The 55961-nt window shown below is 58.8% G+C and carries 55 protein-coding genes and 1 tRNA gene (1 of these 56 running past the window's edge); 21 read left to right on the top strand and 35 right to left on the bottom strand.

All coding sequences use genetic code 11. From position 1 onward, the window contains the following. Positions 1-386, bottom strand: partial view of an SDR family oxidoreductase gene (locus AB5Y86_RS18575; protein ID WP_368193759.1) — the 5' portion only. 319 nt of this gene lie to the left of the window's left edge; the window shows 386 of its 705 coding nt (coding positions 1-386); the start codon lies at positions 384-386; its stop codon lies off the left edge, out of view. A 162-nt stretch (positions 387-548) separates the two neighbouring features. Between AB5Y86_RS18575 and AB5Y86_RS18570 the strand changes: the two genes are divergently transcribed. Then, complete coding sequence (locus AB5Y86_RS18570; RefSeq protein WP_368193757.1) at positions 549-953, top strand: CBS domain-containing protein; 405 nt, start codon at positions 549-551, stop codon at positions 951-953. Here AB5Y86_RS18570 and AB5Y86_RS18565 read toward each other — a convergent pair. Further along, the gene (locus AB5Y86_RS18565) at positions 950-1486 is read right to left on the bottom strand and encodes a DUF2301 domain-containing membrane protein (RefSeq protein WP_058052004.1); all 537 of its coding nucleotides are present in this window, start codon (positions 1484-1486) and stop codon (positions 950-952) included. The two genes, AB5Y86_RS18570 and AB5Y86_RS18565, sit on opposite strands and share 4 nt — an antisense overlap. Before the next feature lie 87 nt (positions 1487-1573). Between AB5Y86_RS18565 and AB5Y86_RS18560 the strand changes: the two genes are divergently transcribed. Then, the gene (locus AB5Y86_RS18560) at positions 1574-2338 is read left to right on the top strand and encodes a substrate-binding periplasmic protein (RefSeq protein ID WP_368193755.1); all 765 of its coding nucleotides are present in this window, start codon (positions 1574-1576) and stop codon (positions 2336-2338) included. A gap of 8 nt (positions 2339-2346) precedes the next feature. Here AB5Y86_RS18560 and asnC read toward each other — a convergent pair whose 3' ends face one another. Next, positions 2347-2808, bottom strand: a complete 462-nt coding sequence (gene asnC, locus AB5Y86_RS18555) for a transcriptional regulator AsnC (RefSeq protein ID WP_005339783.1) — start codon at positions 2806-2808, stop codon at positions 2347-2349. A 154-nt stretch (positions 2809-2962) separates the two neighbouring features. Between asnC and asnA the strand changes: the two genes are divergently transcribed. Beyond that, entirely contained in the window at positions 2963-3955 is a 993-nt protein-coding gene (gene asnA, locus AB5Y86_RS18550; protein WP_368193754.1) for an aspartate--ammonia ligase, read from the top strand. A gap of 210 nt (positions 3956-4165) precedes the next feature. On the opposite strand, the gene AB5Y86_RS18545 is transcribed toward asnA, so the two are convergent. The 4 genes from AB5Y86_RS18545 to rluD all read right to left on the bottom strand — a co-directional run bounded on the left by AB5Y86_RS18545 (position 4166) and on the right by rluD (position 9657). Next, positions 4166-4990, bottom strand: coding sequence for an MBL fold metallo-hydrolase (locus AB5Y86_RS18545; RefSeq protein WP_368193752.1), 825 nt, complete (start codon positions 4988-4990; stop codon positions 4166-4168). 60 nt (positions 4991-5050) lie between these two features. Next, positions 5051-7624 (bottom strand): ATP-dependent chaperone ClpB, encoded by a 2574-nt coding sequence (clpB, locus tag AB5Y86_RS18540; RefSeq protein ID WP_158113523.1) that lies wholly within the window; start codon positions 7622-7624, stop codon positions 5051-5053. 202 nt (positions 7625-7826) lie between these two features. Further along, positions 7827-8564: a peptidoglycan editing factor PgeF gene (gene pgeF / locus AB5Y86_RS18535; protein ID WP_368193750.1), complete on the bottom strand. Its 738-nt coding sequence runs from the start codon at positions 8562-8564 to the stop codon at positions 7827-7829. 112 nt (positions 8565-8676) lie between these two features. Next, positions 8677-9657: a 23S rRNA pseudouridine(1911/1915/1917) synthase RluD gene (gene rluD / locus AB5Y86_RS18530; RefSeq protein ID WP_005339771.1), complete on the bottom strand. Its 981-nt coding sequence runs from the start codon at positions 9655-9657 to the stop codon at positions 8677-8679. 117 nt (positions 9658-9774) lie between these two features. On the opposite strand from rluD, the gene AB5Y86_RS18525 reads away from it, so the two are divergent. Continuing rightward, positions 9775-10530, top strand: coding sequence for an outer membrane protein assembly factor BamD (locus tag AB5Y86_RS18525; protein ID WP_005339769.1), 756 nt, complete (start codon positions 9775-9777; stop codon positions 10528-10530). A 150-nt stretch (positions 10531-10680) separates the two neighbouring features. Here AB5Y86_RS18525 and AB5Y86_RS18520 read toward each other — a convergent pair whose 3' ends face one another. The 8 genes from AB5Y86_RS18520 to yqhD all read right to left on the bottom strand — a co-directional run bounded on the left by AB5Y86_RS18520 (position 10681) and on the right by yqhD (position 21352). After that, on the bottom strand, positions 10681-12009 hold the full coding sequence (locus tag AB5Y86_RS18520) for a CoA-disulfide reductase (RefSeq protein ID WP_368193748.1): 1329 nt from the start codon (positions 12007-12009) through the stop codon (positions 10681-10683). Between the two features lie 98 nt (positions 12010-12107). Then, complete coding sequence (locus AB5Y86_RS18515) at positions 12108-13508, bottom strand: L-cystine transporter (RefSeq protein ID WP_005339766.1); 1401 nt, start codon at positions 13506-13508, stop codon at positions 12108-12110. Positions 13509-13641: 133 nt separating this feature from the next. Then, positions 13642-14943: a serine dehydratase subunit alpha family protein gene (locus AB5Y86_RS18510; RefSeq protein ID WP_201905830.1), complete on the bottom strand. Its 1302-nt coding sequence runs from the start codon at positions 14941-14943 to the stop codon at positions 13642-13644. A 21-nt stretch (positions 14944-14964) separates the two neighbouring features. Beyond that, complete coding sequence (locus tag AB5Y86_RS18505) at positions 14965-15633, bottom strand: transcriptional regulator (RefSeq protein ID WP_201905828.1); 669 nt, start codon at positions 15631-15633, stop codon at positions 14965-14967. A 147-nt stretch (positions 15634-15780) separates the two neighbouring features. Further along, entirely contained in the window at positions 15781-16560 is a 780-nt protein-coding gene (locus AB5Y86_RS18500; RefSeq protein ID WP_368193747.1) for a substrate-binding periplasmic protein, read from the bottom strand. 98 nt (positions 16561-16658) lie between these two features. Then, on the bottom strand, positions 16659-18143 hold the full coding sequence (gene pntB, locus AB5Y86_RS18495; RefSeq protein ID WP_005339759.1) for a Re/Si-specific NAD(P)(+) transhydrogenase subunit beta: 1485 nt from the start codon (positions 18141-18143) through the stop codon (positions 16659-16661). 11 nt (positions 18144-18154) lie between these two features. Further along, entirely contained in the window at positions 18155-19681 is a 1527-nt protein-coding gene (gene pntA / locus AB5Y86_RS18490) for a Re/Si-specific NAD(P)(+) transhydrogenase subunit alpha (protein WP_019446577.1), read from the bottom strand. A 507-nt stretch (positions 19682-20188) separates the two neighbouring features. After that, positions 20189-21352, bottom strand: a complete 1164-nt coding sequence (yqhD, locus tag AB5Y86_RS18485; protein WP_368193745.1) for an alcohol dehydrogenase — start codon at positions 21350-21352, stop codon at positions 20189-20191. A 157-nt stretch (positions 21353-21509) separates the two neighbouring features. Between yqhD and AB5Y86_RS18480 the strand changes: the two genes are divergently transcribed. Continuing rightward, positions 21510-22412, top strand: coding sequence for an AraC family transcriptional regulator (locus AB5Y86_RS18480; RefSeq protein WP_005339751.1), 903 nt, complete (start codon positions 21510-21512; stop codon positions 22410-22412). Positions 22413-22429: 17 nt separating this feature from the next. Further along, positions 22430-22942, top strand: coding sequence for a lipocalin family protein (locus AB5Y86_RS18475; protein ID WP_040070068.1), 513 nt, complete (start codon positions 22430-22432; stop codon positions 22940-22942). A gap of 66 nt (positions 22943-23008) precedes the next feature. On the opposite strand, the gene AB5Y86_RS18470 is transcribed toward AB5Y86_RS18475, so the two are convergent. Both AB5Y86_RS18470 and AB5Y86_RS18465 read right to left on the bottom strand, forming a co-directional pair. Then, a complete protein-coding gene (locus AB5Y86_RS18470) occupies positions 23009-24901 on the bottom strand; it encodes a methyl-accepting chemotaxis protein (protein ID WP_368193743.1) in 1893 nt (630 codons plus the stop codon). Positions 24902-25108: 207 nt separating this feature from the next. Further along, the gene (locus AB5Y86_RS18465) at positions 25109-25606 is read right to left on the bottom strand and encodes a lactoylglutathione lyase family protein (RefSeq protein WP_064338952.1); all 498 of its coding nucleotides are present in this window, start codon (positions 25604-25606) and stop codon (positions 25109-25111) included. 100 nt (positions 25607-25706) lie between these two features. Between AB5Y86_RS18465 and AB5Y86_RS18460 the strand changes: the two genes are divergently transcribed. Next, positions 25707-26579 (top strand): LysR family transcriptional regulator, encoded by an 873-nt coding sequence (locus tag AB5Y86_RS18460; protein ID WP_368193741.1) that lies wholly within the window; start codon positions 25707-25709, stop codon positions 26577-26579. 141 nt (positions 26580-26720) lie between these two features. On the opposite strand, the gene AB5Y86_RS18455 is transcribed toward AB5Y86_RS18460, so the two are convergent. Continuing rightward, positions 26721-26797 (bottom strand) — tRNA-Trp (locus AB5Y86_RS18455). A 201-nt stretch (positions 26798-26998) separates the two neighbouring features. Here AB5Y86_RS18455 and AB5Y86_RS18450 point away from each other — a divergent pair. The 5 genes from AB5Y86_RS18450 (at position 26999) to AB5Y86_RS18430 (ending at position 29908) form a co-directional block, all read left to right on the top strand. Further along, positions 26999-27541, top strand: a complete 543-nt coding sequence (locus AB5Y86_RS18450; RefSeq protein ID WP_201913351.1) for a hypothetical protein — start codon at positions 26999-27001, stop codon at positions 27539-27541. Between the two features lie 99 nt (positions 27542-27640). Further along, entirely contained in the window at positions 27641-27835 is a 195-nt protein-coding gene (locus tag AB5Y86_RS18445; protein ID WP_013724188.1) for a hypothetical protein, read from the top strand. After that, positions 27816-28736 carry an aspartate carbamoyltransferase gene (gene pyrB, locus AB5Y86_RS18440; RefSeq protein ID WP_005339735.1) on the top strand — a complete coding sequence of 307 codons (921 nt, stop codon included), beginning with the start codon at positions 27816-27818 and terminating at the stop codon, positions 28734-28736. The genes AB5Y86_RS18445 and pyrB overlap by 20 nt, the downstream gene beginning before the upstream one ends. Positions 28737-28751: 15 nt before the next feature. Beyond that, complete coding sequence (gene pyrI, locus AB5Y86_RS18435) at positions 28752-29216, top strand: aspartate carbamoyltransferase regulatory subunit (protein WP_005339730.1); 465 nt, start codon at positions 28752-28754, stop codon at positions 29214-29216. Positions 29217-29416: 200 nt separating this feature from the next. Then, positions 29417-29908, top strand: a complete 492-nt coding sequence (locus tag AB5Y86_RS18430; RefSeq protein WP_005339728.1) for an arginine repressor — start codon at positions 29417-29419, stop codon at positions 29906-29908. Between the two features lie 132 nt (positions 29909-30040). On the opposite strand, the gene AB5Y86_RS18425 is transcribed toward AB5Y86_RS18430, so the two are convergent. The 4 genes from AB5Y86_RS18425 to arcA all read right to left on the bottom strand — a co-directional run bounded on the left by AB5Y86_RS18425 (position 30041) and on the right by arcA (position 34864). Next, positions 30041-31447 carry a YfcC family protein gene (locus AB5Y86_RS18425; protein WP_005339725.1) on the bottom strand — a complete coding sequence of 469 codons (1407 nt, stop codon included), beginning with the start codon at positions 31445-31447 and terminating at the stop codon, positions 30041-30043. A gap of 123 nt (positions 31448-31570) precedes the next feature. Beyond that, complete coding sequence (gene argF / locus AB5Y86_RS18420; RefSeq protein ID WP_005339721.1) at positions 31571-32575, bottom strand: ornithine carbamoyltransferase; 1005 nt, start codon at positions 32573-32575, stop codon at positions 31571-31573. A 79-nt stretch (positions 32576-32654) separates the two neighbouring features. Then, complete coding sequence (gene arcC, locus AB5Y86_RS18415; protein ID WP_005339719.1) at positions 32655-33581, bottom strand: carbamate kinase; 927 nt, start codon at positions 33579-33581, stop codon at positions 32655-32657. Positions 33582-33643: 62 nt separating this feature from the next. Beyond that, positions 33644-34864 (bottom strand): arginine deiminase, encoded by a 1221-nt coding sequence (arcA, locus tag AB5Y86_RS18410; RefSeq protein ID WP_005339718.1) that lies wholly within the window; start codon positions 34862-34864, stop codon positions 33644-33646. A 747-nt stretch (positions 34865-35611) separates the two neighbouring features. Between arcA and AB5Y86_RS18405 the strand changes: the two genes are divergently transcribed. The 3 genes from AB5Y86_RS18405 (at position 35612) to AB5Y86_RS18395 (ending at position 36903) form a co-directional block, all read left to right on the top strand. Then, a complete protein-coding gene (locus AB5Y86_RS18405) occupies positions 35612-35788 on the top strand; it encodes a hypothetical protein (RefSeq protein ID WP_201947345.1) in 177 nt (58 codons plus the stop codon). 97 nt (positions 35789-35885) lie between these two features. Continuing rightward, positions 35886-36533, top strand: coding sequence for an AAA family ATPase (locus AB5Y86_RS18400; RefSeq protein WP_005339716.1), 648 nt, complete (start codon positions 35886-35888; stop codon positions 36531-36533). A gap of 1 nt (position 36534) precedes the next feature. After that, positions 36535-36903, top strand: coding sequence for a hypothetical protein (locus AB5Y86_RS18395; RefSeq protein ID WP_005339715.1), 369 nt, complete (start codon positions 36535-36537; stop codon positions 36901-36903). A gap of 736 nt (positions 36904-37639) precedes the next feature. On the opposite strand, the gene hemN is transcribed toward AB5Y86_RS18395, so the two are convergent. The 4 genes from hemN to AB5Y86_RS18375 all read right to left on the bottom strand — a co-directional run bounded on the left by hemN (position 37640) and on the right by AB5Y86_RS18375 (position 41539). After that, positions 37640-39013, bottom strand: a complete 1374-nt coding sequence (gene hemN, locus AB5Y86_RS18390) for an oxygen-independent coproporphyrinogen III oxidase (RefSeq protein ID WP_368193739.1) — start codon at positions 39011-39013, stop codon at positions 37640-37642. Positions 39014-39044: 31 nt separating this feature from the next. Continuing rightward, a complete protein-coding gene (locus AB5Y86_RS18385; protein ID WP_005339712.1) occupies positions 39045-39485 on the bottom strand; it encodes a DUF2489 domain-containing protein in 441 nt (146 codons plus the stop codon). A gap of 11 nt (positions 39486-39496) precedes the next feature. Next, the gene (gene yihI / locus AB5Y86_RS18380; protein ID WP_201947342.1) at positions 39497-40084 is read right to left on the bottom strand and encodes a Der GTPase-activating protein YihI; all 588 of its coding nucleotides are present in this window, start codon (positions 40082-40084) and stop codon (positions 39497-39499) included. A gap of 837 nt (positions 40085-40921) precedes the next feature. After that, positions 40922-41539, bottom strand: a complete 618-nt coding sequence (locus AB5Y86_RS18375; RefSeq protein ID WP_005339710.1) for a cytochrome c — start codon at positions 41537-41539, stop codon at positions 40922-40924. Positions 41540-41681: 142 nt separating this feature from the next. On the opposite strand from AB5Y86_RS18375, the gene yihA reads away from it, so the two are divergent. Beyond that, on the top strand, positions 41682-42338 hold the full coding sequence (gene yihA / locus AB5Y86_RS18370) for a ribosome biogenesis GTP-binding protein YihA/YsxC (RefSeq protein ID WP_005339709.1): 657 nt from the start codon (positions 41682-41684) through the stop codon (positions 42336-42338). A gap of 776 nt (positions 42339-43114) precedes the next feature. On the opposite strand, the gene AB5Y86_RS18365 is transcribed toward yihA, so the two are convergent. The 9 genes from AB5Y86_RS18365 to AB5Y86_RS18325 form a co-directional block, all read right to left on the bottom strand. Beyond that, positions 43115-43375, bottom strand: coding sequence for a DUF1488 domain-containing protein (locus tag AB5Y86_RS18365; RefSeq protein WP_019445781.1), 261 nt, complete (start codon positions 43373-43375; stop codon positions 43115-43117). Next, entirely contained in the window at positions 43372-44193 is an 822-nt protein-coding gene (gene aroE / locus AB5Y86_RS18360; protein WP_368193738.1) for a shikimate dehydrogenase, read from the bottom strand. Before aroE ends, AB5Y86_RS18365 begins: the two co-directional genes overlap by 4 nt. Before the next feature lie 103 nt (positions 44194-44296). Further along, on the bottom strand, positions 44297-45205 hold the full coding sequence (gene hemF / locus AB5Y86_RS18355; RefSeq protein WP_368193736.1) for an oxygen-dependent coproporphyrinogen oxidase: 909 nt from the start codon (positions 45203-45205) through the stop codon (positions 44297-44299). 112 nt (positions 45206-45317) lie between these two features. After that, the gene (locus AB5Y86_RS18350; protein WP_005356244.1) at positions 45318-45878 is read right to left on the bottom strand and encodes a Sua5/YciO/YrdC/YwlC family protein; all 561 of its coding nucleotides are present in this window, start codon (positions 45876-45878) and stop codon (positions 45318-45320) included. Between the two features lie 134 nt (positions 45879-46012). Next, positions 46013-46516, bottom strand: coding sequence for a 5-(carboxyamino)imidazole ribonucleotide mutase (gene purE / locus AB5Y86_RS18345; protein WP_005339704.1), 504 nt, complete (start codon positions 46514-46516; stop codon positions 46013-46015). A 74-nt stretch (positions 46517-46590) separates the two neighbouring features. Continuing rightward, positions 46591-47148, bottom strand: a complete 558-nt coding sequence (locus AB5Y86_RS18340) for a type I DNA topoisomerase (RefSeq protein ID WP_139459460.1) — start codon at positions 47146-47148, stop codon at positions 46591-46593. Between the two features lie 55 nt (positions 47149-47203). After that, complete coding sequence (locus AB5Y86_RS18335; protein ID WP_005339699.1) at positions 47204-47677, bottom strand: DUF494 family protein; 474 nt, start codon at positions 47675-47677, stop codon at positions 47204-47206. Further along, positions 47670-48785, bottom strand: coding sequence for a DNA-processing protein DprA (gene dprA, locus AB5Y86_RS18330; protein ID WP_368193734.1), 1116 nt, complete (start codon positions 48783-48785; stop codon positions 47670-47672). The genes AB5Y86_RS18335 and dprA overlap by 8 nt, the downstream gene beginning before the upstream one ends. Position 48786: 1 nt before the next feature. Further along, positions 48787-49878, bottom strand: a complete 1092-nt coding sequence (locus AB5Y86_RS18325; protein ID WP_139412101.1) for a LysM peptidoglycan-binding domain-containing protein — start codon at positions 49876-49878, stop codon at positions 48787-48789. Between the two features lie 108 nt (positions 49879-49986). Between AB5Y86_RS18325 and def the strand changes: the two genes are divergently transcribed. The 5 genes from def (at position 49987) to AB5Y86_RS18300 (ending at position 55804) form a co-directional block, all read left to right on the top strand. Further along, positions 49987-50499: a peptide deformylase gene (gene def, locus AB5Y86_RS18320; protein WP_005357510.1), complete on the top strand. Its 513-nt coding sequence runs from the start codon at positions 49987-49989 to the stop codon at positions 50497-50499. Between the two features lie 12 nt (positions 50500-50511). Further along, entirely contained in the window at positions 50512-51456 is a 945-nt protein-coding gene (fmt, locus tag AB5Y86_RS18315; RefSeq protein ID WP_368193732.1) for a methionyl-tRNA formyltransferase, read from the top strand. Positions 51457-51516: 60 nt separating this feature from the next. Beyond that, on the top strand, positions 51517-52809 hold the full coding sequence (rsmB, locus tag AB5Y86_RS18310; RefSeq protein ID WP_107683206.1) for a 16S rRNA (cytosine(967)-C(5))-methyltransferase RsmB: 1293 nt from the start codon (positions 51517-51519) through the stop codon (positions 52807-52809). A gap of 79 nt (positions 52810-52888) precedes the next feature. Then, positions 52889-54265, top strand: coding sequence for a Trk system potassium transporter TrkA (gene trkA / locus AB5Y86_RS18305; RefSeq protein WP_005339689.1), 1377 nt, complete (start codon positions 52889-52891; stop codon positions 54263-54265). Between the two features lie 96 nt (positions 54266-54361). Further along, positions 54362-55804 (top strand): TrkH family potassium uptake protein, encoded by a 1443-nt coding sequence (locus tag AB5Y86_RS18300; RefSeq protein ID WP_069527008.1) that lies wholly within the window; start codon positions 54362-54364, stop codon positions 55802-55804. The last annotated feature ends 157 nt before the right edge of the window (positions 55805-55961 follow it).

Below are 55961 nucleotides of genomic sequence, written 5' to 3'. Positions count from 1 at the left end.
ATATGAATGATGCTGGCGTTGGGATTGCTGGCCAGCCGGGGGGCCAGCGCCCGGTTTAGTTGGAAGGGGGCCGCCATGTGTACCCGGTAGAACTGCTCGAACTGGGCCAGTTGCGCCGCTGGATCAGTTGCCTGCGGCTCGAAGGCCGAAGCGTTGTGGATCACCAGCGCCAGATCCTGATGGGCAGCCAGCACATCGATCAGCTTGCCAACGTCCTCTTCCCGGCCAAAATCCGCCTGCACCAGTTCGACCCCCAATGCTGCCAGCGTGGCCAGCTCCGGCCGCTCGCTGCGATAACTGCCCGTCACCTGCCAACCCGCCGCCACCAGCTGTTCACAGAGATAAAATCCGAGTCGACGGCCGCAGCCCGTAACCAATGCACGCATACGATCTCCTTTCCCTTTCATGGTCTTGCATGAACGAAGCCCGCCTGCCAGCGGATCACCGCCGATGGCTTGTGCCTATCAATCCCTGCGGCACAAGCCATTGGTCGCGAGCTACCCGCCCGCGTCATAGTGGCGGCATCCCCCTCTTGCGGAGTCACCACCATGCTGAAAGTACACCACCACATGGGTCGCCTGACCCACTCCCTCACTGCCGGACTCGGCCTGGCCGAGGCGCTGGATCGCCTGCATCAATCGGGTCTTGGCGGCCTGCCGGTGCTGGATGAGCAGAAACGGCTGATCGGCTTTCTCTCCGAACAAGACTGCATCCCCAGCCTGCTCACCGGCAGCTACCACTGCGATACCCGCACCCGGGTGGAGGATCTGATGAACCGCTTGCCCCTCTCGGTCGGGCCGGATGAGAGCATTCTGGAGCTGGCCCGCCAGATGGCTGACGCCAAGCCCAAGATCTACCCGGTGCTGCAACAGGGCAAGGTGATCGGCATCATCAGCCGCCGTCAGGTGATGCAAGCCCTCAACCAGCAGATGAAGGTGTGCCAGCAGACCTAGATCTGGTAACGCCCCTTGTCACCGATATCGAAGTGCAGGGGCATCCGCCACTTGGCCAGCGCCAACAAGCTCAACAGGGCCCCGCATACCAGCGCCACCAGTGCGGCGGCCCACTCCACCCGCAACCACTCCAGCAGCCATAACGCCGGCAGCAATACGGGCACCAGCTTGATGCCGGGAATGGCGAAACAAAACTGCTCCTTGAACGCCAGCCCGGAGAGGGTCGCCAACGCAGCCCCCAGCACCAGCGCATCTGGCGCCCCCACCGCTGCCAGGGCCAGTGCGCCCCACCCAAATCCCTGCAGAATCAGGCGAATCCGCTTGTCGTAGATATGCAGCGAGAAGCCGCAGATTGCGCTTGCCACTGCCAGCGACATCAACCATTGTGCCGACGGAAGCAATGCCATCCCGCTCAGCAGCGCCGCACCGCGGCAAAGCAGCAACAAGGCTGCCGCACTCAAGCCAAGGCGGTAGAGCGAGACGGTCAACTTGTCGATCCCGTCCAGCGGGCTCTCGATTTCAGGATTTGCCATAAACAGTCGCTTCTAACGGATCAGGTGCCATCCAATATACTGGAATCAGGTCTTGGAATATCTTCAAACGGGCTCAGGAGACGTAGTTTGCGTGTGATCCCCCTGTTTTGGTTGCTGTTTCCACTCGGATTGCCCGCCAAAGAGCTGGTGATCTGCGGCACCATGGAGCCCCCGCTCAAGTTTCTCGATGCCGATCAGAAACCCCGTGGGCTCGATGTCGACATCGTCACCGCCATCTTCGACAAGCTGGAGACGCCCTTTCGGATCGAGCTGGCCGACTCCGGTGCCCGCCTCACCCGCAATGCCGAAACCGGCGCCTGCGACCTGGTGATGACCCACTCCTACAAGGCAGAGCGGGAGAGCTATCTCATCTATCCCCAACAGGCACATCTTCGCCACAGCTGGCACTTCTTCGTGCGCAAGACTGACCTACTGAAGATCCGCTACGAAACGCTGGCCGATCTCAAACCCTGGCGCATCGGTGTGACCAAGGATTTCTCCTACACCCCTGAACTGGCAGCGGCCATGACCGACCCTGCCTATCAGTTCCAGGAGATCACCATGAACCAGCTGCAACTGCGCAAACTGCTGGCCGGACGCATCGATACCGTGCCCATGCCACTGGTCACCGCCTTCACCCAAATCAAGGAGGAGGGGCTGACAGGCAAGGTCGATTACCTGCCCAAACCGCTCAAGAGCAGCCCCTACTTCAACACCTGGGCCCGCGCACGGGCGGATGCACAGACCCCCGCCCTGATGGCGGCCTACGATGCCGAACTGCTGCGCATGAAGCGCAACGGCAGCCTCAAGGCCCTCTACGACAAGTACGCCATCCCCTATATCGAACCCTGATCAAGGGGTCAGGGTTTCACATCCCGCAGGATAGGGTTTTGCAGTGAAATCAGGGTTTCAGTGGACTGGATCTCGTCGATGGTCTGGATCTTGTTGATCAGCACTATCTGCAGCTCGTCGATGGAGCGGGTCATCACCTTCATGAAGATGCTGTAGTGGCCCGTGGTGTAGTAGGCCTCCACCACCTCGTCCAGCGCCTGCAGCTTGGCCAATGCCGAGGGGTAATCCTTGGCACTCTTCAGATTGATCCCGATAAAGCAGCAGACGTCGTAACCCAGCTTCTTGGGGTTAACCTGCACCCGTGTCCCCTCGATGATCCCCGCCTGTTTCATCTTCTCCACCCGCACATGGATGGTGCCCGGGCTGACCGCCAGTTGTTTCGCCAGTTCGGCGTAAGGGATCCGCGCATTCTCCATCAGAGCGGTGAGGATGGCCTGATCGAGATTATCGATCCGGTAATTTTCCGGCATTTTTTTGCACTCCCGCTAACGATACCTCATTAAATGACGTCTTATTTTGAAGAAAAAAATACACAAAGCCTATTTCTATTATCGATTATTGAATTTAGTTGGCAATCCGTTGAAGAATCACCACATCCAACGGGGTTTGAAACAGGAATTCAGCATGAAACAGCACTACATTCGCAGCCAACAGCAGATCAGCTTCGTCAAAGAGATGTTCTCCCGCCAACTCGCCCAGCAACTGGGTCTGATGGAGGTGCAAGCCCCCATTCTGAGCCGGGTCGGTGATGGTACTCAGGACAACCTCTCTGGCCACGAGAATGCAGTGCAGGTCAAAGTAAAAACCCTGCCGGATCACAGCTACGAAGTGGTCCATTCACTGGCCAAATGGAAGCGCCAGACCCTGGGTCGCTTCGGTTTCGGCTCGGGCGAAGGGATCTACACCCACATGAAGGCACTGCGTCCGGATGAAGACAAGCTCACCCCCATCCACTCGGTCTACGTAGATCAGTGGGACTGGGAGAAGGTGATGCCGAGTGAGCGCCGCGATCTGGCCTATCTGCAGGAAACCGTGCGCGGCATCTGGGCCGCCATCAAGGCCACCGAGCGCGCAGTCTGCGCCGAACATGAGCTGACCCCCTTCCTGCCAGCCGAGATCCAGTTCCTGCACAGCGAAGAGCTGCTGGCCCGTTACCCGGACCTCGATGCCAAGGGGCGCGAACGTGCCATCGCCAAAGAGCTGGGGGCCGTGTTCCTGATCGGCATCGGCGGTGCCCTCTCCCACGGTGAGCGTCACGATGTGCGCGCCCCGGACTACGACGACTGGAGCAGCCACAGCGAGCTGGGTCTGGCGGGTCTAAACGGTGACATTCTGGTGTGGAACCCGGTACTGCAAGACAGCTTCGAGATCTCCTCCATGGGGATCCGGGTCGATGCCGAGGCGCTGCGCCGCCAGCTGGCTATCACCGGCGACGAGGATCGCCTGCAGTACGACTGGCATCAGGATCTGCTGGCCGCACGGATGCCGCAGACCATCGGCGGCGGCATCGGCCAATCTCGTCTGGCCATGCTGCTGCTGCAAAAAGAGCATATCGGTCAGGTGCAGGTTGGTGTCTGGCCAGCCGAGATGAAAGCAGCCGTGCAAGGCATGTTGTAACGAATGAAGGCCATGCCGGCGCCATCGCAGCCGGCATGGCAACAGGCAGGTGGCCGTCGGGGTTGAGCGAGCGCATCCCCAGCAGGCTGTAAGACGCAAGGCCGTTAGCGGTTTTGTTTCGAAATCGGGGGCTTGCCCCTGCGACCCGCTCAACCCACGTCAGGTCGCGTCACTACATTCCTCCCGGCAATCTTCGGATTGCCGTTTTTTTTACGCCGAAAAACTGTGCTCGAACCCGGCACCGATCTGGCACTGGCGTGGCAACTCCGCCTTTCTGCTGCCAGTGCAGTGGCAGGCAAACAACTGCTCTACCGCCTCTTCCTGCAGATAGGTGCCGAGCGCAGCCGCCCGCTCTGGACCAGAGAACTTCAGGTGCAGGCCACCGATGACGGCATGGATCCGCTCATCGCCACACACCTCCTTGGCCCGCTCGATGATGTTTTCGACCCCGGCATGACCGCAGCCAATAAAGATGATGAGCCCCTGCTCACTCTTGTAGGCCAGCGCCGAGTCGTCGCTGATGAGGTCTTTCTCCACCCGCCCACCCCGCACTATGTAGCCGAGCAGCGAAGGCGCAGCCCGGTCGTGCCGCATGATGCTACCGAGGAACACCAGACGATCCGAGAGCCACACCGGCTCGGCTGAGCAGTGGGGAAGCAAGCCTCTGGCCGGCAGCGACTCCCGAGCCAGCGCCCCCGACAGGCGATAGAGGTTGCGTCGCCAGAAGGGCAGCGACAGGAAGTAGCCCCGCTCGCAAAACACGTCCGGACAGGCGATGAGCGGGATGGGTCTTGGATAGACGGGCAGCGAGCCGACCCCGCCCACATGGTCATAATGACCGTGGGAGAGCACCACATGGGTGAGCGAGGCGAGATCGATCCCCATCACGGCGGCGTTGTGGCACAGCGCCCGGCCACGGCCGCTATCAAACAGCACCCTGAGGCCGTCACACTCCAGCAGCAGCGCCAACCCTCGCTCGGGCAGACAGCCTGGCAGATGAACGTCGTCATCCACCAGCACGGAAAACTTCAGCATCTCGCTTCCCCTGAAAACAAAACGCAGGCACAAGGCCTGCGTTTTTCATCGACAATCCCATTACTGGGTCATGGTGAGGCCGTTGCTGTCGGCCCCCAGCACCAGTTTTTTGCCCGGCACAATGCGGCCGGAGAGCAGGGCCTGCGCCAGCGGGTTCTCCACCTTCTGCTGGATCGCCCGTTTGAGAGGCCGCGCCCCGTAGACGGGGTCGAACCCGGCATGCACCAGCTTCTCGAGCAGCGCTTCGCTCACCTCCACCTCGTAACCCTGAGCCTCCAGTCGCCCCATCAGGCTCTTGAGCTGGATGCGGGCGATGGACTTGATGTGATCCTCGCCAAGCGGATGGAACACCACCGTCTCGTCGATCCGGTTGATAAACTCCGGCCGGAAACTGCGGGTCAGCACATCCATCAGCATGGCCTTCATCTCGTCGTAATCCTTCTCGGAGTGGTGCTCCTGAATCAGATCCGACCCGAGGTTGGAGGTCATGATCACCACCGAGTTGCGGAAATCGACGGTGCGACCCTGACCATCGGTCAGACGGCCATCATCCAGCACCTGCAGCAGGATGTTGAACACATCGGGGTGCGCCTTCTCAACCTCGTCCAGCAGGATCACCGAGTAGGGACGACGGCGCACAGCCTCGGTCAGATAACCACCCTCTTCATAACCCACGTATCCGGGAGGCGCCCCCACCAGACGGGCCACGCTGTGTTTCTCCATGAACTCGGACATATCGATCCGCACCATGGCATCCTGGGTATCGAACAGGAACTCCGCCAGCGCCTTGCACAGCTCGGTCTTGCCCACCCCGGTGGGCCCCAGGAACAGGAAGGAGCCGATAGGGCGATTCGGATCTGAGAGCCCGGCACGGGAGCGGCGAATGGCGTTGGAGACCGCATCGACCGCCTCTTCCTGACCAATCACCCGGCTGTGCAGCTGATCTTCCATCCGCAGCAGCTTGTCGCGCTCCCCTTCCAGCATGCGGGCGACCGGAATACCGGTCCAGCGGGCCAAGACGTCTGCGATCTCCACATCGGTGACCCGGTTGCGCAGCAGACTGGTCTCCTGCATCTCGGCCTGAGTGGCGAGATCCAGCTGTTTCTCCAGTTCAGGAATGCGGCCGTACTGCAGCTCGGACATCCTGCCCAGGTCGCCTGCGCGGCGCGCCACGTCGAGATCCTGACGGGCCTGCTCCAGCGCTGCCTTGATATGCTGGGTGCCGGCGAGGGCTGCCTTCTCGGCCTTCCACACTTCGTCCAGCTCGTTGTATTCCCGATCTTTTTCGCCAATCTCCTGATTGATCAGCTCCAGACGCTTGCGGCTGGCGTCATCGTCCTCTTTCATCAGCGCCTGCTGCTCCAGCTTGAGCTGGATGATGCGCCGCTCGAGACGATCGAGCGCCTCGGGCTTGGAGTCGATCTGCAGCCGGATGCTGGCCGCCGCCTCGTCGATAAGGTCGATGGCCTTGTCCGGCAACTGGCGATCCGCGATATAGCGGTGCGACAGCTGGGCCGCCGCCACGATGGCGGGGTCGGTGATCTGCACATGGTGGTGCAGCTCGTAACGCTCTTTCAGACCGCGCAGGATGGCGATGGTGTCCTCCACGCTCGGCTCTTCTACCAGCACCTTCTGGAAGCGACGCTCAAGCGCTGCATCCTTCTCGATGTACTGACGGTACTCATCCAGAGTAGTGGCTCCGACGCAGTGCAGGTCGCCACGGGCCAGCGCAGGTTTGAGCATGTTGCCCGCGTCCATGGCCCCTTCGCCCTTGCCGGCGCCGACCATGGTGTGCAGCTCGTCGATAAAGAGGATGACGTTGCCCTCCTCCTTGGCGAGATCGGTCAGTACAGCCTTGAGCCGCTCTTCAAACTCACCGCGATACTTGGCACCGGCCACCAGCGCCCCCATGTCCAGCGACAGCACCCGCTTGTTTTTGAGCCCTTCCGGCACTTCGCCGTTGATGATGCGCTGAGCCAGTCCCTCGACGATGGCGGTTTTACCGACACCGGGGGCACCGATCAGCACAGGGTTGTTCTTGGTACGGCGTTGCAGCACCTGAATGGTACGGCGGATCTCGTCATCACGGCCGATCACCGGGTCAAGTTTGCCGATCTCGGCCCGCTCGGTCAGATCGATGGTGTACTTCTCCAGCGCCTGACGGTTCTCCTCGGCGTTGGCATCCTCCACCTTCTTGCCGCCACGCACCTTGTCGATGGCCGCTTCGAGCTTCTCTTTGGTCAGCCCCTGAGCACGCAACAGCTCGCCCAGCGTCCCCTTCTCGTCGAGGGCCGCCAGCACGAACAGTTCGGAGGAGATGAACTGATCCTTGCGCTGCTGGGCCAGTTTGTCGCAGACGTTGAGCAGGCGGCCGAGGCCGTTGGAGAGCTGCACGTCCCCTTCCACGCCGCTGACGCGCGGCAGGCGATCCAGCTCCTCGCCGAGGCGGGAGCGCAGGGCATTGATATCCATCCCGGTCAGGGTGAGCAGCGGACGGATAGAGCCGCCATCCTGATTGACCAGTGCGGTCATCAGATGAACGGGTTCGATGAATTGGTGATCACGACCCAGCGCAAGAGACTGGGCATCGGAAATAGCAATCTGGAATTTGCTGGTAAGGCGATCGAGGCGCATTGCACTCCCCCTTCAAACAGGCAGACGCCGCTTGCGCGGCAAACAACTTAACTTTCTAAGATGAAAGATGAGGCCCGTACGGGCTATTTCAAGGGCATGGGCTGGTTATTTTTTCTGCAAAGCGGAGAGAGGGCAGGATCCCCGCCTCTCTCATACGGATCTGTTCTTGAGAGAGACGGGCTATTACTTGGCGGGTGATTGCTTAGCGGGCCAACCAGATGAGGGAGGCCATCCGGCCGGTCTGGCCGTTGCGACGATAGGAGTAAAACTGCTCGCTGTCGCTGAAGGTACAGTATTCGCCACCATAGACGGCGGTGACACCTGCGCGGGCGAGGCGCAGCCGAGCCAGCTGGTAGATATCCGCCAGCCATTTCCCCTCATTGGACGAGGGGACGAACGCCGCCTCTGCTTCAGCCTGCTCCGCCATAAAGGCCTCGCGCACCTCGCCACCCACTTCAAACGCGGTGGGGCCGATGGCCGGGCCAAGCCAGGCCAGGATCTCGCCCGGCTCGCAGCCCATGGCGGCGATGCTCGCCTCCAATACGCCCTCTTTCAGGCCACGCCAGCCTGCGTGGGCGGCGGCCACCACGGTACCGGCCCGATCGCAGAACAGCACCGGCAGACAGTCGGCAGTCATCACGATGCAGGCCTGATCCGCCTCATGGGCGCAGGCAGCATCGGCATCCGGTGCTTGCTGATAATGGCTGCTGACCGGATGAACTACGGTGCCGTGCACCTGATTGAGCCAGTTGAGGGGCCCCGGGATGGCGGCCGCCTGCTGCAAGCGGGCGCGATTGGCCTCGACTCGCGCCGGTTCGTCATCCACGTGGGCGCCCAGATTGAGACCGGCAAAGGCCCCTTCACTGACGCCGCCATCCCGGGTGGTCGACAACGCCCTGACACACGCCGGGGCTGGCCAGTCGGGTTCGATCCATTTCATCTGTGACTCCTTCAATTCACCGATATAAAAACGGGGCTCCTGCAAGGGAACCCCGTTTGGCATCTGTTCGGGCCGGATGACGCCAGAAACCGACGCAGCAGGCCCGATCGCATCAGTTCCAGACTAAATCATCCGGATTGGCGAGCGTATCCGCGCGCAGCACTTCCATCAGCTCCACCATGTCTTGCGGTGTAGCTGAGTGCCACTGCATCACTTCCCCCGTGATGGGGTGAGCCAGTTGCAGCATGGTGGCATGCAGCGCCTGACGGTTGAAGTTACGCAGTGCCTGGGTCAGCTCGGGGGTCGCGTTGCGCAGCGGGCGCAGACGACCACCATAAGCGGGATCACCCACCAGCGGGTGTTTGATATGCGCCATGTGGACACGGATCTGGTGGGTACGGCCGGTCTCCAGACGCAGACGCAGACGGGTGTGGCCACGGAACTTCTCGTGAACCCGGTAGTGAGTCACTGAGGGACGGCCATTGGGCACCACGGCCATGTGGGTACGCTGGGTCGGGTGACGGCCGATGGGCGCATCGACGGTGCCACCTGCGGTCATATGACCGATGGCGATCGCTTCGTACTCACGGGTGATCTGGCGCGCCTGCAACGCTTCCACCAGATGGGTCTGGGCGGGTACGGTTTTGGCAACCACCATCAAACCTGTGGTGTCTTTATCCAGACGGTGCACGATACCGGCGCGGGGTACCTCGGCAATGCCGGGGTAGCGGTGCAGCAGGGCGTTGAGGATGGTGCCATCCGGCGTACCTGCGCCCGGGTGAACCACCAGACCGGCCGGTTTGTCGATCACCAGAATGTGTTCATCTTCATAAACGATGTTGAGCTCGATATCCTGGGCATCCCAGCGAGTATCATCTTCCAGCTCGACATTCACATGCACCTGCTGCCCAGCCAGAATCTTCTCGCGCGGGGTGTTGGCAACCTGACCGTCCAGGGTCACTCTGTCCTGTAAAATCCACTCCTTGATGCGGGTGCGGGAGTAGTCTGGAAACAATTCGGCCAGGGCCTGGTCGAGTCGCTGCCCGAATTGGTGATCCTGGAATTCGCCTGTCAGTTCAATATGCTGGCTCATGTATGGTCTCTTGAGCGGGGGGTATCAATTCGAAATAATCCGGGTATTCTAGCTTTTCTTTTAGCCAAGCATAACGGATACTTTGCCAATTTCGTGGAAATGGACCGGATGTTGTTGATGGGAAAGAAGTCTCACCTGCTGATGTCGCTCGCCTTGGTCGCTACCTTGATCACAGGCTGTTCCAGCACCAAACCCAAGGTACCCGACGAACCGCCGGAGACCCTGTACCAGAAAGCACGCCTCAAACTGGACGTTGGCAATTACGTGCAAGCCACTGAATTGCTGGAGGCTTTGGACTCTCGCTACCCGTTCGGCGCCTACTCCAACCAGGTGCAGCTTGACCTCATCTATGCCTACTACAAGCAGGATGATACCGCTCAGGCGATCGCCAATATCGACCGTTTTATCCGCCTCAATCCGGCGCATAAAAATATCGATTACGTCTTCTATATGCGCGGCCTGACCAACATGGCGGCGGATTACAACTTCTTCCAGAGCCTGTTCGGCATCGGTCGTGACGACAAAGACCCGGCTTATGCCCGTCAGGCATTCCAGGATTTCAAGACCCTGTTGCAGAACTACCCCAACAGCGTCTATGCCGCCGATGCCCGCGCCCGCATGATTGGCCTGAAGAATCGTCTGGCCCGATATGACCTGAGCGTGGCCGAGTATTACGTGAAGCGTGATGCACTGGTCGCTGCCGCCAACCGGGCCAAGCTGATTGTCGAAACCTACCCCGACACAGCCGAAACCGAGAAGGCGCTGGAGATCATGGTCGAGTCTTACGACGCTCTGAAGATGCCGCAGTTGGCCAAGCATGCCCGCGAAGTGCTGGCCAAGAACTACCCGGAGAACCGCCTCGGCCGTGGCTGAGTGATACGGATAAACCGGTAACAAAAAACCGATGCCTTGGCATCGGTTTTTTTATCGCTGCAATTTACCCTCAGCTGTTACCCGCAGATTGCTCTGCAGAGCTGGGGCAACGTAACGGCGCCTTCCCAGCGCCGTCCGTCATCGCAACGCTTACTTCGCGACATTACCCGCCACGTTCAGGGCATCCCAGGTACGGGAGAAGGGCGGCGCGTAAGCAAAGTCCAGCATGCCGAGCTGCTCGGTGGTCACCCCCATGGTGATAGCCACTGCCAGCGCATCGATGCGGTGGACCGCCCCCTTGCGACCGAGGATCTGACCACCCAACAGCCGCTTGCTGCCCGCCTCATAGACCAGCTTGACGTGGATATCGGACTGACCCGGGCAGTAGTTGGTGTGGCACTTGTCCTTGATCACCACGGTGCGATAGTCGATCCCCATCGCCTTGGCTTCCTGCTCGGAGAGGCCGGTACGGCCCGCCTCCAGCCCCAGCACCTTGAGCGCGGCGGAACCCAGAGTGCCGGGGAACTCCTGCTCGGCACCCGCCAGATTCTCGCCTACCATGCGCCCCAGCTTGTTGGCGATGGTGGCGAGCGGCACATAGACCTGCTGCTGCTTCACGCTGTGCCAGACGCTGGCACAGTCACCGGCCGACCAGACGTTGGCGAGCGAGCTACGCCCCTGACGGTCCACCTTGATGGCGCCGTTGCCGAGCCGCTCGATGCCGGTGTCGGCCAGAAACTCGGTGTTGGGCTTGACCCCGGTGCAGACCACCACGATATCGGCCTCGTACTCGCCCTGGCTGGTTCGCACGCCGGTCACCCGGCCATCCCCCAGCAGTGCTTCAACTCGCTCACCCAGATGGAGAGAGACCCCCTGCGCGCGCAGTTCGGTTTCGATGTGCTGGGTGATCTCGCCATCAAACGCGTCGGGGATGACCCGATCCGCCAGCTCGATCAGGCGCACCTCTTTGCCCTGATGGACCAGCGCCTCGACCACTTCCAGCCCGATAAAGCCGGAGCCGATCACCACGGCGCGGCGATTATTCTTGTCTTGCACCGCAGCTTTGAGCGCCAGCCCGTCGGCCATCCGGCGCAGACCGAATACCCCTTGCTGCTGCAGACCGGGGATGGGGGGCATCACTTCGCGGGCGCCGGTGGCGATCATCAGCCGATCGTAGCGATCGGTGAAGGTGTCGCCGTTGTGCTCAACTGTCAGCGTCTGCGCGGCAGCATCCAGACTCAGCACCCGATGGCCAATCTTGACCTCGATCCCCTTGGCGGCGAACTGCTCGGGGGTGAACTCGGCCATGTAGCCGGGCTCCTGAAACTCGTCGCCGACGAAGTAGGGCAGGCCGCAGGCACCGAAAGAGATCACCTCGGAGGCCTCATACACCACGATGTCGGCATCTTTGGCCAGACGGCGTGCCTTGGCCGCCGCGCTCATACCGGCGGCTTCGCCACCGATGATCAGAATTCTCATTGTTTTTCCTCTCAATGGCGCAGGGAGGGCATGCCCTCCCTGCGGTCTATGACGGGAAAGAGTCGCCCCTTTCCACGGGCAGATCAACCGACAGCAAATCAGACGGTGGACTCTTCGCCGTCCAGACTCACTTCGTGATCGCTGTTGAACACATGCATGTCGGTCTCGCCCATCAGGCGGCTGGTCACCGTCCCTGCGGTGATGGAGCCTGAAACGTTGAGCGCGGTACGGCCCATGTCGATCAGCGGCTCGATGGAGATGAGCAGACCGGCCAGCGCCACCGGGAAGTCCAGCGCGGAGAGCACGATCAGCGCGGCAAAAGTGGCGCCGCCGCCAATCCCGGCCACCCCGAAGGAGCTGACGGTGATGATGGCGATCAGGGTCATGATAAAGCCGGGATCCATCGGGTTAACCCCGACGGTCGGGGCAATCATCACGGCCAGCATGGCCGGATAGATACCGGCACAGCCGTTCTGGCCGATGGTGGAACCGAAGGAGGCGGCGAAGTTGGCGATCCCCTCAGGAATACCCAGCGACTTGGTCTGGGTCTGCACGTTCATCGGGATGGAGCCCGCACTGGTACGGGAGGTGAAGGCAAACGCCAGCACCGGAGTGATCTTCTTGAGGAAGCGCAGCGGGTTGATGCCGACCATGCTCACCAGCAGCAGGTGCACGACAAACATGATGGCAATGGCGCCGTAAGAGGCCATCACAAAGCTGAGCAGGTTGAGGATGTCAGCATAGTTGGAGCCGGAGACCACCTTGGTCATCAGCGCCAGCACGCCGAACGGGGTCAGGCGCAGCACCAGAGTCACCATTCGCATCACGATGGCATGAGCCACGGCCACGAAGTGGCTGAAGCTGGCGAAGATCTCCGGCTTCTTGCGGGCGATGCCGGTGGCGGAGAGGCCGATGAAGATGGAAAAGATCACCACGGCGATGGTGGAGGTCTTGCGGGCCCCGGTCATGTCGAGGAAGGGGTTGGCGGGAATGAACTCCAGCATCATCTTGGCGAAAGACATGCTCTCGACGCTGCCGAGGGTGGTCTGCAGCGCGGCGCCCCGGGCGCTCTCGGCGGCACCGGAGGTGAGCCCTTCAGCGGTCAGGCCAAACAGGTTGGACATCAGGATGCCCGCCCCGGCGGCGATGGCGGTGGTGAAGATAAGCACGCCTATGGTCATGGCGCTGATCTTACCCAGCGCAGTGCCACCATTGAGCTTCAAGATAGCGCTGATGATGGAAACCATGATCAGCGGGATGATGATCATCTGCAGCAGCTTCACATAGCCGCTACCCACGATATCCAGATAGTCGATGGTCTGAACAATGACGGACGAACCTGCACCGTAAAGCAGTTGCAATGCGGCGCCGAACAGAATACCGAGCCCCAGACCGGCAAATACCCGGCGGGTGAAGCTCACATGTTTTTCCTGTAACCGGTAGAGAAAGAACAGCAAGATGGCGGCGATGGCCAGATTGCCGATAACGCTAAATGTCATGGTATGACTCCCCAAAAAGCGGGCTTGGGCCCGAGAAACAAGAGCAAGCGCCATGCTTGCCCTGGCAACCGTGTCAGACGGTCTGCGCCGTCGTGACAAGAACAAGGGGGTCTATCGCCCCCTTGTCACAGATTCACTGCTTCTGCTGTTTCGCTCGCATGATGTTGATGATTTCGATGTCGGTATCCAGCATCCCCTCTTTGGAGAGGCGGCCCAGATTGGCGATGGTCTGGTCCACATCGTCGGAGACGATCCCCTCGCTCTGGGGGACATGCAGGTTGTTGATGGCCATCAGCGAGGACTTTACCGCCGCCGAGGTGGAGGTGGAGACCTTCATGGAGCAGGCGCTGCCCGCGCCGTCGCAGATGATGCCGGAGACATCGCCAATCATGTTGTTGATGCAGTGGCTGATCTGCTGATACTGGCCGCCCAGCAGCCAGGTGATGGCGGCACCGGCACCCATGGCGGCGGTACTGGCCGCGCAGAGGGCTGACAGCTTGTTCTGATAGGTCTTGATGTAGATGGCCACCAGATGGCTCATCACCAGTGCCCGGGTCAGCTGCTCGTCGCTCGCCTTGAGGAAGCGGGCAGCCGCGACCACAGGCATGGTGGCGGCAATGCCCTGATTACCCGAGCCCGAGTTGGACATGGCGGGCAGCATGGCGCCATCCATTCGCGCATCGGAGGCAGCAGAGGAGAGGCGCATCGCCAGGGTCATCAGGTCATCGGAGAGCAGCTTGCGCTCCACCTGTTCGGTGAGGATCTTGCCGATCTTCAGGCCGTAACCCTGCAACCCTTCATCTGCCAGCGCCTGATTCATGGTGGCGGCCTCGCGGATAAAGTCGATCTCCGCCAGCGGCACTTCCAATGCAAAATCGACGATCTCCCGCAGGGTCATGGCCGGTTTGGCGGATTTGGCCGGCTGGATCTGCACGCCGGGAGCGCTGGCCTGCTCCATCAGCACCTCGCCATCCTTCTCCATCAGGATGATGCGAGTGTGGTCGGTACAGATCACCACCCGGGCACTGTGCCCTTCAACTTCGGCCAGCACCTCGGCGTAGAGCACGTCCGGCACATCCTTCACATCCACCTTGATCACCGGCAGCAGCGCCTTGGCCGCCTCGACCTGGGCCGGGGTGAGAGTCTTTAGCACCTCCAGCCCGGCATCGGGATTGCCGCCGGTGATGCCGACCGCAGCGGCCACCGGCAGACCGATCATGCCGGTGCCCGGCACCCCGACCCCCATGCCATTCTTGAACAGATTGCCACTGACCCAGACGCTGATGCGGGTCGGGGTCTCCCCCAGCAGCTTGCGGCAGTTGGCCGCCGCCAGCGCCACCGACATCGGCTCGGTACAGCCCAGGGCCGGCACCACTTCACGCTTGAGCAGGGTAATAAAGTCGGTCCATTGTGCTTTCATCGCAGTGTTTCTCATGTTCAGGGTGCCCGCAGGCAGTTATTGCTTGTTCAGATCCGCCTTGTAGTTGCGGATATGCAGATAAACAGTATGACGGGAGATGCCGAGCATCCGGGCAACCAGCTGGGCCGCCTCCTTGATCTCGAAGATCCCCATGTCGAAGAGCCGGGTCACTATCTCCTTGTTGCGCACCGTGCAGGAGAGCGAATCGTCCCGATCCACCTTCTCAATCACCTGAGTCACCAGATCATCCACCGAGCAGGCAAAGGTCTCGTTGTTGAGCGGCGCCGGTGCCGCGGGCAGCGCAAAAGTATCGAGCAGGCTGCCAAGGGAGGTATCCAGACTGAAGTTCACGCAGAGCATGCCGATGGGCTTGCCCTGCCGGTTGCTGATAGTGATGGAGGAGGACTTCATCAGCGTCCCGTCGCGGGTACGGCTGAAGTAGCTGCTCCACTGGCTGCCCGCCTCCCCCTGCAAGCGGTTGAGGGCAAAGTCGGTGACCGGCGCCCCCTCCCGACGACCGGTGACATGGCCGTTGGCAATCTTGATAACCGATGCATCCAGCGTATCGAACGCATGCAACACCACCTCGCACCCTGCGCCAAACAGCGCGGCCAGCGCCTCGACCGCGGGCTCGAAACTGGCGATCAGATGACGTTCTTCATCCGTTAACGAATTGATCTGGTCAGTGGTGGCTGCTGTGGACATATATGAGTAACTTTGAGTAAACCGCAGTTGATTCTACTATCAACAAGATCAACTAATGTTGAGCGACATCCCCATTTTGCTCGCCATTATGCCCACCTTTTAACAAAGTGCGACAAATTGTGAAGCGGCGCACAGCAGGGCGGCAACTTAGAGGTGATAGCGAGCCAGCAACTGCTTGTAGGCGGGAGTCTGTTTGAACGCCTTGAGGGCAGAGGAGAAACGGATAGCCAGCTGGTCGTGGCCGGGCTTGTGGGTAAACGCGAGGAAGTTGCGGTTGTCGTCGGTCAGCAGGCGCGAGCCGTGGTTCACCTGATCCTGCAGCCCCTGGGTATGCAGCAAGTAGCGACCGACCCGCTCGTTGAGCACCACCCCGTCCAGCCGACCGGCCATCATCAAATGCAGCTGTTTGATGGCATTCCCCTCCCCCGTCATCGGCATCCGGATCACCCCGGGATCGGTCAGAAAATCGGGGCTGTAGGCATAATCTTCCTGAATACCTATCCGCAGACCCTTGAGGTCGGAGAGCTGACTGAAATCTACCGGACGAGCCGTCGGATAGAAGAGCACTTCACCGCTATAAGAGAGCGGCTCTTCGGGGTAGTGGAGCCAGTGCTGGCGGGAAGGTTCAAAGAAGACATCGAGCACCGCATCCCCCTGTCTGAGACGGGCCTGCTGCAGAACCCGCTTCCAGGGCAGCACCCTGATTTCAGTGCGATAACCCATCTGGCGCAACACGGTACAGGCCAGATCGAGATCGGCGCCAGCCAGCTCGCCATTGTCACCACGCATCACATAAGGGGGCCACAGTTCGGTCAGCAGCGTCAGAGTCGGCGGCTCGTTCGTCGCCACGGCCGAACCAGCACCAAACAGGGAGGCCAGCAGCCAGCCGTACAACCCGATCCTTCGCCAACCCTGACACCACATCATGGAGATCCCTCATGGTCCGTATGGATTGAGGATATACAAGGGATGAGCAATAAAAAAGGAGGCCGAAGCCTCCTTGATATCCACTCTCTGAATGGCACTTACAGTGCTTTCAGGATTGCCTCGACGCTGGCCTTGGCATCGCCAAACAGCATCTGGGTATTTTCCTTGAAGAACAGCGGGTTCTGGACACCGGCGTAGCCAGTGTTCATGGAACGCTTGAAGCCGATGACGTTCTGCGCTTTCCATACTTCCAGCACCGGCATACCGGCGATCGGGCTGCCCGGATCTTCCATCGCGGCCGGGTTGACGGTGTCGTTGGCACCAATCACCAGCACGGTATCGGTATCGGCGAAGTCGTCGTTGATCTCGTCCATTTCCAGCACGATGTCATACGGGACTTTCGCTTCCGCCAGCAGCACGTTCATGTGGCCAGGCAGACGACCGGCAACCGGGTGGATACCGAAGCGCACCTTGACGCCACGATCACGCAGCTTCTGGGTGATTTCAGCCACCGGATACTGGGCCTGCGCCACCGCCATACCGTAGCCCGGGGTGATGATGACGGAGCTGGAGTTCTTCAGCAGGTCAGCCACTTCCTCGGCGCTGGTTTCGCGGTATTCGCCCATCTCCTGATCAGCCGTGGAGGCCACGCCATCGGAGCCGAAGCCACCGGCGATCACGGAGATGAAGGAGCGGTTCATCGCCTTACACATGATGTAAGAGAGGATCGCACCGGAGGAACCCACCAGAGCACCGGTGACGATCAGCAGGTCGTTGGAGAGCATGAAGCCCGCCGCCGCTGCCGCCCAACCGGAGTAGGAGTTCAGCATGGAGACCACGACCGGCATGTCTGCGCCACCGATGGAGGCAACCAGATGCCAGCCGAAGGCGAAGGCGATCAGGGTCATCACCAGCAGGGCGAAGGTAGAGCCGCCCGCGTTGACGAAGTAGACCATCAGCGCCAACGAGGCGACCACGGCCAGCAGGTTCAGCTTGTGGCGGTGCGGCAGCATCAGCGGCTTGGAGGAGATGAGACCACGCAGTTTGCCGAAGGCAACCACGGAACCGGTGAAGGTTACGGCACCGATGAAGACGCCCAGGAAGATCTCGACCAGATGGATGTTCAGCATGGCGCCGGTCAGGTGCTCGACCTGAGCAACGCTGTTGGCCTGCTCGAACGCCGCACGGGCGGCTGCCAAGGTGGCATCCAGATTGGAACCGACGGAGACGACGACCTCAGCAGGTGCAGAGGGGTGCAGATCGATGAAGCTGTTGAAGCCCACCAGCACTGCCGCCATACCCACGAAGCTGTGCAGCACGGCCACCAGCTCGGGCATCTCGGTCATTTCGACCTTGAGCGCCAGACGCACGCCGATGGCACCGCCGATCACCATGGCCAGAATGATCCAGTGAACGCCACTGGTCTCCGGGTTGAATACGGTGGCGAGCAGGGCGATAGCCATACCCGCGATACCGAACAGGTTGCCATGCTTGGCCGTTTCTTGCTTCGACAGTCCCGCGAGACTGAGGATGAAGAGCACGGCGGCAACGATATAGGATGCTGTTACCAGTCCTTGAGACACGTTAAACCCCCTTAATCCTTACGGAACATCTTCAGCATGCGCTGAGTGACGGTGAAGCCGCCGAAGATGTTGATACTGGCAATCAGCACGGCGATGAACGCCAGCGCGGTAACCAGGGTCGACCCTTGCCCGATCTGCAGCAGGGCACCGACCACGATAATGCCGGAGATGGCATTGGTGACCGACATCAGCGGCGTGTGCAGGGCGTGAGAGACGTTCCACACCACGTAGTAACCGACCACACAGGCCAGGATGAATACGGTGAAGTGGGAGAGGAAGGCTGCCGGGGCAACGGAGGCGATCCAGCCGAAGGCGGCGATGCCGAGGGCACCGAACACGAACTTCTTGTTGGAGGGCTTGGCCTCTTCCTTCTTGGCTGCCGGTTTGGCGGCGGCCGGTTTCTGCGGGGCAGCAGAGACGGAGATGGCGGGCGGCGGGAAGGTCACTTCACCGGCCTGGATCACCGTCATGTTGCGCTGAACCACGTCTTCGAAGTCGATGGCAACGTTGCCGTCCTTCTCCTTGCACATCAGCTTCATCAGGTTGACCAGGTTGGTACCGTAGAGCTGGGAGGATTGGGCAGGCAGACGACCCGGCAGATCGGTGTAACCGATCACCTTGACGCCGTTGTCGGTGACATGCAGCTCACCCGGCACTGTGTATTCACAGTTACCGCCAGCCTGAGCGGCCATGTCCACGATGACGGAGCCCGGCTTCATGCTGTCGACCATCTCTTTGGTGATCAGCTTGGGAGCCGGCTTGCCCGGGATCAGGGCGGTGGTGATGATGATGTCCACCTCTTTGGCCTGCTGGGCGAACAGCTCCATCTCGGCCTTGATGAACTCATCGGACATCACTTTGGCGTAACCATCGCTGGATGCGCCATCTTCGCCACCGAAGTCCAGCTTGAGGAATTCCCCACCCATGGATTCGATCTGCTCGGCCACTTCCAGACGGGTGTCGAAAGCACGCACGATGGCACCGAGGGAACCGGCAGTACCGATGGCAGCCAGACCGGCAACACCGGCACCGATCACCAGTACCTTGGCAGGCGGCACTTTACCGGCTGCGGTGATTTGACCGGTGAAGAAGCGACCGAACTGGTGCGCAGCTTCAACCACGGCGCGATAGCCACCGATGTTGGCCATGGAGGAGAGGGCATCGAGGGACTGGGCACGGGAGATCCGCGGCACCATATCCATCGCCATCACATTGATGTTGCGCTCGGACAGCTTCTTGACCAGCTCAGGGTTCTGGGCAGGCCAGATGAAGCTCACCAGAGTGGCGCCATCTTTAATTTGTGCGATCTCGGCATCGGTCGGCGCATTGACCTTGAAGATAAGGTCGGCTTGCCAGACATTCGGCACCACGCTGGCACCGGCAGCCTCGAAGGCGGCATCATCGAAGCTGGCCGACAGGCCTGCGCCGGTCTCGATGGCGACCTCGAAGCCGAGCTTTTTCAGCTGCTCGACGGTAGCCGGGGTCGCTGCGACCCGGGTCTCACCGGCGAGACTCTCTCTCGGTATTCCAATCTGCATGACTATTCCCTGATGGTTAATAAACAATCGCTGCCCAGTGTCTCACTTCTGACGAAACAAGACATGACCAAAGTGCAGGTCCAGGGCTCTTTGTTATGAAAATCAGTAGGCTTTACCTCAACCTCCTGTCATGGTCAGGCCCCCGCTTTTCAGGCGCGAAGGTGATTAGTATCAAATTTTGGAGTTTTATTACAACCGCAGTCCCGACGGCACTCGTACAGAATTCAGCCCATCCCTGGCTACGATTAAAAAAAACAAACCAAATTAGAGGCTTATACCAGTAAAAACGGCTGAAAAAAGTGATCCAACCAGTCAAAAAAAATGTTTTACCGGCCCTCTATCTTAGCGTTTTTTGTTCTTACGAAATCCGCTTTCGTCTCACTTCTCGCAGCGAAACGCCGAAAAGTAACATTTTCCCAACAAAAGCGGGGCCTCTCAGCCGCCAGATGGCGGGAGAGGGCCCCGACAATTCAATCGTTTCGCCCGTTTGGCGCCGATTGGCGGCCCTTACCAGGCCGCTTCATAAATATGCTGGCTCTGCACCAGATCGATATCGCCGTGCTCGCCCAGACGGGTCATGCCGTGCTCACCCAGCTTGCCGATCAGAGTGTCGATACCCAGATCTTTCAGACCGTAGTCGCGCAGTCGGGTCTTGACCCCCATCCGCTCGAAGAAGTCGCGGGTCGCGGCGATGGCATCGTCGATGCGCTCCGCTTCGCTGCCGCTGTCCAGACCCCACACCCGCTCTGCGTATTGCAGCAGCTTGGCATGTTTCTGTTTGCGCTTGGCCTGCAGCAGGGCAGGCAGCACCACCGCCAGAGTCTGGGCGTGGTCGAGGCCGTGCAGGGCAGTCAGCTCGTGACCCAGCATGTGGGTGGCCCAATCCTGCGGCACACCGGCACCGATCAGGCCGTTCAACGCCATGGTGGCGCTCCACATGATGTTGGCGCGCACCTCGTAGTTGTGCGGCTCTGCTAGCGCCTTGGGCCCCTCTTCGATCAGGGTCAGCAGCAAGCCTTCGGCGAAGCGATCCTGCACCTTGGCATTGACCGGATAGGTGAGGTACTGCTCCACTATGTGGACGAAAGCATCCACCACACCGTTCGCCACCTGACGCTCGGGCAGGGTGTAGGTGAGCACCGGATCGAGCACGGCGAAGCGCGGCATCACGAACGGCGAGAAGAAGTGCACCTTGTCGCCACTGCTGCGACGGGTGATGACGGCCCCCATGTTCATTTCGGAACCGGTTGCCGGCAGGGTCAGCACTGAGCCGAGCGGGATGGCGGAGCGCACTTCGCTGCCGACGGTCTCGAGAATGTGCCAGGGATCCTTGGCCAGATCGTAGTGCGCGGCAGCAGCGATAAACTTGGTGCCATCGAGCACGGAACCACCACCAACGGCGAGCAGGAAGTCGACCCGCTCGGCACGGGCCAGCTCCACGGCGCCCATCAGGGTCTCGTAGGCCGGGTTCGGTTCGATGCCGCCAAATTCAAACAGGGTCATGCCAGCCAGCTCGTTGCGAATCTGTTCCAGCAGGCCGCTGCGTACCACGCTGCCGCCACCGTAGGTGATCATGACGCGGGCATCGCTCGGAAGCTGCTCGCGCAGCTGGGCGATCAGCCCTTGGCCGAACAGGATTTTGGTCGGGGTATGGAGAGTAAAGTTGTTCATCGACATTGCCTTCTTCTGATAGTCAGGGCGGCCAGGCCGCGAAATCGTGATTGCATTTTTCTCCAGAACCACTCTACCATCAAGACAACATCCTGCTTGATTCTTGCCTATTTCTACAAAGCAGCGAAAACCGGAACTGTCGAATCAAAGAGCGCCCATGCAAAACCGTTACAGCGACCTCGCAACCAGATTGACCCGCCACGTCACCGCCCCCGGCATCACCCCATCACCGGTGAAACAGGTCAACCTCATCTATACCACCGAGCACCATGGCCGCACCCCGGTGCTCTACCAACCGCGGATGATCGTTATCCTGCAGGGACACAAGGTGGGTTATCTGGCGGATCAGGTGTTTCGCTACGACCCCAACCACTATCTGCTGATGACCCTGCCGCTGCCCTGCGAGTGCGAGTGCTTCGCCTCCCCCGAGCAGCCGCTTATCGGTTTTACCATCGAGATCGATCTGGTAACCCTGCAAGAGCTGCTGCTGGAGCTGGGCGATGCCCTGCCCGCCCCCGCGCCGCAAAAGAGCGGCGTCCACTCGGTCCCCCTGTCGGAAACCATGTTCTGCGCCGCCGAGCGACTGATCGAGCTGATGGACAACCCGCTGCACGCCAGGGTGCTGGGGCCGCAGACGGTGCGGGAGATGCTGTTCCACGCCCTCACCGAGGGGGGCGGCCCGGCGCTGCAGGCGCTCGCCAATCGCCACAACCATGTGGGCCAGATCGCCCGGGTGCTGCGTATGATAGAGTCCCGTTATGCCGACAACCTCACCATGGAGGAGCTGGCGCGGGAGGTGAACATGAGCGTCTCCGCCTTTCACCACCACTTCAAGGCGGTCACTGCCACCTCGCCGCTGCAGTACATCAAGTCGTTTCGCCTGCACAAGGCGCGGATGATGATGTTGCACGACGGCATCAAGGCGGGCACCGCGGCGGCCAGAGTCGGTTACGAGAGCAACTCCCAGTTCAGTCGGGAGTACAAGCGCTTCTTCGGCAGCACGCCGACGGATCAGGCCTCCCGCTTCCGGGATGGCCAGCTGCGCATCATTGAGGGATAACAAGAGAGGGATTACTTATGCGTTCACTGCTTTGCCTGTTCACCGCTTTACTGCTGACGGCCTGTACCGGGATAGCCGACGGCATTCGCCCCGTTACCGGCTTCCAGCTCGATCGTTATCTTGGCACCTGGTACGAAATCGCCCGCCTCGACCACAGCTTCGAGCGGGGGCTGGAGCAGGTGAGCGCCACCTACAGCCTGCGGGACGATGGCGGCGTCAAGGTGCTCAACCGCGGCAAGCAGAGCGATGGCAGCTGGCGCGAAGCCGAGGGCAAGGCCTACTTCGTCGATAGTCCTGACGAGGCGCGGCTCAAGGTGAGTTTCTTCGGCCCCTTCTACGGCGGCTACAACGTCATCGACCTCGACCCCGATTACCAGCTCTCGCTGGTGACCAGCTACAACCACGACTACCTCTGGATCCTCTCCCGCTCACCCAACCCGCCCAAGGCGAAAGTGGATGCGCTGGTCGCCAAGGCGAAGTCGCTGGGCTTTGCCACCGACCAGCTGATTTGGGTCAAGCAGAACCCTTAAGCCAGTCGTGAAATAACAAAGGGCAGCCCGCGGGCTGCCCTTTCTGTTGCTGGCGTGGCGGGATGATCAGAGCCGGAAGCGGCCGATCTCCTGCTCCAGCCGCTCGGTCAACGACTTGAGTTCGGCCGCCTGCGCCGCCTCGCTGCCCGCCTGCTCGGCCAGCTCTTGCGAGACGTGGCGGATATTCTCGGTATTGCGGCTGATCTCGCCGGTTACCGAAGTCTGCTCCTCAGCCGCCGCCGCGATCTGGGTCGCCATGTCGCTGATGGAGCCGATCGCCTCGTTGATCCGAGCAAGGCTCTGGTTGGCCGCTTCCGCATCCTCGACGCTGGTACCCGCCAGCTGACGGCTGGTCTCCATGCCACCCACGGCGCGACGGGTGGTCTGCTGCAGGGTCTCGATCATCTGCTGGATCTCGTCGGTAGAGTCGTGGGTACGGCGTGACAGCACCCGCACCTCGTCCGCGACTACCGCAAAACCGCGGCCCTGCTCACCGGCCCGGGCCGCCTCGATGGCGGCGTTGAGCGCCAGCAGATTGGTCTGCTCGGCGATGCCGCTGATGGTCGCCAGAATGCCGCTGATCTTCTGGGCATGGCTGTCGAGCTCATTGATGATCTGGCTGGCATCGGCCACTTCGTCCGCCAGACCGGTAATGCTGCGCTGACTCTGGCCAACCTGGGATTGACCGGCGACCGCCAGTGCGACCGCATCGGTGGCGGTGGTGGCGGCAAACTCGGCGTTGCCGGCGATCTCCTGAGTGGCGGAGGCCATCTCGGTCACCGCGGTCGCCACCATCACGATCTCGTCCTGCTGCTGGCGCACCCGCTGACTGCGGGCCTGCGCCCCGGCCGCCTGAGCGCGAGACTGTGCCGCCAGCTCGACGGTCACATCCCGCAACCGGCTGACGATACCGTGCAGCCGCGCCACGAACTGGTTGAAGTTCTGGGCCAGCTGACCCACCTCATCCTTGCTGTGAGTGTTGATGTGAACGGTGAGATCCCCCTCGCCGTGGGCAATGTCGTGCAGGGCGTGCGCGACCCGACCGAGATCGGCAAACAGGTATTTGAAGGTGGCAGTGAGCAGGGCACTGAACACCAGCATCAGCACCAGGGTCAGCCCCACCAGCTCCCACAGCAGACTGCTGAGCGGCGCCTCCAGCACATCGCGATACATCACCATGGCCAGCAGCCAGTCGGTGCCCGGTACCGGTTGTACCGCCAGCAGCACATCCCGCCCGTCGAGGGTGGCGGCATGCAGCTCGCTGTTTTCGCGGCCCCACTGCTGGAAGATGGCGGCAGAGAGTCCCGGCGCCAGCTCGGCGATGGGCTTGAGCGCCAGATCCTTCTGCGGATGGCCGACGATGAGGCCGCTGCTGTCGAGCAGCATGGCGTAGCCCTCACCCTGCACCTTCATCGCCAGCACTTCGTCGATCAGCTTGTCGAGCGCCAGGTTGGCCCCCACGGCGCCGACCAGCTCCCCCTGATGGCGCACCGGCTCGGAAAGAGTGACCACCAGCTTCTGCATGGTGACGCTGACATAGGGGGCGGTGACGATGAGCTGCCCCGCCTTCACCGCATCCTGATACCAGGGGCGCTCGCGCGGGTCATAGTTGCCGGTGTTGAGGGAGGGGTCCTGCCGGGTCATCACCCCCTGCGCGGAGCCAAAATAGGTGAGGCCGAAGCCGCCCGAGGTGTAGGCCTGCTTCAGGTGGGGCACCAGCTCGGCTTGGGGGTTGTCGCTGATCAGGTTGACCAGCGCATGGACGGTGTTCTTGCGATCCGTCATCCAGTCGCCGATGGCGACCGAGTAGGCGTGGCCATAGTTGACCGCCTCGCTCTGGATGGCGCTCATGGTGCGGGATTTGAGGGTGTGAAAGGCAACGATGCCGAGCAGTGATGCCATCAGCAGCACTACGCCAAGACTGGTGGCCAGCAGCTTGCCGCGCAGAGAGAGGGTCATGACGACGAATCCTTGTTGTTGTGTCAGGCAGGGAAAACCCTGATGTATCAAAGGCTATCGGCCGCAATATGAACAGACTTTAGTGAATCTGTATATTTTCCCATCTATCAACAACAGAACACGCTATTCGTGTGAACCAGATCGCGATTCCATGCTACTGACTCTTGTAACAACAAAGCAGCAGGCTGCCCGAAGGCGGCCTGTCACTTACCCCTGATATGCACCGGCGGAGTAGGTCAGCTCATAGCTGTGGCTGTAGATCTCGACGATATTGCCGAAGGGATCTTCCATGTAGACCATGCGGTAGGGCTTCTCGCCCGGGTAGTACTCGCGCACCGGCATCCGCTGCTTGCCGCCCGCTGCGACGATGCGCGCCGCCAGCCCCTCGACATCCGGATCCTGCACGCTGAAGTGAAACACCCCGCTCTTCCAGAATTCGAAGTTGTTCTCACGGCGCTCGCTGTTGGGAAACTCGAACAGCTCGATGCCGATCTTGTCGCCGGTGGAGAGATGAGCGATACGGAAAGAACCCCAACCCGGGCCGAACACGTCGTTGCACATCACGCCGATGGCGGAGTCATCCTCGCTGATGGTGGTCGCCGGCATGATGAGATACCAGCCCATCACCTTGGTATAGAACTCGACTGCCTTGTCGAGGTCAGTCACCGTGATGCCGATGTGGGAGAAGTTGCGCGGATAGGTCATACGTCACCTTGAAATTGTGTGTGGGAAACAGGTGACATGATAGGAAGGGGCGACATAATGAAAAATAAGGTCAAACTAATGGAAGGCATAAATTAAATTTATGGTTAATCCACTCTGGCTCCACACCCTGGTGGTGGTGCATGAAACCGGCAGTTTTACCCGTGCCGCCGAGCGGCTGGATCTCACCCAGGCCGCCGTCAGTCAGCATATCTCGCGCCTCGAGGCCGAATTTGGCACCCTGCTGCTGCGCAAGCCCCGTCAGCTGGAGCTCACTCCGCGCGGGCTGGTGCTGCTCGACTTCGCCCGCCAGCAGGCGCAGGCAGCCGAACAGCTGCGAGCGCGCCTCTCTGACGATGACCCTCACCGCGGCGCCATCACCCTGTCCACCCCGGGTAGCATTGGTCTGCTGCTCTATCCCCTGCTGCTCGACCAGCAACAGGAGCACCCCGGACTCACTATCCAACACCGCTTCGCCCCCACCCCCGACATAGTGCAGGCGGTACTGGCGGGGCGCAGCGATCTGGGACTGGTGGATCAGCCGCCGGAGCACCCCAGCATTACCACCGAGCCCTTCGCCCGCGAACCCCTTTGTCTGGTGGTGCCCAACGATGGCGAGGAGCAGAGCTGGCAGCACCTCTGTCAGCTCGGCTTTATCGACCACCCGGATGGCCGCAGCATGGCACAACGCCTGTTGGGACGACGCTACCCCGGCCAGCGCGTTGACGAGGTCCCGCTGCGCGGCTTTACCAACCAGATCGGCCTGATCCTGGAGCCGGTCGCCCGCGGCCTCGGCTTTACCGTGCTGCCCCGCTTCGCCGTCACCGCCTTTGCCCAGCAGGAGAAGATCCGGGTGATCCAGAGCAGCATTGAAGTGATCGACACCCTCTGGCTGATCTACCGCGCCGAGTGGCCGCTCCCCGCCCGCCACCAGCGGCTGGTCACCGTCCTGAAACAGCGGGTTGCTGCACACTGAACGCTCTTGCGTCAGACATCGAGATCAATGTGGCCACAGTCACCGAGGGCTAGCGGCAAGAAGAAGAGAAAGGAGAGAGGGATAAATTGGCGAACGCCGGAAATGCGAAAGGCCAGCTCAATGAGCTGGCCTTTCTGAAAATGGCAGGGGCGGCAGGACTCGAACCCGCAACCATCGGTTTTGGAGACCGCTGTTCTACCAATTGGAACTACGCCCCTGCAACAAACGAGGCGTAGTATACAAAGTGGAGATCAAAGGTAAAGGCTTTTTTTACGCTTTCGATGCGATTGCACAAATCCCGAACAAGTCGCGATTGTTTGTGCAGCAAAGCGGGATAACTTGCTGTATTTGCAGCCCTGCCGGGGTAGGAATGGGACATAAATGGGGGTAGGGTGAAATCAGGTACCGGGAGGCCACTTATGCTCAATTACCGATTGCTCCAACAACTGGCGCCCCTCAACTTCAGGGATGAACGCAAGACAGAGTCCCTGCCCGCCTATCTTGAACGGGTCGCGCCGCTGGTGCCCTTTATTCCTGAAAATGTGCTCTCCCAGTGGATTTACCGTCATTGGCGCGGTTTTGAGTCCAACTGGAGCTTTATCGATCTCGCCAGCCATCAATTCACCTGTGAAAGCTGGCCCACCGCGCAACTGGTGGATCAGGTGGACTCCCGCCATATGGAGGTGATCGAGCGCTGGGGCGAGATGCTGCGCAGCAACCGGTATGTCCGTCGCTCCTGGCTCGGCGAGAAGATGCTGAGCGACGGCACCTGGCCCGAGCCGGTTATCGTACTGGCGCCAGAGGAGGGAGCCAGCTACCCGAACGGCCATCCCCTGCCCCGCCCCTACTGCCTGCTGGAAGGGCACCACAGACTCGGTTATTTGCGCGCCATGGCCCGCGATGGGGAATCGCTGCAAGAGACGCACAGAGTGTGGATTTGTCGTCATGTTTCCGATACTTAAACGTTTTTCATGCTGAAATTGGCATCGGAAATAAAATTTTGACAATTAAAAAAGCGGCCCTATAATCTGTCCGGTTTTGAAAAAGGTCGGGACGAAACGATGCAGTTTTTGATTCAGAAAACAGCCTTGCAGACGGGTGGTGCGCACCAGAGCGGCCCCGTTGTTTCCGGTTCCCACCCCAACGATCCCCAGTTATTTTTAAAAAAAGCCCCTGTTTCAGGGGCTTTTTTTTGTGCCCGAAAAACCTCCAATGATGTCAAAGGGAATGCAGACGATGACCAATCCACTCTATAAGAAACATGTCATCTCCATTTCGGACCTGACCCGGTCAGAAATGGAACTGGTAGTCTCAACCGCACAACGGTTGAAGGCTGAACCTGACACCAGCCTGTTGAAAGACAAGCTGGTTGCCAGCTGCTTCTTCGAAGCCTCCACCCGCACCCGCCTCTCGTTCGAGACCGCGGTACAGCGCCTTGGCGGCAACATCATCGGCTTCGCCGACGGTGGAAACACCAGCGCCAAGAAGGGCGAGACGCTGGCTGACTCCATCAAGATCATCGGCTCCTACTCGGATGCGGTGGTGATGCGCCATCCGAAAGAGGGTGCGGCCCGTCTGGCCTCCGAGTTCTCCCGCGTGCCGGTCATCAACGGCGGCGACGGCTCCAACCAGCATCCGAGCCAGACCCTGCTCGACCTGTTCACCATCCATGAGACCCAGGGTCGTCTGGACAACCTCAACGTCGCCTTCGTCGGTGACCTGAAATATGGCCGCACCGTCCACTCGCTGGCCCAGGCCCTCAGCTTGTTCAACTGCCGCTTCTTCTTCATCTCCCCGGAAGCGCTGGCGATGCCGGACTACATCTGCGAAGAGCTGGAAGAGAAGGGTATCCAGTTCAGCGTCCACCAGACCATGGAAGAGGTAATGCCGGAGCTGGACATCCTCTACATGACCCGCGTCCAGAAAGAGCGTTTCGACGAGACTGAATACAAGCACATGGCTGCCAAGTTCATTCTGGAGCTGGCGACTCTGGAAGGGGCCAAGCCCACCATGAAGATCCTGCATCCCCTGCCCCGCGTCGACGAGATCGATGTGGCGGTCGACAAGACTCCCCACGCTTGCTACTTCCAGCAAGCGGAGAACGGGGTCTATGCACGCCAGGCGCTGCTGGCACTGGTACTGAACGAAACTGTCTGAGCTTAGGGGAATATCATGTCTGACAAGAACCAACTGCAAGTCGAAGCCATCCGTCACGGCTCCGTCATCGATCACATCCCCGCTGGCCAGGGCATCAAGATCCTCAAGCTGTTCCAGCTGGTTGAAACCCAGGAGCGGATCACCGTCGGCTTCAACCTGAAATCCGGTGCGCTGGGCAAGAAGGATCTCATCAAAATTGAGAACACCCGCCTGACCGAGCAACAGGCCAACCAGCTGGCGCTGTTCGCCCCGAAAGCGACCGTCAACATCATCGAAGACTTCAATGTGGTGAAGAAGCACCAGCTGGAGCTGCCGGAGTTCATCGCAGGAGTGTTCCACTGCCCCAACTCCAACTGCATCTCCCACAACGAGCCGGTAGACAGCTACTTCCGGGTGCGCGAAGTGAAAGGCGTGGTGCGGATGAAGTGCAAATATTGCGAGAAGTCCTTCACTCAGGACATCGTCAGCGAGCGTTACTGATATCTGATTGGGCCCCGCGGGGCCCATTTTTGAACCCTGTCACATCACCGAATTTCCAGTCAGCTATAATTTGCCATCGCAAGATGGTAATGCCCGCTCATTCCCTGCATATAGATGGATTATCAGTGTTTTTGCCTGATAACTGACTACTATGGCAGATATCGCGCGCTTACCTCCGGTCATCATCAAAGGAATTCGCCGTGGTCAAAACCCTCAGTCGTCCCGTTGCCCAAGAGCCCGATCTGGCCCAGCTGGATGCCTGTCGCCAGATCATCGGTCAGCACTGCTACAGCACCCAGGAAGAGATCCGCCGCGAGCTGTCGGAGCGCGGCTTTGCCGACATCAGCCAATCCACCATCTCCCGCCTGCTGCGCCGCCTCGGCGTGGCCAAGGCCCAAAATGCCAACGGCAAGAAGGTCTACACCCTGGTCGATGAGCAGCTGGAGCCCGCCGGCAGCACCCGCTCGATCCACGACATGGTGCGCGAAGTGGTGCACAACCAACAAATGGTGCTGATCCACACCACTCCGGGCGCCGCCACCGTGGTGGCTCGCCTGCTGGATCGCAACGCCAATCCCGAGATCATGGGCGCCGTCGCGGGAAATGACGTGGTACTGGTCGCGCCGCGCCATATCAGCCGTACCCGTCAGGCCCATGCCGCCGTGGTGCGCACACTGGCGCAGGCCCGCTAAGCTCTCTCCCCCAAATGCACTGAGGCGACCCGCGGGTCGCCTTTTTGTTGCCTGCTATTTTGTGTCCATCACTTCTTGCGCCCATAAAAAACGGGAGCCCGCAGGCTCCCGTTTCATCTTGCTTGTTATCCCTCAGGAGAGCACGGCGCCCAGACTCAGGCAGACCACGATCAGCACGGTCAGGATACCGAGCAGCGGAGCCACCCACTTCAGCCAGCGCACATAAGGCACCTTGGCGATGGCCAGACCGCCCATGACCACGGCGGAGGTCGGGGTCACCAGGTTCACCAGACCGGAGGCAGACTGGTAAGCAGTCACCACCAGGTCGCGGCCCACGTTGGCGAAGTCGGCCAGCGGCGCCATGATCGGCATGGTCAGTACGGCCAGACCGGAGGAGGACGGCACCAGGAAGGAGAGCACCACTTCAAGCACGAACATCACGTTGATAAAGACGATGGTGGAGAGGCCGGTCACGATCCCTTCTGCACTGTGCAAAATGGTGTGAGTGATCATGCCGTTATCCATCACTACCACGATACCGCGGGCGATACCGATGATCAGCGCCACCCCTAGCAGGTCACGGGCACCGTCGATAAAGTTGGAGGTCAGCTCCTCTTCGCTCATGCGGGAGATGAGACCAACGATGATGGCAGCAGCCAGGAACACGCCGGAGATCTGCGCCATCCACCAGCCCAGCACGGCCACACCGTAGATCATCACGGCGAAGGCGGCGACGAAGATACCCAGCACGATTTTACGGGTCAGGGTGAACTCCAGCATCTGGTCGCTCTTGTTGCCAAGGAAGTGGGCACGGTTCTCTTCCCACTTGTCAGCCACCAGAGATTTACTCGGATCGCTGCGCACCATCTTGGCGTAACGCATGACGTAGGCAACACAGAGCAGCCAACCGGCGACCAGCATGGCAACGCGCAGCCAGATACCGTCGGTGAAGGAGATACCGGCGGCGTTGGCGGCGATAACGGTGGCAAACGGGTTGATGGTGGAACCCAGAGTACCGATACCGGCACCCAGCAATACGGTTGCCGCGGCGACCACAGGGTCGAAGCGGGCGGCCATCATCACCGGCACCAGCAGGGTGTAGAACGGCAGCGACTCTTCGGCCATCCCGTAGATGGTTCCGCCTGCGGCGAACAGCGCCATCAGGATCGGGATCATCCACTCTTCCCGGCCGCGCAGGCGGTCGGTCACACGTTCAATACCGGCATCGATGGCACCTGTCTTGGTCACGATGCCAAGAAAACCACCGATGATCAGGATAAAGAGGGAGACGTCGATGGCGCCAGCCTCATAGGTGTCGTGGTTGTAGAGGCCATCGATAGGTGCCAGCAGCACGTCGACGATCCCCTGGGGATTCCCCTCCACCAGTTTGTAGGTACCCGCCACCGGCACTTCTTTGCCGAGGGCTTCGTTCATGGTCATTTCATATTTGCCGGCCGGCACTATCCAGCTCAGGGCGGCCACCAGGGCGATCAGCACAAACAGTATCGTGTAGGCTGACGGGAACTTGAATTTGGTCATGGTCCAGCTTCCTTCTGTGGGTGTGGTATCCATGCAGGCTGCGGGTTGTAGGGTTAGAGGTATTATGCCGCTGTCACATGGTCGAAAAGCCGGGGGTCGCCCCCCGGCACCACTACTGCGACCTTAGTCGCCCAGCGTAGCAACCATCACTGCCTTGATGGTGTGCATCCGGTTTTCGGCCTCGTCGAACACGATGCTGTGCTCGGATTCGAACACGTCCTCGGTCACTTCCAGGCCTTTCATGCCATATTTGTCAGCCACTTCCTTGCCCATGGTGGTCTCGTCGTTGTGGAACGCCGGCAGGCAGTGCATGAACTTCACATCAGGATTCTTGGTGGCGTTGATGACATCCATGTTGACCTGATACGGAGTCATCAGTTTGACGCGCTGATCCCAGGCTTCTTTCGCTTCACCCATGGATACCCAGACGTCGGTGTAGAGGAAGTCCGCACCCAGCACACCCTCTTTCACATCTTCGGTCAGGGTGATGCGTGCGCCGGTCTCTTCGGCGATCAGGCGGCACTTGGCAACCAGCTCCTCTTCCGGCCAGAAGGCTTTCGGAGCGACCAGACGGATATCCATACCCATTTTGGCGGCGCCGACCATCAGGGAGTTACCCATGTTGTTGCGGGCATCACCCAGGTAGGCGAACTTGATTTGATCCAGACGCTTGCCCTTGCCGTGCTCCAGCATGGTCATGAAGTCGGCCAGGATCTGGGTCGGGTGGAATTCGTTGGTCAGGCCGTTCCAGACCGGGACACCGGCGTAGGCACCCAGCTCTTCGACGATCTCCTGACCGTAGCCGCGGTATTCGATACCGTCATACATGCGACCCAGTACACGGGCGGTGTCCTTCATGGACTCCTTGTGACCGATTTGGGAACCGCTTGGGCCAAGGTAGGAGACCTGAGCGCCCTGGTCGAAGGCCGCTACTTCAAACGCACAACGGGTACGGGTGGAGGTCTTCTCGAAAATCAGGGCGATGTTCTTGCCGACCAGATGCTTGCGCTCGTAGCCACCGTATTTGGCTTTCTTCAGGTCGATGGCCAAGTCGATCATGTATTGGATTTCGCGCGGGGTGAAGTCCAGCAGTTTCAGGAAGTTACGGTTACGCAGATTAAAAGCCATGATGAGTTCTCTCTATATATGTTTCAGACCAGTTCGGGCAGTAGTGTTGACTACGCATTCTCAGTACAGATATCGGTAATTACGCATGTACGGTGCGGGTGGCGACGATATTGGTGCCGGCTTCTCCCTTGAGGATGGCGAGGCCATCTTCCAGCGAGCCGATGCCGACCATGCCGCCGGTCGCTTTGACAAATTCACAAGAGGCTTCGACTTTCGGTCCCATGGAACCTGCGTCGAACTTGACCCCGGCCAGCTCGTCCGGGCTGGTGACTCGCAGCGGACGCTGGGTCGGTTTGCCCCAATCCAGATAGACGGCATCGGCATCGGTCAGGATCAGCAGGGCGTCGGCCTTGATCTGCTTGGCCAGATAGGCGGCAGACATGTCTTTGTCGATGACGGCTTCGATACCGGTCAGGCTCTGACCATCCCAGGTCACAGGGATACCGCCACCACCGGTACAGATGATGAGGTGGCCCTGGGCAATCAGGGTTTCGATGGCGTCGCCTTCAACGATGCGCTGGGGCAGCGGGGATGGCACTACACGGCGGAAGAACTTGCCGTCAGCCTTGACCACCCAGTGCTTCTCTTCTGCCAGGGTGCGGGCTTCAGCCTCTTCGTAGACGGGGCCGATAAATTTGGTCGGATTGGCAAACGCCGGATCCTTGGGATCGACCTGCACCTGAGTCAGCAGCGCGGTGACGTTGCGGCTCGGCATCAGGTTTTTCAGCTCCTGGATCAGCATGTAGCCGATCATGCCCTGGGACTCGGCACCCAGCACATCCAGCGGATAGGGGGATACCTTGGTGTAGGCGCTGTTTTGCAGGGCCAGCAGGCCGACTTGCGGGCCGTTGCCATGCACCAGCACCACGTTGTACTCCTGAGCGATCAGGGCGATGGTCTTGGCGGCAGTTGCGATGTTCTTGCGCTGGATATCCGCTTCCAGTGGCTCACCACGACGGAGCAGTGCATTGCCACCCAGAGCGACGACGACAGTTGGTTTTTTCATAGTGGTTAATCTCGAGTTTGGTTCTGTGTGGCGCCAGCTTCTGCCGGCGCCACGCCGTCTCATCAGATGCTGTCGCGTTCCATCGGGCAGCTCATGCAGCGGGCGCCGCCGCGGCCACGGCCCAGTTCATCACCCGGAATGGAGAGAACTGTGATACCGGCCTTGTCATATTTCTCGTTGGTGTAGGTATTGCGCTCGTAACCCACCACCACGCCGGGACGTACGGTCAGCACGTTGTTGGCGTCGTTCCACTGCTCGCGTTCGGCTTCGAAGCTGTCACCGCCAGTGGTGATGATCTTCAGCTGATCCACGCCCAGTGCTTTCTCGATAGCGGTGACGAAGTAGCCCTCTTCCTTGATGTTCATGCCGGTGGCGCCGCCCGGAGTCAGGCTCCAGCACTGCACGTCCTTGCGGATCACTTCCGGATAGACGGAGAAGGTGTCGATATCCATGTGGGTCATGACGGTATCCAGGTGCATGCAGCTGCGGTGTTTCGGCAGCTCCATAGCGATGACCTGCTTGGCCTGACCATGTTTGAACAGGCTGCGAGCCAGGTGCTCGACACCTTGCGGGGTGGTGCGCTCGGACATGCCGATCAGCACGGCACCGCGGCCGATAACCAGTACGTCGCCACCCTCGATGGTGGAGTTGTCGTAGTCACGCTCCTCGTCACCGAAGTACTTGATGAAGTCCTGACCGGCAAACATCGGGTGCCAGCGGTAGATGGCCTTCACATGATTGGTTTCGCGGCGACGAGCCGGTTTGGCCATCGGGTTGATGGAGACGCCACCGTAAACCCAGCAGGAAGTGTCACGAGTGAAGAGGTGGTTGGGCAGCGGCTCGATGATGAAATCGGTCGGAGCGTGCATGCCCACTACCATGTTGACGCCGCTGTAGGGCATCTCGGAGTAGGTCAGGCCGCCGGAGAGAATGCGGGCCAATTCGCGATGCGGCATGTCAGCCAGGAAGCAGCGCACGTCGTTGGCAAAAGAAGAGCCGAGGCGATAGTCGGAGACCTGATGTTGCAGCAGCCAGGTTTTGGCTTCCGGCACATCAAGTGTTTCGGCCAGCAGATTGGTCAGCAGGAAAACTTCGACATTCTGATCGCGCAGTACCTGAGCGAATTTGTCGTGCTCCTGACCGGCGCGTTCAACTGACAGGACGTCATCGAACAGCAGATCCTGGCAGTTGGAAGGAGTCAGACGCTTCAGACTGAGGTTGGGGCGGTGCAACATGACACGGCGCAATTGGCCAACTTCAGAACCTACATAAAATTTGCTCATGATTATATTCCGTCTAGCAGTGGTCCCTGCGAGTGATTGAATAGATTCCTTCTATTCATGCTCGTGGCTAAGGCGGGATATTCTTTATGTAGGGTAATCGGCTTATGTTCTATCCTGCCCTTGCCTTTCGAGACCGAGGTTAGCCCTGCGAATCACGACAAACTTAGACATTGATCACATTCACTCAGAACTGAATATATTCACCATCCAATCTATGACCCCGGTAGCAAATTGCGCATTTTCCACACAAAGCACACCGAATAACCATGCAAAACCACCCCGCTATATTTCAGGTTGATTCATTTTTTATTCATGCCAGTTAACTGGAGTGATTAAATGCAAATAACAAAAACTGTTAAAAATCATTACTGTAAATAACTTTACAAATAGAATTTGAATATTACTCACTAGGTATTGAATACATCGCCGTGACGGGAGGAACGCGGGAGAAATAAATACTCACATCTACCACATTCACTGCATAAATCTTTTCTTGTTCCAGATCATGGCATTGATGCCAACCCCATCAGGCTCGGCCTTATAAGTCATCACCTCTTTGTGCAGTTCAACTTAATATGCACAAAGTCCGCATCAAGGTGGGCAGCCATCCTCGTCGGTCACCACAACGCCTTTTGATACTTTTTTCATTAATTGAATTTATTCGTCTCACCTTGCACTGGCGCCAACCTCGACTTAACTCAGAAAGTGATCCAGATCACACAGGAATGGCACTACCAAGGAGTTGTTATGAAGATGAAACCCATGCTGTTGCTCGCGACTTTGCTGTTCTCTACGTTCCCCACCCTCAGTCAGGCTGAAGGAACCCCTGCCATACCCATGGTGGTATGCCATGTTGACAAGGCCCCCCAGATGCTGGTGCCTGACTATGTCTGCCGCTGGCAGGGAGGCAGCGTTCATTACTAGTCGAAACAACGAGAGGAGCATCACTCCTCTCGCCTTGTGATGAGACAGGCCCCTCCTATACTGAAATCAGCGGTTTTCTCATGGATAGGGGAACGTCATGATCTTGTTGGTCGGTGGAGAGAAGGGGGGGAGTGGCAAGAGCTGCCTGGCACAAAATCTGGCGGTCTACCTCAGATCCCAATTTCAGGGGGAGGTGTTACTGGTCGACTGCGACCCGCAGCGCACCACCTCTGACTGGATTCAGGAGCGCAATGACAACCCGGAGCTGCCACAAATCAACTGCGTACAGCTCTATGGCAATATTCGCAACGACCTGCTCAGCCTGAAAAACCGCTACGACTACGTCATCGTCGATTGCGGCGGGCAAGACAACCGGGCACTGCGCTCCACCATGGCTGTCGCCACCCACGCCTTGATCCCCTTGCGCCCGAAACGCCGTGACCTCAAGACCCTGCCCCACATGGAAGATCTCATCACTACCTGCAAAATGGTCAATCCGACCCTCAATGCAGCCGTAGTGCTAACCCAGTGCCCCGCCCTGCCCAATCAGGTAAAACGCATTCTGGAAGCGAAAGAGGTTTGCTCCTCGTTCGGTGTCGACGTCCTGAACGCCATCACCTATGGCCGCAACGTCTATGACGACAGCGAAGAGAAGGGACTATCGGTGATGGAGATCGAGCCGGATGGCAAATCCGCCGAAGAGATCCGGGCCATCGCCAAAGAGTTCCTGCAAGTGGGGGTGTGAGATGGGTCTGGCCGATCTGAAGAAAAAGCACCAGCTGCATCACCAGAAGAAGTTCACCGTCGACGAATTTATCGAAGATGCGGAGTTCTACGCCAAAGGCAAACCCAAGGTGGTCAGCCTTGAACTGGGCCTGCATCGTGACGAAGCCCTGTCGGCGCTGGCCTTTATCGAGAGCGGCGAGCACCTGAAGCCCAGCTACAAAAAAGCCACCTTCTCCATGAGCACGGTGGCCATCGACGAGCTGGGTAATCTGACCCAGCAAGACGGCATGAACAAGTCCCTGTTGCTGCGCCTCTTTACCCACTACTTCTCTTCGCTGACTCCTGAAGAGCGCCAGACCATCTATGAGCGGCTCAACCAGCGCTCATAATTTCTCCATTCAACCGCTCTTGTGTGCCTCGCCAATTCACCCCGAATGACCATCATCAGACTGCAAAATCTGTTTCTGAAGCAACCAAAACGCCGTGTAAGAGATCTGCCATTCAAGATGTAAGCTAACGGCCAAAAAGATCCCCGAGATAATCGGAAGATAGGATCTTAAAACATGAAGATGAGAAACTTAACTAGCTGTTTATAAATGAATAAATCGAAACTCACCACTTTCGAAATAGCTAATGACAAAAACGTTTTCCAATCTGGCGTTGTAGCCGGTTAGAAAATCCTTATAGTTACTCATGCACGGACGCAATGAAGTCGGTCAGGAAGACTGGCTGCCAGGGTTGGGCAAATGGACTCACCACAGGATGTGGTAAAGGACACCTCCCAGGACGGAGAAAGTGCGACGGGACAGGATGACTCGTCAGGCCAAGATGGCTAAAGGACACCCCAAAGGATTGGGAAGGGGAAACCTAAAGGAAGAGGTAAACAGTCAGGGATTGCAGGGAGCAACTTCGTTCAAGGATATGAGCGATACGACTACCGGGGGCGACGCAAGTCGCCCCCATCTTTTTATCTGCATTTCACCGTCCCCTTGCTTGGCTCTCAATTGCTTGCCTCAGCGCAGAGAGTTCTTACCAGAACCTTCCCGACCCGCTGCTTAAGCAAAAATACAGATGAGAAGGGCGCCACGATGGCGCCCTTCTCTGTTTTCTGATCGGCAAACACGCTTATATCACACGAGAAAACTGCTGCTGGCGAGCCTTGTTGCGCAGGTAGACGTCGAAGCACATGCAGATATTGCGGATCAACAGCTGTCCTGTGGAAGATACCTCAAGCCCGGCATCAGTCATGCGCACCAGCCCATCATCGATAAAGGTCTGTAGCAGCTTGAGATCCTCGGCGAAGTACTCTTTGAAATCCAAGCCAAATGTCTGCTCAATGGTGGTGAAGTTCAAACGAAAATCGCAGATAAGGCGCTTGATAACTTCACGGCGGATCAGGTCATCCTGATTGAGCGAGCAGCCTTTCCACTGGGCATGCCCCAACTCCTCAACCTGACCGTAATAGGTTTTGAGCTCTTTCTGATTCTGGGAGTAGGCATCCCCGATCATGCTGATGGAGGAGACCCCCAGCCCCAGCAGATCGCAATCACCTTGAGTGGTATAGCCCTGGAAGTTGCGGTGCAGCTTACCCTCGCGCTGCGCGACCGCCAGTTCGTCATCTGGTTTGGCAAAATGGTCCATGCCGATGAACTGGTAACCCTGACCGGTGAGGAAGGCTATGGTGTCCTGCAGCATGGCCAGTTTCTCCTGCGGCGCTGGCATATCCAGCTCTTTCAACTTGCGCTGGGCGGCAAAGCGGCTCGGCAGATGGGCATAGTTGAAGATGGAGAGGCGCGCCGGATCCGTCTTGAGCACCTCTTCCAACGTATGGTGGAAGCTGGCACGATCCTGATGCGGCAGGCCATAGATAAGGTCGAGGTTGGTCGAGCGGAAGCCAAGTTCACGGGCTCGTTCCAACATGGCTTTAATAAAGTCGTTGTCCTGCTCGCGGTTGACCGCGACCTGTACATCCTTGTTGAAGTCCTGCACCCCAAGGCTGATGCGATTGAAGCCGACGTCTCGCAGCACATCCAGCATGGTAATGGCAATCTCGCGCGGATCGACCTCGATGCTGAACTCCCCCTCTTCGGCGAAATGGAAGTGCTCACGCAGCATGGCCATCAGACGGCGCGTTTGTGCTTCATCCAGATAGGTGGGTGTTCCACCGCCCCAGTGCAGCTGGGTGACCAGACGGTGCTTGAAGAGCGGGGCTTGCGCCTTGATCTCCTGCTCCAGGTAGTCGAGATACTCGTCAGCCTTGTGCTGATGGCGGGTAATGACCTTGTTGCAGCCGCAGTAGTAGCAGAGCTTGTGACAGAAAGGGATATGCACGTAGAGCGACAGATTGCGCTCGGGATACTGGCCGGCAGCGCGGACAAAATCCGGATAGCCGAAGCTCTCGTTGAACTCCAGCGCAGTGGGATAAGAGGTGTATCGCGGGCCACTGTAGTTATATTTTTCGATCAGGGCCTGATCCCACACAATCTGTTCTGCTTGCACGCTCGCTTCCTCTCTTGTTGTTATTGTTGGCTCACCGACCTAACTGAAAATCCTTCAGCTGGGCCACATCCTTGAGGATCTGAGCCTCCAGCTCGGCCTCGTAGCCGCTGCGTTCGAGATCCATCTTCATCACTTCATTGCGCTTGAGGGCACGTCTGGCCTCATGAGTCGGCATATCCTTCACCTTCTCATACAGCCCGTACAGACCCGGGAACTCGGCAACGAACGCTCGCCCCCCCTTGATCTGCAACGCATCCAGCAGATTGGTCAGCCGAATGGCGCCTTCGGAGTAATCGCACTGCCCCTCCTGCACCGCATGAGCAATGACCCGCACGCTCTCCAGAATTCGTTCATTGCGAGCGGTAATCGCCTGCCACTGCATCGCTTGCTGTCGTCTCAGCCTGGCCAGCAGCATGCCTGCATAGATGGCCAACCCTGACAAAATCAGGCCGCCCAACAGGGCGGCCAGCATCCATCCACTCATCACTTTTTCTTCGGCTCAGGCTTGGGTTCCGGCTTGAAATCGACCTGGTTGAAACGGTCCCACAACTCCTCTTCGGAGGCCGGTTTCTGCTCGTCGAACTCTGCGTCATCGCCATCATCAAACGGCATCTCATCATCTTCATCATCGTCGTTGTCGATGATGCCCAGCTCATCCATCAGCTCCTGATAACGGTCGACACGCTGATCAACCCAGGACTGCTCGGCCGCTTCCAGGGTTTCACCGGCATCAAGACGATCCAGCAGATCATTCAAGCGGTCATCGTTTTCGATGGAAGCCAGCTCCTGCTCGGGCGTCATCACCAGCTTCTTCTCTTTCACCGCCTTGGGTGCTGCCGGCTTCTTCTGTTTGTCATCTACCACCAGAACTACCGGCTTGCGGGAACCGATACGCGGATCTTTGGACTGGCTGTTACCAGACTTGTTCTTCGGCTGTTCAACTTGCTGACGAGAACCAGCCTTCAGGCCTTTGCGCTTGGCAGCCCGTTTACGCTCACGGCCTTCCTGAGCACTGACATCAGATTCTTTGCGCTTGCCAGTAGGCTTGCGAGTGGGTTGTTTAGCAGACATGAATGGCTAACTCCGAAAAATAACTGGTTTGACCCGTACCCGGGATGATCTCACCCGGTGGGATACGATGCGAGGAACAGTAAGGCTGGAACAAGAGCAGGATCCCGCACCAATCAGGCCCAATCAGGCCACTGAACACCGCAGGATCGGTATCCTCTGGGTATGTTGCTGGTATTTTGACACAGAATGGCTAATCGGGTTAATGACCCAAAAGAAAAAAGGCAGCCGAAGCTGCCTTGATATGTTCATGCGTGCGCCATCCTGAATGGCAAAACAATCTGTTTCGTCCTCTCCATGACAACTTGTCGCCGCATCATATCGTTGTGTGGTCATCCTGACCTTATATTGGTCGTTCCTGAATGTGCGTGTGCTTGTTTGACCCGTCTCGACCGCATCCTGCCATCGTGCCGGGGAGTCTGCATCCCGCAACCCCATCCCGCTCCGGAGATGGTCACCATCCTGATCCTTCAATCCTTTGCCAGCTCATCCGAGCCCATGGCATCCCGCCACACCAACCATCCTCTGCTCACAACACCCTGTCGTGACACCGCCACCCAATCCGTGGGTGAATCCATTAAGCCTACTGTACCAACTCTATAAAGCGGCTCAATCCACTCAAAACATTCTCAACATGTCGAAAAATATCAATATTCATATAATTAATTGATAAATAATGATTATTTAATATTTTATGCAATTTTATGAGCCTTGGCCTGCCTTGAGAATGGGAGATCTCTTACAGAACGGGGGGATTAAACCGAGAATTATCTGAAAGCCATAAAAACAACGGGGAGCCCAAGCTCCCCGTTTCAACTCAAATCGACCGTATCGACTATATCAGTGCAGACCCGCCACATATTTGGAGAGGGCTTCGATATCCTGATCAGTCAGTTTCTTGGCAACATCCCGCATCATGCCATTCGGATCGTTGTCACGCGTGCCGGCACGGAATGCGGTGAGCTGAGCTTTGATATAGGCAGGATGCTGGCCGGACAGGTTGGGATACTTCGCCTGTTCGACACCCGAGCCACGGGGACCATGGCAAGCCGTACAAGCTGCCAGACCGCGACTCATGTCACCACCCATATAGAGTGCCTTGCCCGCTTCGACCACGTCGTCAGGGACAGCGATAGGGGTAACCTTAAGGCTGGAGAAATAAGCCGCCAGGTCATCCATGTCCTGTTCCGACAAAGGTAACGCCATCGGCCCCATCACTGGCGCAACCCGGCCAATTTGACCAGAAGCGGCAGCCTTCAGTTCAACTAACTGTTTTTTGATATATGATGCGTGCTGACCAGCAATTTTGGGGTACATATCAACCAGGCTGTTTCCGTCCGGTCCATGACAAGCCGCACAAACGGCAGCCTTGGTCTGTCCCGCAGCGGCATCGCCCTTGGCTTGTGCCATCCCCGTTACGCCAACCATCAGAGCAAGAGTAATGACTAGGTTCTTCATGGCGTTCCAACTTTTCGTTATTAGGCTTCCAGATCCCATGCCGCTGAAGGCATGTTAAAATAAACGCGTTTAAGCGACGCTATTTTACACCATTTTACAAAAAAGTAACTCTATAACCCTCTATCTCCATGGGGAATTTACGTTGGATACACAAACTCTGAATTTCAATAAGGTGCATTTTGTGACCAGCGCACCCGACATCCGTCACCTGCCAAATGATGGGGGTGTCGAGATCGCGTTTGCCGGCCGTTCCAACGCCGGTAAGTCATCTGCATTGAACACCTTAACCAAACACAAGAACCTGGCGCGCACCAGTAAGACACCCGGTCGTACCCAGCTGATCAACCTGTTTGAGCTGGAACCGGGCAAGCGTCTGGTCGACTTGCCGGGTTATGGTTATGCGCAAGTTCCGCTCGAAATGAAGCTCAAGTGGCAAAAGTCACTAGCAGAGTATCTGCAGCGCCGTGAGTCATTGAAAGGTCTGGTGATCCTGATGGACATCCGCCACCCGCTCAAAGATACCGACATGAACATGCTGGAGTGGAGCTCGCACCGTCAGTTGCCCGTCATGCTGCTGCTGACCAAGGCTGACAAATTGAGCCCCGGCCCGCGCAACAACCAGGTGATCAAGGTGCGCCAGGCCGTTGCCAACCTCGGTTCCCAGATCCAGGTCGAAGCGTTCTCCTCCCTCACCAATATCGGTGTGGAGAAGCTGGCGCAAACCCTAACCGAATGGTACGTCAGTGGTGACGATACCGACCTGCTGAACGCTGACGAACAGCAACCTGCCGAGGAGTAATCTACTCCTCGCTCTCCTTGCAATTGGCGGAGCACTCCTCCGCTGATTGAAAGGGTTTCAGATTGCCGCTTTCACCTGCCTCACGACAAACACCCAGCATTCGCCTCCCCTGCTATATCCATTACCGCTTACAGTTCATATAGATAGGCAGTTAATTCACGATAGAAATTAACCTCTAAAGACGTTGAGAGCGTTTTCAAATTCGTTCTTTCAAAACGAACCAGAATTACAAAAAGAGACAAAGATGAAATTTAATTACAAGACCTAACCGAAAGGGATAAAAATGAGGCCGGACGACAGTGATGCCATCCAGCCTGAAATAATAAGTTCAAAAAATTGGGAAGAAGCTGAATCTTGAGTACCAGACGACAGGTATTCCTCAAGAAGCAGCCTCATTCTATCAAATGCATCGCCAATTTAAAGCATTTACTCTAAATGATGCGCATAAAAAAACACCCCGACGAGAACCTCATCGGGGCAGCTATTCAGCCACATTCAATTACGTGAAATAAAAGGTCTGAAAGATAGAACATCTTACCTCTGTACCCTACGCAGACAACTGTACAGCAAAGCAGCAGAAAGTGAAAGTAATTTATGTAATTTAGTTTCACAACTTACAGATTAATAAAAAACCTTTTACTTTCATGTAGATAAAAAAATCCCCAGTACGAATACCGGGGAGTTATAAAGGTGACTAGCTAGCACTTCCTCAACTATCTAGTTAGTCAGCGCCATTTCAAAGTAGTTCCGCTACAAAACAAAAAAACTTTGAAAAATCAGAGATAGATAGCACCATCTTCAGCAAACTCTTGTTCTTCAATGAGTTTTTCAGCCATGTCTTCAATATCAAAACGTACACTTTCGAAGGCTCTGACGATGTCATCCTCCCTCGTCAGCGCCAGACCTGTCATTCTCTCCAGTCGCCGCTGGCTGATGTAACAATCTATCAGCGCCCCCATCTGCTGGGCAGGAAAACGCACCCGCTGTTCGTCAGCCTGCCACTCCATCAGGTCGGGAAACAGAATACCCTGGTTCATATCACCCCCAAGTTACGCTTCAACTCTCTCAATACCTGTTTAGTCCCGGGACGAATTCCGCGCCACACGGTAAACGCTTCGGCGGCCTGTTCCACCAGCATGCCGAGTCCATCCATGGTTTGACGGGCCCCATGCTGTTTGGCCCAACTGATAAAGGCCGTATCCGAGGCGCCATACATCATGTCGTAGATGGCAATATCAGTGTGGATCAGGGCAGGGGCCAACGGCGGCAGCTCCCCTTGCAGGCTGGCGGAGGTAGAGTTGATGACGAGATCGAATGGCCCTGCCAACTGCTCATAGGTCTGGGCAGTCACAGGCCCCAGATCGTGGAATTCGGCAGCCAACTGTTGCGCTTTTGTGTGGGTGCGGTTGGCGATCAACAGCTCGCTCGGCAACTCAGCCAGCAGCGGCGCCAATGCACCACGAGCCGCACCACCGGCACCCAGCAGCAGGATCCGGCTATCCGCCAGCGTCACACCATGGGACTTGAGATCGGCGACCAATCCAGCGCCATCGGTATTATCCCCCAGCAACACGCCATCATCGGTCAGCTTGATGGTATTGACCGCTCCCGCCCGCTTGGCCCTCGGGCTCAACCGATCAACCAGCGCGAATGCCTGCTCCTTGAAGGGAACGGTGACATTGCATCCCTTGCCCCCTTGGTCAAAGAAGGTGCGCAGGGCGTGGGCAAACTCGTCGATGGCGGGTTCAGCCAGCCCATACTCCAGCTCTTGCTGGGTTTGTCTGGCAAACAGGGTGTGAATGAAGGGGGACTTGCTGTGGCGCACCGGGTGGCCAAAAACCAGATAACGATCCATCAAAGAGTTCCATCAGAGGGCAATATTCCGATTTAACGGGTTTTCACTCTCGGGAACAAGCCGAATAACGGCCAGTAAAAAGGGACCATCATGGTCCCTCGGGTCACAGCCACTCTCGCGGCGTGAGGTAATCGGTGTAGAGCAAGGCTTCAGGAGTGCCCGCCTCCGGCTGCCAGTCATACTCCCAACGTGCCAGCGGTGGCATCGACATCAGGATCGACTCGGTACGTCCGCCGGTCTGTAGCCCGAACAGGGTGCCACGGTCATACACCAGATTGAACTCCACATAACGGCCGCGACGATAGAGCTGGAACTCCCGCTCCCGCTCGCCATAGGGCAGTGCCTTGCGTCGTTCAATGATCGGCAGGTAAGCATCGAGATATCCCCGACCGACCGCCTGCATAAAGGCAAAGCAGTCGGCAAAAGGCCAGCGATTCAGATCGTCGAAGAAGAGACCGCCCACCCCCCGCGTCTCGTTGCGGTGCTTGAGAACGAAGTAGCGATCGCACCAGGATTTGAACTCGGAGTAGATATCATCACCAAAGGGCTGGCAGAGATCATGGGAGACCTGATGCCAGTGCTGCACATCCTCGGCAAACGGGTAGAAGGGCGTCAAATCGAAGCCACCGCCAAACCACCAAATGGGCTCTTCACCCTCTTTCTCGGCGATGAAGAAACGGACGTTGGCATGGCTGGTCGGCACATAGGGGTTGTGCGGATGGATCACCAGCGACACGCCCATCGCCTCGAACTTGCGACCAGCCAACTCTGGCCGATGGGCTGTAGCAGAGGCAGGCATGGCATCGCCATAGACATGGGAGAAGTTGACGCCCCCCTGCTCGATCACCGCGCCGTGGCGCAGCACGCGGGTGCGTCCGCCACCACCGCCTTCACGGCTCCAGGCATCTTCCACAAAGTGTCCACTGCCATCGGCCTGCTCCAGACCACGGCAGATCTCGTCCTGCAACTGCAACAGGAAGGCCTTGACCTGGGCCACATCCGGTTTGCTCATCTTGTCTCCAGTCAGGCAGGATCGTGAACGCCCTGTCCATTTTTATAGTTAAATCAATCAGATGAGCTCACCACTCAGCGGATTGATAGTAAATCATGACGTATCCGCCAGCTCAGGAGGGGCGAATAATGGCGCCGGTTCGGGCGTCCTTGATCTCGGAGGGGTTAGCTTGACCACCCACTTCACCGGGCAGGATATAGGCCAACTTGCTTGCCAGCCGCTCACCAATATCGGCCACCCGACGGGCAGGCTCCTCACCGGTCAAGTTGGCGCTGGTAGAAACCAGCGGCTTGCCAAAGGCGCGACACAACGCCTGCACCTGAGGATGAGCCGTCACGCGTACCGCGAGGGTCTCGAACTGCCCGGTCAGCCAGGCCGGCGTCGTTGCACGGGCAGGCATGATCCAGGTAAAGGGGCCGGGCCAGCTGGCTTCAACCCGAGCCAGTTGTTCACCACTAAGTTGGCTCAGATCGATGTAATCCTGCAATTGCTCTACGTCGGCAGCAATCAGGATCAACCCCTTCTCCACCGGACGCTGCTTGATGGCCAGCAGTCGCTGCACCGCCACTTCGGAGTCGGGATCACATCCCAGACCAAACACGGCCTCGGTCGCATAAGCAATCACCCCTTCCTGCTGGAGGGCGGCAACTGCCTGTTCAAATTCATTTGGCATAGGAAAAATGCGGCAGCCTGGCTGCCGCCTCGTCACTTAGTAGCAAGTTGAATCCGTATGGCGGCGACCATGGCAAAGTGACGTGTTGCTGTTGCACAGGAAAATACGACACATCCGGATCGCCACTCGTTCACTTACTTGAGTTGAGCCTGCAGGGCGGCATCCTTGGCCATCACCTCTTCGGCATTCTTCTGGCGTTCGGCCCGAACCTTGGCCGCCAGTTCATCATCGGCTACTGCCAGCATCTGGGCTGCCAGATAACCTGCGTTCTTGGCACCAGCTTTGCCGATCGCCACGGTCGCCACCGGTACACCACCCGGCATCTGCACGGTGGAGAGCAGCGCATCCAGCCCTTTGAGCGGGCCGCCATCGATGGGCACCCCGATCACGGGACGAGTCGTGATGCCGGCTACGGCACCCGCCAAATGCGCCGCCAGACCGGCAGCACAGATAAAGACCTTGCAGCCACGGGCCTCGGCATCGGTCACATACTGATGGGTCGCAGCCGGCGTGCGGTGCGCGGAGGTGACTTTGACTTCCACTGCGATATCAAATGACTTGAGCACCTCGAGGGTGGTCTGCATCACGGGGAAATCAGAATCAGAGCCCATCAATACGGCAACAAAGGGTTTATTCATGGTGGGAATTTCCTTACTCCAAGTGGGGGGTTGAAGTTCACCGAAAACGTTTCAATCCGGTTGCGGCGGCGGGATTATACCTGCTCACTTTGGTGGCCGCATTTCTTTTGCGGACAGACCCAACGCAGAGTTCCCCTCACTTTTTTCTCTACCATGATGCCCCAACCACACGCGGGACAAGGCATGGAGATCGGTTTGTCGTTCACCACATATTTGCAGTGTGGATAGCCATCACAAGAGTAAAACTGCTTGCCGTAGCGGGAAGTGCGGCTCACCAGATGACCCTTGCCGCACTCGGGGCAGAGTATCTGGGTATCATCGCTCTCCTGCAGGGATTCGATGTGCTGACAGGCCGGATACTGGGTACAACCGACAAACAGACCGTAACGCCCCTTCTTGATTGCCAGCGGCTCTCCACAATCGGGACAAGCAGAGCCTTCGAGCACCTTTTCGATGTCGCGGCCGGATGGCGTCAGGGAGCGAATGTAATCACAGGCAGGATAGGCAGAACAGCCAAGAAAGGGGCCATGTTTGCCCTGGCGGATCACCAGCTCGGCCCCGCACTGCGGGCACGGCTCGCGCTCGAAGGCATGTTCGTGGGCTGAAAAGAGATGATGATCGATTTTTGACATGGGCCGCGCCTTGAAATCCAGATGGCCTGAATTCTACCAGCGCGGCACCGGACTGTCAGTGAATGACGCCGTCTGACTCATCAAACACCAGCTCTTCCATCTGCTGGTAGGCATTTTCACTGCCCGGTACGTTGAACAGCACCATCATGACGACCCACTTCAGGTCATCCAGCTCGATATCCGGCTTGTCCAGCTCGAGCAGGCGCTCGATACAGATCTCGCGGGTTTCGGCATTCAACACCTGGGCCTGTTCCAGAAAGAGCAGGAAGCCGCGGCACTCGGTGCTGAGGCGTGCCAGCTCTTGCGGAGCATAAATACGCATCGAGCCTTGCGCGCTGGCGGTGACATAGACCTCCCGCTCGCTATCGTGCAGATTGGCCAGTCGCTCCAGCCAGTCGAGTGCCTTGTCGATCTCTTCTTTATCGAAACCGGCCCGGCTCAACTCGTCGGTGAGCTCATCCTGCTCGACCATCACATCTGCATCGCTGTGGATGTAGGTCTCGAAAAGGTACATCAATACATCAAACATGATTCGCCCTCCTCGCTCTGACGTATCCACCGGCTACCGCCATCACTGCACCGGCCAGTTCCAGCTCTACCAACCTGCCCAATACCACTTCGACAGGAAGCTGGGCCCGCTCGGCAACGGTATCCACGCTCGTGGTCTCATAATCTACGTTATCCAACAAATCGGCATAAGGCAATTCGCTATTATGCGGTTGCTCAGATGATGTAACCGAAGGATCTGGCCGTGCGACCCACTCTGGCAGCTCTTCCACTATATCGGCCGCACTCAGCACAAGTTTGGCCCCCTGCTGAATTAATCTGTTGCACCCTATCGCCTGGGCGTTTTGCGGGGCGCCGGGCACTGCAAACACTTCGCGCCCCTGTTCAAGCGCATAGCGGGCGGTGATCAGCGAACCGCTCTGCTCGGTCGCCTCCACCACCAGAGTTCCCAGCGACAGACCACTGATAATACGGTTGCGACGAGGAAAATGTTCAGCCAGCGGCCCTTTATCCGGCGCCAGCTCGGAGATAAGCAAGCCACCACTCTCCAGAATCTGGCCTGCCAGCCCCTGGTGGCGTTTGGGGTAGAGGCAATCCAGCCCGGAACCCAACACGGCAAGGGTGATACCGCCACAAGCCAGCGCTTGCTGATGGCAAACACCATCGATACCGAGCGCAAGGCCCGAGGTGATGGCTAACCCGCATCCAACCAGCTCGCTACAGAGGCGGGACGCATTATCTTTGCCTGCATAGGTAGGATGGCGTGTCCCCACCATAGCCAGCTGAGGCACTGCCAATGCAGCAAGATCGCCACGACAGTAGAGCAACAGGGGTGCCGCGGGAATTTCCCGCAACAAGGGTGGATAAATCGGGTGATCTTGCGGAATAAGGAGATGGTCAGGCAAAGCGGCCCAAGCCAGGCTCTGCTCAACCACCGGCGAGGGCCAGCGCAGTTGCCTGACCTGCTCTGACGACAGCCCCATACCATACAGTTGCGCTTCATCGCTCTGAAACAGAGCCTCAATACTTCCCCCGGCCCGTTCCAATAGACGTGCAGCGGTCACCGGACCAATACCGGTGACCGCATCGAGAGTTAGCCAGAGCGCCAGACGCGCGTCGGGGTAGTTCACGTCAGAAGTGAGTGACCTGATAGCCCGCACTCACCATGTCGTTACTCTGCATGATGAGACCGTAACTCAGCTTGTCATACACCTTGAACAACATGACACGGGCAATCGCTTCAGAGGGCAGTGGTGCCTTCTTGTTGCTGCTGTAAAACACCCGGTTAAAAACCGACGAGAGCTCCTTGTACTGCACATCGCCATTCTTGGTGACCAGAGCAGCACCGGGCCGTCTGACATCCAGTACATCCCCGGCGACCAGTTGATCCCGGCCGCCCCGGTTGATCAGCACCACATCAAACTTGCCACCGCCCCGGGTCTTGTTCGGCAAATCGATGATATAGCCCGGCGTGATGGCTGGTGCCGCTTTCGGTGTGAAGACGGCGGGCATGTTCTCCTGAGCGGGCAGCGGCATCACCTTGTCGCCCTGCAGCACTTCGCGCTGGTTATGAGTCAGAGTCACTTCGGTCCGATCGCCATCAAGACGCGCCACGGCCCGCACCACACCGGCAAAGATCGCCTCCTGGCCCAGCAGTTCACCGGTTTCGCGATCCTTGTAGACCACTCCGGGGTGATAAATGCCATAGACCTGCCCCGGTGTCAGGGAGCCCTGTACATAGAGGGTGTCACCCTCCAGCATGCCGATATGTTTCTGATCCGACCCCAGCAGATAGGGCAAGGTTTTCTGCTGCTGGCTGTCAGCCAGAATATGGTCGGTTTGCAGGAAAGGGCCGATCTCGCTGATAGGCAGGGTCGGAATGGGGTTGGCTTTGTTCTCGTAACGGGTTTTCGGGCCGAGACGGATGACTTGCTTGCCACCCTGCATCGCCTTGCCGAGCCGGGGTTCACCATTGACCCAGCTCAGATGCAGTACATCACCGGGGTAGATCCAGTGAGGATTGGCAATCTGCGGATTGATGTTCCAGAGGCGGGGCCAGAGCCAGGGTTCGGAAAGATACTTGCCGGAGATATCCCACAGGGTGTCGCCTTTTTGCACTACATAGCTTTCGGGGTAACCCGCTTTCAGCCTCAGCTGATCGGCCACTGCTGCCTGACTCACGGTCACCAGCAGGCAGGCGAGGATGGTTTGCTTCAGATACATAACACTCCCTGTTACTTCTGTACGCAAAGTGTTGCTGTTTTTTGTCGGCGTAAATGACTAGAATTACGCCAATATTGACTGCATTTATACGAAACTAAAGAAAAAACTATGGCCATTCTAGATGTATTGCGTTTTCCCGATGAGCGCCTGCGCACCGTTGCAGCCCCTGTCGAGACCTTTACACCCGAGTTACAACAGATTGTAGATGATATGTTCGAAACCATGTACGCGGAGGAAGGCATTGGCCTGGCCGCGACTCAGGTCGACATTCACCAGCGCATCATAGTGATCGATGTCTCTGAAAACCGTGAAGATCCTCTGGTATTGATCAATCCGGAGGTCATCGAGCAGTGCGGCAGCACCGGCATTGAAGAGGGTTGCCTCTCCGTGCCCGGCAGCCGTGCTCTGGTGCCTCGCGCCGAACAGATCAAAATCCGCGCCCTGGATCGCAACGGCAAGCCATTCGAGCTGGAAGCCGACGATCTGCTCGCCATCTGCATCCAGCATGAGATGGATCATCTGGTCGGCAAGCTGTTTGTGGATTACTTGTCCCCACTCAAGCGCCAGCGCATTCGCCAGAAGCTGGAAAAGATGGCCCGTGAAGATCGCAAAGTCCTCTGAGGATCTGCCCCATTGAATAAGCTGAAACTGATTTTTGCCGGTACTCCCGACTTCGCCGCCCGTCACCTGGCGGCGTTGTTGTCTTCCGACCACGAGGTCGTTGCCGTTTATACCCAGCCTGACAAACCCGCTGGCCGTGGCCAGAAGCTCACCGCCAGCCCGGTCAAAGAGCTGGCACTGGCCCACAACCTGCCGGTTTACCAACCTGCCTCTCTGCGCAAGGAAGAGGCGCAAGCCGAGCTTGCTGCACTGGGCGCCGACCTGATGGTGGTGGTGGCCTATGGCCTGATCCTGCCCAAGGTGGTGCTCGATACCCCGCGTCTGGGCTGCATCAACGTCCATGGCTCCCTGCTGCCCCGCTGGCGCGGCGCGGCACCGATCCAGCGCTCCATCTGGGCGGGCGATGCCGAAACTGGTGTCACCATCATGCAGATGGATGTGGGGCTGGATACCGGCGCCATGATCCGCAAAGTGACCTGCCCCATCGCCGCCGACGAGACCTCCGCCAGCCTCTATGACAAGCTGGCCGAGCTGGGCCCGCAAGCACTGGTCGACACCATCAATGCCATGGCCGCCGGTGAAACCGCTGCCGAGGTGCAAGATGATGCGCTGGCCAACTACGCCGAAAAGCTCTCCAAGGAAGAGGCCCGCATCGACTGGTCGATGGACGCTGTTGCCATCGAACGCTGCATCCGCTCGTTCAACCCCTGGCCCATCAGCTGGTTTGAAGTGGCTGACCAGACCGTCAAGGTATGGCAAGCCGCCGTCATTGACAGCGACCACGACCAACCCGCCGGCACCCTGCTCAAGGCCGACAAGCAGGGGATCGACATCGCCACCGGCAAAGGGGTACTGCGCCTGCTGACCCTGCAACCGCCCGGCAAGAAGGCGATGTCCGTTGCGGATCTGCTCAACTCTCGCCGCGACTGGTTTGAACCCGGCACGCAATTGAATTGAACTGGATTGAATTGACACAAGCGGGGCCCAGGCCCCGACTTGCGCATCTAAGGTAACTCTATGAAAACACGTGCACAGGCCGCTCTCGTTATTCAACAGGTGCTGGATCAGGGTCAATCCCTCTCCGCTGTTCTGCCTGCTGCCCAGGAGAAGGTTGCACCTCGCGATCGCGCTCTCCTGCAAGAACTCTGCTACGGCACCCTGCGCTGGCTACCTCGCCTCGATGCGGCAGTCAACGAGATGATGGACAAGCCGCTCAAGAACAAGAGCCGCATTTTCCACTACCTCATCCTGGTCGGTCTCTATCAGCTCATCTACACCCGCATTCCGGCTCACGCCGCGGTGGCCGAGACCGTCAACGCCGTCAAACTGCTCAAGGGCACCTCCCTGCGTGGCCTCATCAACGGCGTGCTGCGCAACTTCCAGCGCAGCGCCGAAGTCATTCTGCTGCGTATCGACCGCGTTCCCAGCATTCGCCTCGGTCATCCGGAGTGGCTCACCAAGCGTCTGCGTCAGGCCTATCACGATGAGTGGGAATTCATCATGGAGGCGAACAACCAGCGTCCCCCCATGTGGATCCGCAACAACAGCCAGCGCCAGAGCCGCGAGCAGATGCTGGCTCGCATGGCCGAAGCCGGCATCAATGCCGTGGCCGGTGAAGAGGGCGAGGATTGCATCCTGCTGGAGCGTCCTTGTGATGTGACCAAGCTGCCAGGCTTCGAGGTCGGTGACTGCTCGGTACAGGATGGTGCAGCACAACAGGCCGCGGCACTGCTCGACCCGCAACCGGGCGAGTGGGTGCTGGATGCCTGCGCCGCCCCCGGCGGCAAGACCGCCCACCTGCTGGAGCGTCAGCCCAAGCTGGCTGGCGTGGTTGCCGTCGATGCCGATGAAAACCGCCTCAAGCGGGTGCAGGAGAACCTGGATCGCATCGGCCTCACCGCCAAAGTGATCCATGGCGATGCGGCGGCGCCGGAACAGTGGTGGCCGGAGGGCCAGTTCGACCGTATCCTGCTGGATGCCCCCTGCTCCGCCACTGGTGTTATCCGTCGCCACCCCGACATCAAGTGGTTGCGCCGTGATCAGGACATCCGCGAGCTGGCCGAGCTGCAGCGCCGTATTCTGAACGCCCTCTGGGGCAAGCTGAAGAGCGGCGGCACCCTGCTCTACGCCACCTGCTCCGTCCTGCCGGAAGAGAACCGCGAACAGATCCGTGCATTCCTTGCCGCGACCAAAGATGCCAAATTGGTACCGTTGCACGAACAGGACACCCCGGACTGCCCGGGTCGCCAGTTCCTGCCGGGTGAAGCCGAGATGGATGGCTTCTACTACGCCAAGCTGGTCAAGCTGTGACGCTGACATGCTTCTTCCGGGGCAATCGCCATGCAGGTGAAATGCCCCTTTACTGCCTCAACGTGAGTAGACGTTCCCTATGAAAATCATCATTTTGGGAGCCGGCCAGGTCGGCGGCACTCTGGCCGAGAACCTGGCCGGAGAGAACAACGACATCACCATCGTCGATACCGACAGTGAGCGCCTGCGCGAACTGCAGGACAAGTTTGACCTGCGAGTGGTCAACGGCCATGGCGCTCACCCCAAGGTGCTGCGCGAAGCGGGGGCTCAGGATGCCGACATGCTGGTCGCCGTCACCAACAGTGACGAGACCAACATGATCGCCTGTCAGGTGGCCTACTCCCTGTTCAACACCCCGAACAAGGTGGCGCGGATCCGCTCGCCAGCCTATCTGACCGAGCGGGATCGCCTGTTCCTGCCGGAATCGGTGCCGGTGGATCACCTGATCGCGCCGGAGCAGTTGGTGACCGACTATGTGCGTCGCCTGATCGAATATCCGGGCGCCCTGCAAGTGGTTGATTTTGCAGGTGGTCGCGTCGGTCTGGTGGCGGTCAAAGCCTACTACGGAGGCCCGCTGGTGGGCAACGCCCTCTCGACCCTGCGCGAGCACATGCCCAACATCGAAACTCGGGTAGCGGCCATATTCCGTCAGGGCCGCCCGATCCGCCCGCAAGGTACCACCATCATCGAAGCGGATGACGAGGTCTTCTTCGTCGCCGCCGCAGGCCATATCCGTGCCGTGATGTCGGAGCTGCAGCGCCTCGAGAGCCCCTACCGCCGCATCATGATCGTCGGTGGTGGCAACATCGGCGCGGGCCTTGCCCGCCAGCTGGAGAAGCGCTACAGCGTCAAGCTCATCGAGCGCAACCAGAAGCGGGCTGAGCAGCTCTCCGAACTGCTGGAGAACACCATCGTCTTCTGCGGCGATGCGGCGGATCAGGAGCTGCTGGCCGAGGAGCATATCGATCAAATCGACGTCTTCATCGCCGTGACCAACGAGGATGAGGCCAACATAATGTCGGCGCTGCTCGCCAAGAAGATGGGAGCCAAGAAGACCATGGTGCTGATCCAGCGCGGCGCCTACGTCGATCTGGTGCAGGGTGGCTCCATCGATATCGCTATCTCGCCCCAGCAGGCCACCATCTCGGCCCTGCTGACCCACGTGCGCCGGGCCGATATCGCCAACGTCTACAGCCTGCGCCGCGGCGCCGCCGAGGCGATCGAGGCGATTGCCCACGGTGATGAGAACACCTCCAAGGTGGTCGGCAAGACGGTGGGCGAGCTCAAGCTGCCGCCGGGCACCACCATCGGTGCCGTGGTGCGCGGGGATGAGGTGCTGATCGCTCACGATCGCACCAAGATCCAGCAGGATGACCACGTGGTCATGTTCCTGGTGGACAAGAAGTACATCCCGGAAGTGGAGCGGCTGTTCCAGCCAAGCCCCTTCTTCCTGTAACGTCTTCATGCGCACAGGCTGTCAAACCAGACCCGGCTCAGCTCCCCCAAGGGGATGGTCCGGGTCTTTTGTTAATCAACGACCAGGTTATCGAACATGATCAAGCTGCGTCCCATTATCTTCACCCTCGGGCTGGTGCTCTCCAAGCTGGCGCTCTTCATGTGGCTGCCCACCTTGCTGGCACTGCTCACCGGGTCAGAGGGATTTGTCGAGTTTCTCAAGTCCGTGCTGATCACCCACGGCGCCGCCCTGCTCTGCCTCCACTATGGTCGCAAGGCGGAGTTTCATCTGGGGGTGCGGGAGATGTTCCTGCTCACCACCTCGGTTTGGGTGGTGGCCTGCATCTTCGGCGCCCTGCCCTTTGTCTTTATCACCCACATCAACTTCACCGATGCCTATTTCGAGACCATGTCGGGGGTGACCACCACGGGCTCCACCGTGCTCTCCGGCCTCGACAACATGGCCCACAGCATCCTGTTGTGGCGTTCCATCCTGCAGTGGCTGGGCGGGGTCGGCTTTATCGTGATGGCGGTAGCCGTGCTGCCCTACCTCAACGTCGGCGGTATGAAGCTGTTCCAGACCGAGAGCTCGGACTGGTCGGACAAAAGCGCCCCACGTGCCAAGACGGTCGCCAACAACATCGTCGTGGTCTATCTGGTGCTCTCCATGCTCTGCTTCATGGCCTACTGGGCCAGCGGCATGAACATGTTCGAGGCGATCAACCACGCCATGACCACTCTCAGTACCGGCGGCTACTCCACCTCCGATCAATCCATGTCCCACTTCTCCAACTCGGCACACTGGATTGGCACCCTGTTCATGTTCCTCGGCGGCCTGCCCTTCCTGCTCTATGTACAGAGCCTCAACCACAGGGACAACAGCCTGTTCAAGGATGCCCAGGTGCGCGGCTTCTTCTGGCTGGTGGTCTGGGTCACCGTCATCATGACCTTCTATCTGTGGGAGAGAGACCTGTTCGGCTTCTGGGATGCCCTGCGCATCAGCTGCTTCAACATCGTCTCGGTGCTCACCACCACCGGCTACGGCCTTGGTGACTTTGGCACTTGGGGGCCGCTCGCCAGCATCGTCTTCATCGTGCTGCTGGCTCTTGGGGCCTGTTCAGGCTCCACTGCGGGTGGTCTCAAGATCTTCCGGGTACAGGTGGCATTCGCCCTGTTCAGAAAGCAGATGCGCCAGCTGATGCACCCCTCTGCCGTCTTCCCCCAGAAGTACAACGGCCGGACGGTCAATGACGCCATCATCCGCTCGATGATCTCCTTCGTACTGGCCTACTTCGCCATCATTCTGGTGATAGCTGCACTGTTGGGCGCCATCGGGCTTGACCCCCTGACGGCTATCTCCAGCTCCATCACGGCGGTCGCCAACGTCGGCCCGGGCATGGGCCCGGTGGTCGGCCCCAGCACCAACTTTGCCAGCCTGCCGGAATCGGCCAAATGGCTGCTGTCATTCGGCATGCTGCTGGGACGACTGGAGATCCTGACGGTCGCCGTGCTCTTCTTCCCCTCCTTCTGGCGCCAGTAATCCCTCACTGCAAGCCAGCAAAAAGCCGCAGCGGTCACCCGCTGCGGCTTTTTTATCTCACCTGTCCCGTCCTGAATATGGTTTACACCTTTCCCCCACATAAATGGAGAGCCCGATGGGACAAGGTGTGAAACGGACACAGCGCGATTACTCGCTG

It is taken from the genome of Aeromonas sp. s8 (assembly GCF_040907785.1).
Taxonomy (GTDB): Bacteria; Pseudomonadota; Gammaproteobacteria; order Enterobacterales; family Aeromonadaceae; genus Aeromonas; species Aeromonas veronii.
Note: the sequence above shows the minus strand (reverse complement) of the source record. Positions and strands in the feature narration are given on the sequence as shown.

What these genes read in the sequence shown, in the direction of transcription:
- AB5Y86_RS18570 (WP_368193757.1), top strand. Translation starts at nt 549, where the DNA reads ATGCTGAAAGTACACCACCACATGGGTCGCCTGACCCACTCCCTCACT.
- AB5Y86_RS18565 (WP_058052004.1), bottom strand. Translation starts at nt 1,486, where the DNA reads ATGGCAAATCCTGAAATCGAGAGCCCGCTGGACGGGATCGACAAGTTG.
- asnC (WP_005339783.1), bottom strand. Translation starts at nt 2,808, where the DNA reads ATGCCGGAAAATTACCGGATCGATAATCTCGATCAGGCCATCCTCACC.
- asnA (WP_368193754.1), top strand. Translation starts at nt 2,963, where the DNA reads ATGAAACAGCACTACATTCGCAGCCAACAGCAGATCAGCTTCGTCAAA.
- AB5Y86_RS18545 (WP_368193752.1), bottom strand. Translation starts at nt 4,990, where the DNA reads ATGCTGAAGTTTTCCGTGCTGGTGGATGACGACGTTCATCTGCCAGGC.
- clpB (WP_158113523.1), bottom strand. Translation starts at nt 7,624, where the DNA reads ATGCGCCTCGATCGCCTTACCAGCAAATTCCAGATTGCTATTTCCGAT.
- pgeF (WP_368193750.1), bottom strand. Translation starts at nt 8,564, where the DNA reads ATGAAATGGATCGAACCCGACTGGCCAGCCCCGGCGTGTGTCAGGGCG.
- rluD (WP_005339771.1), bottom strand. Translation starts at nt 9,657, where the DNA reads ATGAGCCAGCATATTGAACTGACAGGCGAATTCCAGGATCACCAATTC.
- AB5Y86_RS18525 (WP_005339769.1), top strand. Translation starts at nt 9,775, where the DNA reads ATGGGAAAGAAGTCTCACCTGCTGATGTCGCTCGCCTTGGTCGCTACC.
- AB5Y86_RS18520 (WP_368193748.1), bottom strand. Translation starts at nt 12,009, where the DNA reads ATGAGAATTCTGATCATCGGTGGCGAAGCCGCCGGTATGAGCGCGGCG.
- AB5Y86_RS18515 (WP_005339766.1), bottom strand. Translation starts at nt 13,508, where the DNA reads ATGACATTTAGCGTTATCGGCAATCTGGCCATCGCCGCCATCTTGCTG.
- AB5Y86_RS18510 (WP_201905830.1), bottom strand. Translation starts at nt 14,943, where the DNA reads ATGAGAAACACTGCGATGAAAGCACAATGGACCGACTTTATTACCCTG.
- AB5Y86_RS18505 (WP_201905828.1), bottom strand. Translation starts at nt 15,633, where the DNA reads ATGTCCACAGCAGCCACCACTGACCAGATCAATTCGTTAACGGATGAA.
- AB5Y86_RS18500 (WP_368193747.1), bottom strand. Translation starts at nt 16,560, where the DNA reads ATGATGTGGTGTCAGGGTTGGCGAAGGATCGGGTTGTACGGCTGGCTG.
- pntA (WP_019446577.1), bottom strand. Translation starts at nt 19,681, where the DNA reads ATGCAGATTGGAATACCGAGAGAGAGTCTCGCCGGTGAGACCCGGGTC.
- yqhD (WP_368193745.1), bottom strand. Translation starts at nt 21,352, where the DNA reads ATGAACAACTTTACTCTCCATACCCCGACCAAAATCCTGTTCGGCCAA.
- AB5Y86_RS18480 (WP_005339751.1), top strand. Translation starts at nt 21,510, where the DNA reads ATGCAAAACCGTTACAGCGACCTCGCAACCAGATTGACCCGCCACGTC.
- AB5Y86_RS18475 (WP_040070068.1), top strand. Translation starts at nt 22,430, where the DNA reads ATGCGTTCACTGCTTTGCCTGTTCACCGCTTTACTGCTGACGGCCTGT.
- AB5Y86_RS18470 (WP_368193743.1), bottom strand. Translation starts at nt 24,901, where the DNA reads ATGACCCTCTCTCTGCGCGGCAAGCTGCTGGCCACCAGTCTTGGCGTA.
- AB5Y86_RS18465 (WP_064338952.1), bottom strand. Translation starts at nt 25,606, where the DNA reads ATGACCTATCCGCGCAACTTCTCCCACATCGGCATCACGGTGACTGAC.
- AB5Y86_RS18460 (WP_368193741.1), top strand. Translation starts at nt 25,707, where the DNA reads ATGGTTAATCCACTCTGGCTCCACACCCTGGTGGTGGTGCATGAAACC.
- AB5Y86_RS18450 (WP_201913351.1), top strand. Translation starts at nt 26,999, where the DNA reads ATGCTCAATTACCGATTGCTCCAACAACTGGCGCCCCTCAACTTCAGG.
- AB5Y86_RS18445 (WP_013724188.1), top strand. Translation starts at nt 27,641, where the DNA reads ATGCAGTTTTTGATTCAGAAAACAGCCTTGCAGACGGGTGGTGCGCAC.
- pyrB (WP_005339735.1), top strand. Translation starts at nt 27,816, where the DNA reads ATGACCAATCCACTCTATAAGAAACATGTCATCTCCATTTCGGACCTG.
- pyrI (WP_005339730.1), top strand. Translation starts at nt 28,752, where the DNA reads ATGTCTGACAAGAACCAACTGCAAGTCGAAGCCATCCGTCACGGCTCC.
- AB5Y86_RS18425 (WP_005339725.1), bottom strand. Translation starts at nt 31,447, where the DNA reads ATGACCAAATTCAAGTTCCCGTCAGCCTACACGATACTGTTTGTGCTG.
- argF (WP_005339721.1), bottom strand. Translation starts at nt 32,575, where the DNA reads ATGGCTTTTAATCTGCGTAACCGTAACTTCCTGAAACTGCTGGACTTC.
- arcC (WP_005339719.1), bottom strand. Translation starts at nt 33,581, where the DNA reads ATGAAAAAACCAACTGTCGTCGTCGCTCTGGGTGGCAATGCACTGCTC.
- arcA (WP_005339718.1), bottom strand. Translation starts at nt 34,864, where the DNA reads ATGAGCAAATTTTATGTAGGTTCTGAAGTTGGCCAATTGCGCCGTGTC.
- AB5Y86_RS18405 (WP_201947345.1), top strand. Translation starts at nt 35,612, where the DNA reads ATGAAGATGAAACCCATGCTGTTGCTCGCGACTTTGCTGTTCTCTACG.
- AB5Y86_RS18400 (WP_005339716.1), top strand. Translation starts at nt 35,886, where the DNA reads ATGATCTTGTTGGTCGGTGGAGAGAAGGGGGGGAGTGGCAAGAGCTGC.
- AB5Y86_RS18395 (WP_005339715.1), top strand. Translation starts at nt 36,535, where the DNA reads ATGGGTCTGGCCGATCTGAAGAAAAAGCACCAGCTGCATCACCAGAAG.
- AB5Y86_RS18385 (WP_005339712.1), bottom strand. Translation starts at nt 39,485, where the DNA reads ATGCTGGCCGCCCTGTTGGGCGGCCTGATTTTGTCAGGGTTGGCCATC.
- yihI (WP_201947342.1), bottom strand. Translation starts at nt 40,084, where the DNA reads ATGTCTGCTAAACAACCCACTCGCAAGCCTACTGGCAAGCGCAAAGAA.
- AB5Y86_RS18375 (WP_005339710.1), bottom strand. Translation starts at nt 41,539, where the DNA reads ATGAAGAACCTAGTCATTACTCTTGCTCTGATGGTTGGCGTAACGGGG.
- AB5Y86_RS18365 (WP_019445781.1), bottom strand. Translation starts at nt 43,375, where the DNA reads ATGAACCAGGGTATTCTGTTTCCCGACCTGATGGAGTGGCAGGCTGAC.
- aroE (WP_368193738.1), bottom strand. Translation starts at nt 44,193, where the DNA reads ATGGATCGTTATCTGGTTTTTGGCCACCCGGTGCGCCACAGCAAGTCC.
- hemF (WP_368193736.1), bottom strand. Translation starts at nt 45,205, where the DNA reads ATGAGCAAACCGGATGTGGCCCAGGTCAAGGCCTTCCTGTTGCAGTTG.
- AB5Y86_RS18350 (WP_005356244.1), bottom strand. Translation starts at nt 45,878, where the DNA reads ATGCCAAATGAATTTGAACAGGCAGTTGCCGCCCTCCAGCAGGAAGGG.
- purE (WP_005339704.1), bottom strand. Translation starts at nt 46,516, where the DNA reads ATGAATAAACCCTTTGTTGCCGTATTGATGGGCTCTGATTCTGATTTC.
- AB5Y86_RS18340 (WP_139459460.1), bottom strand. Translation starts at nt 47,148, where the DNA reads ATGTCAAAAATCGATCATCATCTCTTTTCAGCCCACGAACATGCCTTC.
- AB5Y86_RS18335 (WP_005339699.1), bottom strand. Translation starts at nt 47,677, where the DNA reads ATGTTTGATGTATTGATGTACCTTTTCGAGACCTACATCCACAGCGAT.
- AB5Y86_RS18325 (WP_139412101.1), bottom strand. Translation starts at nt 49,878, where the DNA reads ATGTATCTGAAGCAAACCATCCTCGCCTGCCTGCTGGTGACCGTGAGT.
- def (WP_005357510.1), top strand. Translation starts at nt 49,987, where the DNA reads ATGGCCATTCTAGATGTATTGCGTTTTCCCGATGAGCGCCTGCGCACC.
- rsmB (WP_107683206.1), top strand. Translation starts at nt 51,517, where the DNA reads ATGAAAACACGTGCACAGGCCGCTCTCGTTATTCAACAGGTGCTGGAT.
- trkA (WP_005339689.1), top strand. Translation starts at nt 52,889, where the DNA reads ATGAAAATCATCATTTTGGGAGCCGGCCAGGTCGGCGGCACTCTGGCC.
- AB5Y86_RS18300 (WP_069527008.1), top strand. Translation starts at nt 54,362, where the DNA reads ATGATCAAGCTGCGTCCCATTATCTTCACCCTCGGGCTGGTGCTCTCC.